The 57,671-nt window shown below is 59.6% G+C and carries 50 protein-coding genes, 2 tRNA genes and 2 pseudogenes (2 of these 54 running past the window's edge); 48 read left to right on the top strand and 6 right to left on the bottom strand.

Going from position 1 to position 57,671, the window contains the following annotated elements; translation table 11 throughout:
- The 20 genes from F8N85_RS23055 to F8N85_RS22960 all read left to right on the top strand — a co-directional run.
- On the top strand, positions 1-1,004 hold the 3' portion of the coding sequence (locus F8N85_RS23055; RefSeq protein ID WP_150805819.1) for a polyamine ABC transporter substrate-binding protein. The gene continues 85 nt to the left of window position 1, outside the view; only the last 1,004 of its 1,089 coding nucleotides appear in the window; its start codon lies beyond the left edge, outside the window; the stop codon is at positions 1,002-1,004.
- Between the two features lie 52 nt (positions 1,005-1,056).
- On the top strand, positions 1,057-2,355 hold the full coding sequence (locus F8N85_RS23050) for an NAD(P)/FAD-dependent oxidoreductase (RefSeq protein ID WP_150805818.1): 1,299 nt from the start codon (positions 1,057-1,059) through the stop codon (positions 2,353-2,355).
- Between the two features lie 55 nt (positions 2,356-2,410).
- On the top strand, positions 2,411-4,153 hold the full coding sequence (locus F8N85_RS23045) for an amidohydrolase (protein WP_150805817.1): 1,743 nt from the start codon (positions 2,411-2,413) through the stop codon (positions 4,151-4,153).
- A 322-nt stretch (positions 4,154-4,475) separates the two neighbouring features.
- Complete coding sequence (locus F8N85_RS23040; protein ID WP_150805816.1) at positions 4,476-5,252, top strand: TorF family putative porin; 777 nt, start codon at positions 4,476-4,478, stop codon at positions 5,250-5,252.
- Positions 5,253-5,752: 500 nt separating this feature from the next.
- Positions 5,753-6,262 (top strand): sigma-70 family RNA polymerase sigma factor, encoded by a 510-nt coding sequence (locus tag F8N85_RS23035; RefSeq protein WP_150805815.1) that lies wholly within the window; start codon positions 5,753-5,755, stop codon positions 6,260-6,262.
- Complete coding sequence (locus tag F8N85_RS23030; RefSeq protein WP_150805814.1) at positions 6,259-7,209, top strand: FecR domain-containing protein; 951 nt, start codon at positions 6,259-6,261, stop codon at positions 7,207-7,209. Before F8N85_RS23035 ends, F8N85_RS23030 begins: the two co-directional genes overlap by 4 nt.
- Before the next feature lie 66 nt (positions 7,210-7,275).
- Complete coding sequence (locus F8N85_RS23025; protein ID WP_150805813.1) at positions 7,276-9,699, top strand: TonB-dependent receptor; 2,424 nt, start codon at positions 7,276-7,278, stop codon at positions 9,697-9,699.
- A gap of 340 nt (positions 9,700-10,039) precedes the next feature.
- On the top strand, positions 10,040-11,416 hold the full coding sequence (locus tag F8N85_RS23020; RefSeq protein ID WP_150805812.1) for a diaminobutyrate--2-oxoglutarate transaminase: 1,377 nt from the start codon (positions 10,040-10,042) through the stop codon (positions 11,414-11,416).
- 277 nt (positions 11,417-11,693) lie between these two features.
- Entirely contained in the window at positions 11,694-13,481 is a 1,788-nt protein-coding gene (locus F8N85_RS23015) for an IucA/IucC family protein (RefSeq protein ID WP_150805811.1), read from the top strand.
- Positions 13,474-14,694, top strand: coding sequence for a type III PLP-dependent enzyme (locus F8N85_RS23010; RefSeq protein WP_150805810.1), 1,221 nt, complete (start codon positions 13,474-13,476; stop codon positions 14,692-14,694). Before F8N85_RS23015 ends, F8N85_RS23010 begins: the two co-directional genes overlap by 8 nt.
- A complete protein-coding gene (locus tag F8N85_RS23005; protein WP_150805824.1) occupies positions 14,691-16,118 on the top strand; it encodes a DHA2 family efflux MFS transporter permease subunit in 1,428 nt (475 codons plus the stop codon). The genes F8N85_RS23010 and F8N85_RS23005 overlap by 4 nt, the downstream gene beginning before the upstream one ends.
- 21 nt (positions 16,119-16,139) lie before the next feature.
- On the top strand, positions 16,140-18,005 hold the full coding sequence (locus F8N85_RS23000) for an IucA/IucC family protein (protein ID WP_150805809.1): 1,866 nt from the start codon (positions 16,140-16,142) through the stop codon (positions 18,003-18,005).
- Entirely contained in the window at positions 17,999-18,772 is a 774-nt protein-coding gene (locus F8N85_RS22995; RefSeq protein WP_150805808.1) for an HpcH/HpaI aldolase family protein, read from the top strand. Before F8N85_RS23000 ends, F8N85_RS22995 begins: the two co-directional genes overlap by 7 nt.
- A gap of 4 nt (positions 18,773-18,776) precedes the next feature.
- Positions 18,777-20,645 carry an IucA/IucC family protein gene (locus F8N85_RS22990; protein WP_150805807.1) on the top strand — a complete coding sequence of 623 codons (1,869 nt, stop codon included), beginning with the start codon at positions 18,777-18,779 and terminating at the stop codon, positions 20,643-20,645.
- Entirely contained in the window at positions 20,635-21,558 is a 924-nt protein-coding gene (locus F8N85_RS22985) for an ABC transporter substrate-binding protein (protein WP_150805806.1), read from the top strand. The genes F8N85_RS22990 and F8N85_RS22985 overlap by 11 nt, the downstream gene beginning before the upstream one ends.
- Positions 21,555-22,544, top strand: a complete 990-nt coding sequence (locus tag F8N85_RS22980) for a FecCD family ABC transporter permease (protein WP_150805805.1) — start codon at positions 21,555-21,557, stop codon at positions 22,542-22,544. Before F8N85_RS22985 ends, F8N85_RS22980 begins: the two co-directional genes overlap by 4 nt.
- Entirely contained in the window at positions 22,537-23,568 is a 1,032-nt protein-coding gene (locus F8N85_RS22975) for a FecCD family ABC transporter permease (RefSeq protein WP_150805804.1), read from the top strand. Before F8N85_RS22980 ends, F8N85_RS22975 begins: the two co-directional genes overlap by 8 nt.
- Positions 23,569-23,580: 12 nt before the next feature.
- Positions 23,581-24,372, top strand: coding sequence for an ABC transporter ATP-binding protein (locus tag F8N85_RS22970; protein WP_150805803.1), 792 nt, complete (start codon positions 23,581-23,583; stop codon positions 24,370-24,372).
- Positions 24,369-25,151 (top strand): IucA/IucC family C-terminal-domain containing protein, encoded by a 783-nt coding sequence (locus F8N85_RS22965; RefSeq protein WP_150805802.1) that lies wholly within the window; start codon positions 24,369-24,371, stop codon positions 25,149-25,151. The genes F8N85_RS22970 and F8N85_RS22965 overlap by 4 nt, the downstream gene beginning before the upstream one ends.
- Complete coding sequence (locus F8N85_RS22960) at positions 25,148-25,792, top strand: RraA family protein (RefSeq protein ID WP_150805801.1); 645 nt, start codon at positions 25,148-25,150, stop codon at positions 25,790-25,792. Before F8N85_RS22965 ends, F8N85_RS22960 begins: the two co-directional genes overlap by 4 nt.
- A 94-nt stretch (positions 25,793-25,886) precedes the next feature.
- Here the strand turns inward: F8N85_RS22960 and F8N85_RS22955 are convergent, their stop codons facing one another.
- Together F8N85_RS22955 and F8N85_RS22950 are read right to left on the bottom strand one after the other, a co-directional pair.
- Positions 25,887-26,312: a PaaI family thioesterase gene (locus F8N85_RS22955; protein WP_224795734.1), complete on the bottom strand. Its 426-nt coding sequence runs from the start codon at positions 26,310-26,312 to the stop codon at positions 25,887-25,889.
- Positions 26,313-26,359: 47 nt separating this feature from the next.
- Positions 26,360-26,797 carry a hypothetical protein gene (locus tag F8N85_RS22950; RefSeq protein ID WP_150805800.1) on the bottom strand — a complete coding sequence of 146 codons (438 nt, stop codon included), beginning with the start codon at positions 26,795-26,797 and terminating at the stop codon, positions 26,360-26,362.
- A gap of 940 nt (positions 26,798-27,737) precedes the next feature.
- Between F8N85_RS22950 and F8N85_RS22945 the strand changes: the two genes are divergently transcribed.
- From F8N85_RS22945 to arsJ, 15 genes are all read left to right on the top strand, one after another.
- A complete protein-coding gene (locus F8N85_RS22945; protein WP_150805799.1) occupies positions 27,738-27,983 on the top strand; it encodes a hypothetical protein in 246 nt (81 codons plus the stop codon).
- A gap of 550 nt (positions 27,984-28,533) precedes the next feature.
- A complete protein-coding gene (locus F8N85_RS22940) occupies positions 28,534-29,310 on the top strand; it encodes an ABC transporter ATP-binding protein (RefSeq protein ID WP_150805798.1) in 777 nt (258 codons plus the stop codon).
- Positions 29,307-30,029 (top strand): ABC transporter ATP-binding protein, encoded by a 723-nt coding sequence (locus tag F8N85_RS22935; RefSeq protein ID WP_150805797.1) that lies wholly within the window; start codon positions 29,307-29,309, stop codon positions 30,027-30,029. Before F8N85_RS22940 ends, F8N85_RS22935 begins: the two co-directional genes overlap by 4 nt.
- Before the next feature lie 106 nt (positions 30,030-30,135).
- Entirely contained in the window at positions 30,136-31,350 is a 1,215-nt protein-coding gene (locus F8N85_RS22930; protein WP_150805796.1) for an ABC transporter substrate-binding protein, read from the top strand.
- Positions 31,351-31,423: 73 nt separating this feature from the next.
- Positions 31,424-32,311, top strand: a complete 888-nt coding sequence (locus tag F8N85_RS22925) for a branched-chain amino acid ABC transporter permease (RefSeq protein WP_150805795.1) — start codon at positions 31,424-31,426, stop codon at positions 32,309-32,311.
- 2 nt (positions 32,312-32,313) lie between these two features.
- Positions 32,314-33,318, top strand: a complete 1,005-nt coding sequence (locus F8N85_RS22920) for a branched-chain amino acid ABC transporter permease (RefSeq protein WP_150805794.1) — start codon at positions 32,314-32,316, stop codon at positions 33,316-33,318.
- Positions 33,319-33,468: 150 nt separating this feature from the next.
- Positions 33,469-34,737: an OprD family porin gene (locus F8N85_RS22910; protein ID WP_150805793.1), complete on the top strand. Its 1,269-nt coding sequence runs from the start codon at positions 33,469-33,471 to the stop codon at positions 34,735-34,737.
- 242 nt (positions 34,738-34,979) lie between these two features.
- On the top strand, positions 34,980-36,080 hold the full coding sequence (locus tag F8N85_RS22905) for an AI-2E family transporter (RefSeq protein ID WP_150805792.1): 1,101 nt from the start codon (positions 34,980-34,982) through the stop codon (positions 36,078-36,080).
- A 43-nt stretch (positions 36,081-36,123) separates the two neighbouring features.
- Positions 36,124-37,644, top strand: a complete 1,521-nt coding sequence (locus F8N85_RS22900) for an efflux transporter outer membrane subunit (protein ID WP_191636240.1) — start codon at positions 36,124-36,126, stop codon at positions 37,642-37,644.
- A complete protein-coding gene (locus tag F8N85_RS22895) occupies positions 37,641-38,780 on the top strand; it encodes an HlyD family secretion protein (RefSeq protein WP_150805790.1) in 1,140 nt (379 codons plus the stop codon). Before F8N85_RS22900 ends, F8N85_RS22895 begins: the two co-directional genes overlap by 4 nt.
- Complete coding sequence (locus F8N85_RS22890; RefSeq protein ID WP_150805789.1) at positions 38,770-39,795, top strand: DUF2955 domain-containing protein; 1,026 nt, start codon at positions 38,770-38,772, stop codon at positions 39,793-39,795. Before F8N85_RS22895 ends, F8N85_RS22890 begins: the two co-directional genes overlap by 11 nt.
- A gap of 388 nt (positions 39,796-40,183) precedes the next feature.
- On the top strand, positions 40,184-41,236 hold the full coding sequence (locus F8N85_RS22885) for an RHS repeat-associated core domain-containing protein (protein ID WP_150805788.1): 1,053 nt from the start codon (positions 40,184-40,186) through the stop codon (positions 41,234-41,236).
- 574 nt (positions 41,237-41,810) lie between these two features.
- Positions 41,811-42,167, top strand: coding sequence for a metalloregulator ArsR/SmtB family transcription factor (locus tag F8N85_RS22875; RefSeq protein ID WP_150805787.1), 357 nt, complete (start codon positions 41,811-41,813; stop codon positions 42,165-42,167).
- Between the two features lie 72 nt (positions 42,168-42,239).
- Positions 42,240-43,259: an ArsJ-associated glyceraldehyde-3-phosphate dehydrogenase gene (locus tag F8N85_RS22870; protein WP_150805786.1), complete on the top strand. Its 1,020-nt coding sequence runs from the start codon at positions 42,240-42,242 to the stop codon at positions 43,257-43,259.
- A 1-nt stretch (position 43,260) separates the two neighbouring features.
- Complete coding sequence (gene arsJ / locus F8N85_RS22865; RefSeq protein WP_224795733.1) at positions 43,261-44,469, top strand: organoarsenical effux MFS transporter ArsJ; 1,209 nt, start codon at positions 43,261-43,263, stop codon at positions 44,467-44,469.
- A gap of 81 nt (positions 44,470-44,550) precedes the next feature.
- On the opposite strand, the gene F8N85_RS22860 is transcribed toward arsJ, so the two are convergent.
- Positions 44,551-46,782: an LTA synthase family protein gene (locus tag F8N85_RS22860; RefSeq protein ID WP_150805784.1), complete on the bottom strand. Its 2,232-nt coding sequence runs from the start codon at positions 46,780-46,782 to the stop codon at positions 44,551-44,553.
- 183 nt (positions 46,783-46,965) lie between these two features.
- On the opposite strand from F8N85_RS22860, the gene F8N85_RS22855 reads away from it, so the two are divergent.
- Both F8N85_RS22855 and F8N85_RS22850 read left to right on the top strand, forming a co-directional pair.
- Complete coding sequence (locus tag F8N85_RS22855; RefSeq protein ID WP_150805783.1) at positions 46,966-47,658, top strand: phosphoribosyltransferase; 693 nt, start codon at positions 46,966-46,968, stop codon at positions 47,656-47,658.
- Positions 47,659-47,668: 10 nt separating this feature from the next.
- Positions 47,669-48,343 carry a dienelactone hydrolase family protein gene (locus F8N85_RS22850; protein ID WP_150805782.1) on the top strand — a complete coding sequence of 225 codons (675 nt, stop codon included), beginning with the start codon at positions 47,669-47,671 and terminating at the stop codon, positions 48,341-48,343.
- Positions 48,344-48,364: 21 nt separating this feature from the next.
- Here F8N85_RS22850 and F8N85_RS22845 read toward each other — a convergent pair whose 3' ends face one another.
- Entirely contained in the window at positions 48,365-49,729 is a 1,365-nt protein-coding gene (locus tag F8N85_RS22845; RefSeq protein WP_150805781.1) for an erythromycin esterase family protein, read from the bottom strand.
- A gap of 210 nt (positions 49,730-49,939) precedes the next feature.
- On the opposite strand from F8N85_RS22845, the gene F8N85_RS22840 reads away from it, so the two are divergent.
- Positions 49,940-50,839 (top strand): polysaccharide deacetylase family protein, encoded by a 900-nt coding sequence (locus tag F8N85_RS22840; protein ID WP_150805780.1) that lies wholly within the window; start codon positions 49,940-49,942, stop codon positions 50,837-50,839.
- A 120-nt stretch (positions 50,840-50,959) separates the two neighbouring features.
- Positions 50,960-51,364 (top strand): VOC family protein, encoded by a 405-nt coding sequence (locus F8N85_RS22835; protein ID WP_150805779.1) that lies wholly within the window; start codon positions 50,960-50,962, stop codon positions 51,362-51,364.
- Between the two features lie 63 nt (positions 51,365-51,427).
- Here the strand turns inward: F8N85_RS22835 and F8N85_RS22830 are convergent, their stop codons facing one another.
- Positions 51,428-52,192, bottom strand: a complete 765-nt coding sequence (locus tag F8N85_RS22830) for an alpha/beta hydrolase (protein ID WP_150805778.1) — start codon at positions 52,190-52,192, stop codon at positions 51,428-51,430.
- 366 nt (positions 52,193-52,558) lie between these two features.
- Here F8N85_RS22830 and F8N85_RS22825 point away from each other — a divergent pair.
- Both F8N85_RS22825 and F8N85_RS22820 read left to right on the top strand, forming a co-directional pair.
- Positions 52,559-52,632 (top strand) — tRNA-Cys (locus F8N85_RS22825).
- Between the two features lie 196 nt (positions 52,633-52,828).
- Positions 52,829-52,915, top strand: a tRNA-Leu gene (locus F8N85_RS22820).
- An 83-nt stretch (positions 52,916-52,998) separates the two neighbouring features.
- Here the strand turns inward: F8N85_RS22820 and F8N85_RS22815 are convergent.
- Positions 52,999-53,589: pseudogene (locus tag F8N85_RS22815) on the bottom strand (tyrosine-type recombinase/integrase); the annotation flags it as partial.
- Here F8N85_RS22815 and F8N85_RS22810 point away from each other — a divergent pair.
- From F8N85_RS22810 to F8N85_RS22780, 7 genes and pseudogenes are all read left to right on the top strand, one after another.
- The gene (locus F8N85_RS22810; RefSeq protein ID WP_150805776.1) at positions 53,571-53,783 is read left to right on the top strand and encodes a hypothetical protein; all 213 of its coding nucleotides are present in this window, start codon (positions 53,571-53,573) and stop codon (positions 53,781-53,783) included. The pseudogene F8N85_RS22815 and the gene F8N85_RS22810 overlap by 19 nt on opposite strands.
- 2 nt (positions 53,784-53,785) lie before the next feature.
- The gene (locus F8N85_RS22805; protein WP_150805775.1) at positions 53,786-54,220 is read left to right on the top strand and encodes a hypothetical protein; all 435 of its coding nucleotides are present in this window, start codon (positions 53,786-53,788) and stop codon (positions 54,218-54,220) included.
- Between the two features lie 128 nt (positions 54,221-54,348).
- Positions 54,349-54,585 (top strand): hypothetical protein, encoded by a 237-nt coding sequence (locus tag F8N85_RS22800; RefSeq protein ID WP_150805774.1) that lies wholly within the window; start codon positions 54,349-54,351, stop codon positions 54,583-54,585.
- A gap of 324 nt (positions 54,586-54,909) precedes the next feature.
- The gene (gene nhaA / locus F8N85_RS22795; protein ID WP_150805773.1) at positions 54,910-56,118 is read left to right on the top strand and encodes a Na+/H+ antiporter NhaA; all 1,209 of its coding nucleotides are present in this window, start codon (positions 54,910-54,912) and stop codon (positions 56,116-56,118) included.
- Positions 56,119-56,519: 401 nt separating this feature from the next.
- Positions 56,520-56,945 (top strand): annotated as a pseudogene (locus F8N85_RS22790) (cell wall hydrolase).
- A complete protein-coding gene (locus tag F8N85_RS22785) occupies positions 56,942-57,268 on the top strand; it encodes a DUF6527 family protein (protein ID WP_150805772.1) in 327 nt (108 codons plus the stop codon). Before F8N85_RS22790 ends, F8N85_RS22785 begins: the two are co-directional and overlap by 4 nt.
- On the top strand, positions 57,265-57,671 hold the 5' portion of the coding sequence (locus F8N85_RS22780; RefSeq protein WP_150805771.1) for a DUF2514 family protein. Its footprint extends 106 nt past the window's final position; 407 of the gene's 513 nt are visible here — the first part of the coding sequence; it begins with the start codon at positions 57,265-57,267; the stop codon falls past the right edge of the window. Before F8N85_RS22785 ends, F8N85_RS22780 begins: the two co-directional genes overlap by 4 nt.

Genomic DNA, 57,671 nt, shown 5'->3' with positions numbered 1-57,671 from the left:
ACAACTGGACCGATTACATCGCTGAAACCACCCTCGTGGACTTCCAGCGCGAGACCGCGATCAAACCGGTGTATGACGTTTTCGATTCCAACGAAACCCTTGAAGGCAAGTTGCTGGCCGGGCATACCGGCTATGACGTGGTGGTGCCGAGCAATCACTTCCTCGGGCGGCAGATCAAGGCCGGCGCCTTCCAGAAACTCGACCGGGCGCAGTTGCCGAACTGGAAGAATCTCGACCCGGTGTTGATGCAGCGCCTGCAAGCCAACGATCCGGGCAATCAGTACTCGGTGCCTTACTTGTGGGGCACCAATGGCATTGGCTACAACGTCGAGAAGATCAAACAGGTGCTGGGGGTCGAGACCATCGATTCCTGGAGCACGTTGTTTGAGGTCGAGAACCTGAAGAAACTGCAAGCCTGTGGCGTCGCCTTCATGGACTCGGCGGATGAAGCCTTGCCGGCGATGCTCAATTACCTGGGGCTCAATCCCAACAGCACTCGGATCGAGGATTACAAGGTCGCCGAGCGCAAGTTGATGACCTTGCGCCCCTACATTACCTATTTCCATTCCTCCAAATACGTCTCGGATCTGGCCAACGGCAACATCTGTATTGCCTTCGGCTATTCGGGGGATGTGTACCAGGCCATCCAGCGGGCCGAGGAGGCCGCGAATGGGGTGAAGATCGCCTATGCCGTGCCGAAGGAGGGCGGCAACCTCTGGTTCGATATGTTGGCGATTCCCGCCGATGCCAAGAACCCCGAACAGGCCTATGCGTTTATCAACTACCTGCTCAAGCCCGAGGTAATTACCAAGGTCAGTGAGTATGTCGGCTACGCCAATGCCAACATCCCGGCCACGACGTTGATGAGTGAGGACATCACCGGCAACCCATCGATCTACCCGCCCGAATCGGTGCAGGCCAAGCTCTACGTTTCGACGGAGCTGCCCCCCGACATCATGCGCTGGATGAATCGCTCCTGGAGCAAGCTCAAGTCCGGTCGTTAACCCCTGCGCCGGGCGGCCACTTGCCCGCGGCAATTGATAGGCAGCAACCCTTATGACGTCCCTGTTTTCTTCACCGCAGACGTACTACAACGCCACCCGCAATCGTCAGCTCGAATGCCCGCCACTGGAAGGCCCGGCGCAAGCCGATGTGTGCATCGTCGGCGCAGGTTTTACCGGATTGAACACCGCGATCGAATTGGCTGAGCGGGGCCACTCGGTGATCGTCCTGGAAGCGCAGCAGATCGCCTGGGGCGCCACCGGGCGCAACGGCGGTCAGCTGATTCGGGGCATTGGCCACGACCTTGGCGCCCATGAAAAATCCCTGGGGCGCGAGGGGGTAAAGGTTCTTGAGCAATTGGGCCTGGACGCGGTTGATCTGGTGCGCCAACGGGTGCAGCAACACGGCATCGAATGCGATTTGCGCTGGGGGCACTGTGAGCTGGCCAACACCCCCCGACATTTCCAGAACTTGCTGGCGGAGCAACAAGCCCTCAAAAACCAGGGATATGCGCACAAGGTCGAGCTGGTCGAACAACAGGACATGCATCGGGTGGTCGGTTCCGATCGGTATGTCGGCGGCTTGATAGACGAGGGTTCGGGGCATCTGCATCCGCTCAACCTGGCGTTGGGCGAGGCCGCTCTGGCCCAGCGTCTGGGAGTGCGGTTGTGCGAAAACAGTGCGGCGATTCGTATCGACTATGGCAGTCGCATTCGGGTGCACACCGCCACGGGTGTGGTTCACGCCAAGACGCTGGTGCTCGCCGGCAATGCGCATCTGGGTGATTTGGAGCCGGCACTCAGCGGCAAGGTGCTCGCGGCCGGCAGCTATGTCGTGGCGACTGAGCCCTTGAGCGCGGCCCTGGCCGAAACCCTGATACCCGCTAACCGCGCGCTGTGCGATCAGCGGGTGGGGCTCGATTACTATCGGCTGTCGGCGGATCGTCGACTGCTGTTTGGTGGTGCGTGTCACTACTCGGGACGGACCCTGAAGGATATCGCCGGCTACATGCGGCCGAAAATGCTCGAGGTGTTCCCACAGCTCGTGGCCAAACGCATCGACTTTCAGTGGAGCGGGATGATTGGCATCGGTGCCAATCGCTTGCCGCAAATCGGCCGCTTGCAGGCGCAGCCGAATGTGTTCTATGCCCAGGCTTACGCCGGACACGGGATCAACACCACGCACATGGCGGCTCGATTGGTGGCTGAAGCCATCAGCCTTGAACACAGCAAGGGTTTCGACCTGTTCGCCAGCGTGCCGCATATGACCTTTCCCGGTGGGAAGCTGCTGCGCTCCCCGTTGTTGGCACTGGGCATGTTCTGGTATCGACTCAAGGAAATCGCCGGCCACTGATTCGTTCAGTGGCCAAGAGCAAAGCCAAGATAAAAACAAAAAAGAGGACATTCAGATGATGCGATTTACTCCCGGTTTACTGGCTGCAATGTTAACGCTCCCCTCGTTGCAGGCCATGGCTGCGGCTGACCTGGTACTGACCAATGGCAAGGTGTTTACCGGGATTCCCGGGCAATCCATGGCCAACGCCGTGGCGGTAGAAAACGGCAAGATTCTCAAGGTCGGCAGCGATGCAGAGGTCAACGCCCTGGCCGATGCGCAGACCCAGCGCATCGACCTGGCGGGCAAGGTGCTGATGCCTGGAATGATTGATACCCATAGCCATCCGGTGGTTGGCGCCTTGGACAGCCTGCGTGCCAATCTGCTGGACGAAGTAAAGCCGTTGCCAGACCTTGAGCAATGGATCATCGAGCAGGACCAGGCGGGCCTCGCGCGCGCCGGTGACGTGATCAGCATTGCCGGGGTCAGCTCGGCCTATTGGGAGCAGAGCCGTGAGCTGGGCAAACGCTTCAATCAGGGCCGCTGGGCTGAGCAGCCGGTGGTCCTGAGCGGGATTGACGGTCATACCGGCTGGGCCAACAACGCCATGCTCAAGCGCCTGAAGATCAACGCCGCGCTGGTCAAAAGCCTGCCGGAAAAAGAGCGCAGCTTTGTCGGCCATGAAGCGGATTTCACCCCCACTGGTTTTTTTGCCGAGTCTCGTTGGGATCAGGTCCGCAGCCAGCTTCCGGCGCCTGGCGACGAGGTGATGCTCAAGGCCGCCCGCGAGGCGGTAAAGGTCAACAATCAGTATGGGGTCACCGCCTGGATGGACGCGGCGGCGAATGCCGGCAGTGGCGATTCGTTGTTCGATTTCAAGGCGACCGAACAGAGTTACGGGGTACTGCCGCTCTACCGCAAGCTGGCGGAGCAGGGCGAGCTCAGCGCACACGTCGCCGCACTGTTGCTGGCCAATCCAAAAAGCCGACCGGCCGACCTGGAGGTGCTGGCCACGGTGATGAAAAAATTCGAGGGCGTGCCCAATCTGACCTTCCCCGGCATCAAGGTATTCGCCGACGGCGTTCTGGAATTTCCAGGACAGACCGCGGCGGTCATTGCCCCCTTCAAGAACAGTCAAAAAAACGGCCAGCTGCTGATCGAGCCTGCACATTTCGGTGAGTTGGTGGTAGCGGCAGAGAAGCGCGACTGGATTGTGCACACGCATGCGGTCGGCGACCGGGCAGTACGTGAGTCACTCAATGGCATCGAATATGCGCGCAAGCTCAACCCGACACCGATGGCCCATAGCATCACCCACCTGCAACTGGTCGACCCCAAAGAGTTTCCACGCTTCAAGCAACTTGGGGTGATCGCCTCCATGCAACTGCTGTGGGCCACTGCCGAGAGTTACACCGAGGAGTTGGTCAAACCCTATGTCAGTGCGTCTGCTTACGGTTACCAATATCCAGCCCAATCCCTGCATAGCGCTGGCGTGCTCATCGCCGGCGCCAGTGACTGGCCGGTGTCCAGCCCCAACCCGTGGAACGCCATCGCTCAGGCCAGCACTCGCAAAGGGCCGCTAGGCGTGCTCAATGCCAAGGAAAGCATCGATCGCCAGGCCATGTTCTATGCCTACACCATCAACGCCGCCAAAGCCCTGCGCCTGGACCGGCAGATTGGCTCGCTGGCGCCCGGCAAGCAGGCCGACCTGATCATTCTCGACCGTGATGTGTTCAACGTCAGTGACGATGAGCTGTTCGACACCAAGGTCCTGAAAACCTTCTTCGCCGGCAAGCAGGTTTACGCCCCCGAAGCCTGACCGCCACGCGCCCACCTGACGCCGCGCCCCTGTGGGAGCGAGCCTGCTCGCGATGAACGTTAACGATAACGCGTGCTTCCTGAATAAACGCGCAGCCCTGTAGGAGCAGCCGGTCGACGCTCGATTGCTCGCGAAGGACGTTAACGATAACGCGTGCTTTCTGGATAACGCGCTGCCCTGTGGGAGCGAGCTTGCTCGCGATGGACGCTAACGATAACGCGTGCTTCCTGGATAAACGCGCCGCTTTTGCGTCCATAGCGAGCGAGCTCGCTCCTACAAAAAAACCGAAAACCTGCAACCCAATAAAAACAAGAGAACCGTTATGAACGCCTTGTCTGTCTTCGTGCTTGCCGGCCTTGCCTTGTCGCCACTGATCAACGCCCAGGCGCTGGAACTCAGCGACCGCTTCACCCTGACCATTGCACCCGTGCTGGTCAGTGATTATCGCAGTAGCGGCATCTCGCAAACCCAGGGCGACCCTGCCGCGCAACTGGCGGTCACCCTTAGCCACTCCAGCGGCGTGTATGCCGGCGTCTGGACGTCGAATGTCGACTTTGGCTACGACTCCAATACGCGCCAGGAGCTTGAATATTACGCTGGCTATTTCTGGCAAATCAGCGACGACATCAGCCTGGATACCTTTTACACGAAGTACGACTTTCCCCGTGAAAGCCAGTACAACCAGAGCGACATCCAGTCCACCCTGGATGTATACGGTGTTCTGCTCGGCGGCAAATACGCCAACAACATGAAAGGCCCGGACTACGAGGATGAGAATGGCCATTTTCAGATAGGCAAACAAGACGAGGACTTTGTTTCGGGGTTTATCGGCTACCGCACGGTCCTGCCAGCTGAAATTGGCCTGGAAGCGCGCTATGAATACGTCGACTACAAGGACGAGGTGTTCTTTAGCGCCAACGGCAGCAGCCGCGCCGACTACCGTGATTGGGAGATCAAGCTCAGTCGTGACTTTGTCGGCATTACCTGGGGGCTGAGTTATATCGATACCGACCTGTCGGAAGCCGAATGCCTGAGTTTTACCGGTTTCGATGACCTGTGTGGCGCAACGCTGGTGGCCAGTGCTGGCAAGACGTTCTAGGGAATACACCGACAAGATCGCAGGTGTTACACGGTCGGCGTAGGAGCTGGCGAAGCCTGCGATCTTTTCTGCGGACACCACCATCGCCAGGATCAAAAGATCGCAGCCTGCGGCAGCTCCTACGGGGGGTTGCAGATACCCAGGACATTGCAGGTGTACGCACCCGGCGAGGGAAACCCAGACATTGCAGGTGTACGCCACCGGCGAGGGAAACCCACGACATTGCAGGCACCCACCACACGCAGGTACACACGGTCGGCGAAGCCTGCGATCTTTTCTGCGGACACCACGGTCGCCAGGATCAAAAGATCGCAGCCTGCGGCAGCTCCTACACAGCACCAGCCCCGAAGGACCAGTGCTTTGAGGGGCAAAAAGCTTGTCCCCACTACTGTCCTGCCACCCATTGCGGCCAATGAATACATAAAAGAGCTTGGTTTGTAGTAGGGTTACTAATTAGAATGAATCTCATTTAAATTATTCTTTGGTACAGGTTTCCAGACATGAGTGATACTGCGATGCCGACGGAACAAACCCTCCATGACCTGTACCGCGACCATCGTGGCTGGCTGGAGGGCTGGTTGAGGCAACGCATGGGGAATGGCTGTGATGCCGCGGACTTGAGCCAGGATACGTTCATGCGGGTCCTCGCGAGCTCGCAGCGGATTGCCGACTTGCAGGAGCCTCGGGCGTATTTGCTGACGGTGGGCAAGCGACTGCTGAGCAATTTCTACCAGCGTCGCAGCCTGGAGCAGGCTTATTTGAATGCGCTGGCGCTGTTGCCTGAAGACAGTGTGCCATCTCCCGAGGAGCGCTGGTTGCTGCTGGAAACCCTGCAGGTGCTGGATGAATTGCTCGACGGGCTGCCGACGGCGGTACGCCGGGCATTTCTCTGGAGCCAGCTGGAAGGCCTGGGCTATCAACAGATCGCCGAGCGTTTGCGCGTGTCGGAACGCACGATCAAACGCTACATGGCGCAAGCCTATGAGCATTGTCTGTTGGTAGCGCTGTGATCAATCCGCCGCCCTCGGCCGAAGCCCGCCAGGTGGCGCGGGCCGCCGCGCAGTGGCTGGCATTGCTGGAGTCCGGGGGCGCCAATGAGCAGGATCGAGCTGCCCTGCAGCACTGGCGCGATAGCTGCGCCAGTCACGAACAGGCCTGGCAGAAAGCCCAACTCTTGCGCCAGCGCTTTGCCACACTGCCTTCGGCGCTGGCCATGGGCAGCCTGGACCGCCCGGACTCGGGGCGACGCAAACTGCTTAAACACGCCTTGGGCGCGGCGGTGCTGGTGCCGACCGCCGTGCTGCTCAGTCGGCAATTGCCCCTGGACGCCTGGCGCGCCGACCTGCACACCGCCACCGGGGAACGCAAGCAGGTAATGCTGGCCGATGGCAGCACCGTGCATCTAAATACCGCCACTGCCATCAATGTCGATCTGCCGAGCCGGCGCCTGACGCTGGTGGGCGGGGAAATGGCGCTGAAGGTGTCAGGGGCGTCACTGCTAACGATCCAGACCCACTACGGACAGGTCATCGTCGGGCAGAGCGAGGTCTGTGTTCGCCAGAATTCGCTCGGCTGCCGGGTCTCGGTGCTCAACGGCACGGTGCAATTGCGGTCCTTGCAAGGGCCGGCATTGACGTTGCGCGGCGGTCAGCAGGCCAACCTGCTGGCAGCCGGCGTGGGTGCGGTGGAGCCATTCGATGTGCTGGCGCCGGGCTGGCGCGAGGGCGTGTTGATGGCGCAGAACCAGCCGCTGGGGGATTTTTTGCGCGAGCTGAGCAGTTATCGGCCGGGCGTGCTGCGCTGGGAACCGGAGCTTGAGTCGCTGCGGGTCACCGGCAGTTTCCGCCTCGATGACACCGATCGCATTCTCTCGCTGCTGGCCGCCAGCCTGGCGCTGGAGGTGCATTCGCGTACTCGTTATTGGGTCACGCTGCTGCCGCGAAAAAATAGTGTGTAAAGCGTGTCCCCTTTTTTCGCTTCGCTTGTCATTAAGGCAAGTGAAACGAAATCAGAGAGATTCTCAATGCCCGCATCGATGCCCTGCAGTACGCGTCTGGCTTCTTCCAGGTTGCGCCCGTTGTTGCACCTGAGTCTGCTGTTGAGTCTGAGTGCCTGCCCGTTGTTTGTCTCGGTCAGTTCGGCCGAAGATAGCCCTCGGCGCAGTTACCAGGTGCCCGCCGGTAGCCTCAGCGCCGCGTTGACCCGCTTCGCCGGCCTGGCCGGGGTCAATCTTTCGGTGGACCCCGCGCTGGTCAGCGGTCGCAACAGTCCCGGGCTTTCCGGGGAGTACGCGGTCGAGGAGGGCTTTGCCCGGCTGCTGCAGGGTTCCGGTCTGCAACTGCAGCCGGCGGGCGAACAGGCGTACACCCTGACCCCGGCGCCAGAAGGCAGCAGCTTGCAACTGGCCCCGACCTCGATTCTCGGTGCCACTGACTCGGCGGACGGCAATCCCTATGCCGGCGGTCAGGTCGCGCGCCGTGGTTCGCAAGGCTTGCTGGGCTCGAAAGACTTCATGGAAACGCCGTTCAGCATGACCACCTACACCAGCGAGGCGGTCAAAAACCTGCAGGCTCGTACCTTGGGCGACCTGATCGCCAGCGATCCCTCGGTTCGCGCCACCAACCCGGCGGGTGGGCGTTATGAGCAGTTCACCATTCGCGGGTTGAGCCTGTTCAACAGTGATGTCGCCTACAACGGTCTCTACGGTGTCCTGCCGACCTATACGATCGACATGGAGATGGCCGACCGCGTCGACGTCATCAAAGGCCCGACCCAGCTCATCAACGGCATCTCGCCGCGGGGCAGCGTGGGTGGCGGGATCAACGTGGTGCCCAAGCGCGCGACCGACAAGCCCATCACTTCGTTCACCGGTATGTACGCTTCCGACAGCCAGGTCGGCGGTGCCGTGGATGTCGCCCGGCGCTTTGGTGAAGACAACAAGTTCGGCATTCGTTTCAACGGCGTGAAGCAGTCCGGCGACACCGAATGGGATAACCAGAATATCGACCGCGAGATGGCCGTGCTGGGCCTGGATTTTCGCGGTGAACGCCTGCGACTCTCGACGGACATCGGGCGCACCGAGCGTGATACCGACGCCCCGCAGGAACGCGTGCAGGTCGGCCCCAACGCGCGGGTTCCGCATGCCAGCGATGTTCGCCACAACTATGCTCAACCCTGGAGCAAGGCGAGTACCAACGACACGTTCGGCACGGTGAACGGCGAATTCGACGTCAGCGATTCCGTCATGCTGTACGGCGGCGTGGGCGCGCGCAAAAGTAATCATGACTTTCTCCGGCATGCCGTTGCGGTCACCAACGACGCCGGCAATTTCAGCGTTCAGCCGCGTGACTTTACCCGTGACGAAAATGTCCGGACGGCCACGGCGGGGGTGCGCAACTGGTTCCATACCGGCCCGGTGAGCCATGAAGTCAACCTGGCTGCCAGCTATTTCTACATGGACTTCGAAAATGGCGGCGCCCGTTATGGGTCGGCCCTCAGCAACATCTATGACCCCGTGGTAACACCGACGCCCAACATCCGCACGCGAAACGATCCGAAGGTCTATACCGAGAACCGCTTCAGCGGCGTGGCGTTGTCCGACACGCTGGGTTTCTTCGATGACCGGCTGCTGCTGACCCTCGGCGCCCGCTGGCAGCGGGTGAAGGTTGACGACTGGTCGGATAATGTCAAAGGCGACACAGCCTACGATGAGGAAAAGGTTTCGCCGTCGGGCGGCATCCTGTTCAAGGCGACCGATAAGCTGTCGCTGTATGCCAACTACATGGAAGGCCTGAGCCAGGGCAAGATCGCGCCATCGACCTCGGTGAACGAGGATGAGATCTTCCCGCCGTTCATCAGCCGCCAGGTCGAAGTTGGCGCCAAGTATGACGCCGGTGCGTTCGCCATGACCGCCGCGGTATTCCGGATCAAGCAGCCGGCCTACGAGACCAATGCCACGACGCGCGTCTTCGGCCCGAACGGCAAGCGTGAAAACACCGGTGTGGAACTGAGTATGTTCGGTGAGCCGCTCAAAGGTTTCCGCCTGCTCGGCGGTGTCATGTACATCGACAGCGAGTTGAACGACACCACCAATGGCACCTTCGACGGCAATCGGGCACCTGCCACGCCGAAATACAACGTCAACCTGGGCGCCGAGTGGGATGTGCCGAACGTACAGGGCCTGACCCTGACCACCCGCGGCCTCTATTCCAGCTCGCAGTTTCTGGATCAGTCGAACAACAAGGAAATCGACTCCTGGGAGCGTTTCGACGTGGGCGCACGCTACGGGTTCAAGGTCGACGAAAAGGACATCACCCTGCGTGCCAATGTCGAGAACGTGGCGAACAAGGCCTACTGGAGTTCGGCCGGAGCCTCGGATGACAGCGAGCCTGGCTTGACGCTGGCGACCCCGCGCACCTTGCTCCTTTCGGCAACCGTGGACTTCTGATTCGGCCATATCGAGTCGGAAATTTGCTGCCTGCGGGTCGCCTTATGGCGATCCGCAGGACAGGTATAACCGGCAGAGTTAGATGATGTTACTTTGCAATCATCTGTTTGTTTAAGTTGTAATGATCATCATGAAATAAGGAATTATTACTGTAGGTAATTTCCTTATTTGATTATGAACTTTTCACCCAATACCCAGTCGCCACTTGGTTTTATCTGTACCCGGATTATTCCCGGGAGGCCGCTAATTGTTTTAAACATGCAGTTAGTTTGGAAATTTCTTGCCATATGCAATTGATAATGATAATAATTCCGCTATGGATCTTATCAGGAGTCGACATATGTTTAGTGAAAGCTTATTGCAGTCTGCTCAGCATCATCGAAGTAACGCCGACTATCTGGCGCGTCAAGGCAAGTTCGAATCCAATGTCCGCAGCTATCCGCGCAAACTGCCTTTGGCAATTGCCAAGGCGCAGGGTGTATGGGTAACGGATGTTGAAGGAAAGATCTATCTTGATTGTCTGGCCGGGGCCGGCACTTTGGCATTAGGGCACAATCACGATGAAGTTGTTACTAGTATCAAGAACTTCCTGGCCTCGGGAATGCCCATGCATACCCTCGACCTCACGACTCCGCTGAAAGATGCGTTCAGTGAAGCACTGCTGGCTTTGCTGCCGGGCAATGGTCGCGACTACTGCCTGCAATTTTGCGGACCCTCCGGCGCCGACGCCGTGGAAGCGGCGCTCAAGCTGGCGAAAACCGTTACCGGGCGCAGCAACATCATCAGCTTCTCCGGTGGCTACCACGGCATGACCCATGGAGCGCTGGCGGTGACCGGCAATACCGGGCCGAAGAGCGCCATCCACACGCTGATGGCGGGGGTACAGTTCCTGCCGTATCCCCATGAATACCGCTGCCCCCTGGGCATTGGCGGAGACGCCGGGGTACAGGCCCTCGGTTACTACTTCACGCAGTTTATCGAAGACGTCGAAAGCGGCGTCTCGTTGCCGGCAGCGGTGATCCTCGAAGCCATCCAGGGCGAGGGCGGAGTGAATCCCGCGCCAATCGCCTGGTTGCGCAAGATCCGCGAAGTGACCCGCAAGCACGGCATTGTGCTGATCGTCGATGAGGTGCAGACCGGCTTTGCCCGTACCGGCGACATGTTTGCTTATGAACAGGCCGGTATCGAGCCCGATATCATCGTAATGTCGAAGGCCATTGGCGGCGGACTGCCCTTGGCGTTGCTGGGCATCAAGCGCCAGTTTGACGCCTGGGCGCCGGGCAACCATAGCGGCACCTTCCGTGGCAATCAGATGGCGATGGCCACCGGCATGGCGACCCTCAGGGTCCTGCAGCAAGAGGATCTGCCGGCTCAGGCCGCACAGCGCGGCGGCTGGCTGAAACAACAGCTTATGCTGTTGCAGCAACGCTATCCGTCCCTCGGACAGGTACGGGGTCGCGGGCTGATGCTGGGGATCGAAATTGTCGATGAGCGCCAGACACCGGATGCGCTGAACAGCTTCCCGATGGATGCCGCGCTGGCCGCAGCCATTCAACAACACTGCTTCAAGCAAGGCTTGTTGCTCGAACGCGGCGGACGTAATGGCAATGTGGTGCGCCTGCTGCCCCCGTTGATTATTGACGATGAGCAGTGTGGTCTGGTTATCGCCCGATTCGAGAAAGGGCTGACGTCGGCACTGGCACAACTGCGGGCGTGATGATTGTTGCTGCACAGCCAGCTCAACTAATGGTTTGTCGAAACAGATTGCTTCTATTCAGTACAGCCTGGCTATGGGCTACTGCTTTTCTGCGGGTCGGCGTTGTAAGACAAAGATTACATGACGTATTACTTCCAGCGCGCAGCGTTGTATTTCCCCGGTGGAAATAGAAGTTGGCGCCGGGATGGCACATTGATTTTAGATGGTATTAAAAGGCCACTAACTCTTCGCCGCTAAATAGCGTACCGGTGTCCTCAAATGCTACTGCGGAGCAGATATGAATAATCCCGATCGAGCAATTTTATCCAGGATAGTGAGTGAGTCGGCGACAGCCCATGCCTTGCTTAATTGTCTGATAAAAGAGTTCGCACTACCCGAAGACTGCCTGAGTTATACCTGGCCACAAGACATGAATGGCATTGCCCCAGGAAGTTATTTCGATGGTGCCGACTTGAAGGGCATACCGCTGACCATCAGCCTGCCCAACCAGCAGCAATTTTTTGTCCTGGTCGATCGCCGTGATCTGCTCGGCAGTCATCGTTATCTGTCCGATGTCTATTCCCGGCAGGGCAACGATCCATGGCTGTGTCCGGATTTCCCTGTTTTCGCTGAACAATTGCTGGCCGCCTGCGAGTACATGACCAGCGCCAGTAACGATGAGCTGATGAATCAGATCCTGCAGAGCCAGGGCCTGACCGCAGACATCGTCCGGCACAATCTGCTAGCGACGTGCCCGGACCCGCTGAGTAGCTACCTGGCCAGTGAGCAGGGCCTGTGGTTTGGCCACCCGAACCACCCGGCACCGAAGGCTCGGCTGTGGCCGGAGCATCTGGCACAGGAAACCTATGCCCCGGAATTCCAGGCCCGTACCCCGTTGCACCTGTTCGAAGTGCCGCGGGAAGGGCTGAGCATCGGCGCCAATGGCCTGAGCGATGCGCAAGTGCTGGCCGGTTTTGCCGTTCAGAGCCCGGCGCGGGCAGGGCATGCCATCATCTGCATGCATCCGGTGCAGGCCGAGCTGTTCATGCAGGATGACCGCGTGCAGCGGCTGCTGGATTCCGGCGCCATTGTCGATCGCGGCGCCACGGGACTGATGGCCAACCCCACGGCTTCAATCCGCACCTGGTACATCGAGGGCCATGAGTACTTCATCAAGGGCTCGCTGAATGTGCGCATCACCAACTGCATCAGGAAAAACGCCTGGTATGAACTGGAGAGCTCGCTGATTATCGACCGGCTGTTCCGGCAATTGCAGCGAACCCAACCCGAGACCCTCGGCGGGCTTTCGGTGGTGGCCGAGCCGGGTCTGTTGAGTTGGGCTCCAGAGCAGGCCAGCGAAGCCGATGGCAACTGGTTCCGCGAGCAAACCGGGGCGATCCTGCGGGAGAATTTCTGCCTCGATACCGGCACCGACTGCAGCATCATGGCCGGTACCTTGTTCGCTCGCGGCCTGCATTTACGGCCGCTGGTGCATGAATTCCTGCAGCGCTTCAACGGTAATGACATCAGCGACAAGCAGCTGTTGAGCTGGTTCAGCGACTACCAGGCGCTACTGCTGCGGCCGGTGCTGGCGTTGTTCTTCAATCATGGCATCGTGATGGAGCCGCATTTGCAGAACAGCGTGCTGAACCATGACAACGGTCGCCCGCAACAACTGCTGCTGCGGGATTTCGAAGGGGTCAAACTCACCGATGAACTGGGTATCTCGCGCATCGATGCCGATATTCATCCGCGGGTGCGTCAATCGCTGCTCTATTCTCGCGAGCAGGGCTGGAACCGCATCGTCTACTGCTTGTTCGTCAACAACCTTTCCGAGGCCGTGCTGGCCCTGAGCTGGGAACGCCCGCACCTGGCACCGTTGATGTGGCAGCGGGTCGAGCAGCAACTGGTGAGCATCCGCGCCGAGTTGAGCTGCGCCGCGCCAGAACTGGACGCCCTGATCGCCGGCCAGCCGATTGCCTGCAAAACCAACCTGAAAGTCCGTCTGGCGGCCAAGGCCGATCGCCAGGCCAGCTACGTCAGTCTGGTGTCCCCGTGGGGCAAGAAGGCGGCCAATCATGGATAAGCTACCCGCAGCGGTGTTGGCCGCGATTGATCAGGCGCGGGTGCAGCATGCGGACCCGCTGGCACTGTTCATCTACGATCTGGATGCGCTGAAGCAGCACGTCACTCAGGTGATGGCGGCATTGCCGGTGGGTGTCGAGCTGTACTACGCCATCAAGGCCAACAGCGAAGCGCAAATCCTCTGCGCGCTGGCGCCGCTGGTGGATGGTTTCGAAATCTCGTCTGGGGGTGAAATCGATCGCCTCAAGGACTGCCCGACGCCCAAGCCGTTTGTCTTTTCGGGCCCCGGCAAACTGGATTCCGATTTGCGCGCGGCACTGCAGCAGCAGGTCGAAGCCATTCACATCGAAAGCCTGAATGAAATCGCTCGCCTGCAGCGCCTGGCGCAAGAGGCGGGACGAGTGCAGGCGGTCTATCTGCGGGTCAACCCCGAACTGCCGCCGCCGCTCTCCAGCAAGCTGGCGATGGCCGGCGTGGCGACTCCGTTCGGGATCGATAAGTCGCAATTGGCGCTGGCGGTGCAGCAGGTCGACAAGGCCAGCCATCTGCTGCTCAAGGGATTCCATGTGCATGCAATGTCCCATCAGCCGCTGGTGGAGCGTCATGAACAGTTGCTCGATCTCTACCTGCAGCGCTGGCCGCAATGGAAGGCGCTGTCGGCAAACCCCGGGCAGATTACCCATCTGAATGTCGGCGGTGGCATCGGCGTCAATTACCTCGGCGCGCAGCAGTTCGATTGGCAGCGGTTGTGTGCGCACTTGGGGCAGAGCCTGGCGGCCTGTGTCGATGCGCCGATCGTGCGCTTTGAACCCGGGCGCTTTATCAGTGCCTTTTGCGGCTACTACGCCATTGAAGTGCTGGATATGAAAGCCAGTCATGGCAAGCACTTCCTGGTGTGCCGCGGCGGTACCCACCAGTTCCGCCTGCCGGTCGCGCAGGGGCATGATCACCCGGTCATTCACCTGCCGAGGTTTCCCCGGACGGCAGCCATGGTGACCCAGGCCTGGACCATCGTCGGCCAACTCTGCACGCCCAAGGACGTGCTGAGCCGCGATTGCCCGCTCAAGGGCGTCAGTATCGGCGACATGCTGGTACTGCCGCTGGCCGGGGCCTATGGTTACAACATCTCCCACGCCGATTTCCTCTGTCATCCACGACCGCCGCAACTGTTCCTCGGAGCAACGCCAAACACAGGAGTCACGCAGTGCGATTGACGGTGACAGCGCCGCGCTGGTTGGTAGTGGTCAATGTGCTGTTGGGCACGCTCACGGTGAGCCTCAACAACAGTTCGCTCAACCCGGCGCTGCCGGCATTCATGAGCGCCTTCGATATCGGGCCGCTGCTGGCGACCTGGATCGTTGCGGCCTTCATGGTGAGCATGGGCATGACCATGCCGCTGACCAGCTTTCTCGCCCAGCGAGTGGGGCGCAAGCGTCTTTACCTGTGGGGTGTGGCGCTGTTTGTCTGCGGATCGTTGCTGGGGGCAATGGCCAACTCCATCGCGCTGGTGATTGCTGCCCGCGTGGTGCAGGGCATTGCCAGCGGGCTGATGATCCCGCTGTCGCTGGCGATCATCTTCTCGGTCTATGCCAAGGGCGAGCGGGGCAGGGTCACCGGTTTGTGGGGGGCGGCGGTGATGCTGGCGCCGGCCCTGGGGCCCTTGTGCGGCAGCCTGATGCTGGAGTGGTTCAGCTGGCGTTCGCTGTTCCTGATGAATGTACCCATCGGCGTCGTCGCGCTAATCCTCGGCATCGGCGTGCTTCCCGCCTCCGAGGCGAGCGAGCGCAAGCCTTTCGACCTCGCGGGCTACCTGCTGATCGCCATGGGCATCGGCCTGCTGATGGTCGCCATCGGCCGCCTGCGCCATGCCCAAGCGCTGCTCGATCCACTCAACCTTGGCATGTTGCTGGTGGCCATTGTGTGCCTGGTGGCGTTTGTGCGGCTGGAGCTGCGCCGGCCGGCACCGCTGCTCAACCTGCGGATCTTTGCCCTGCGCGGCTATCGCCTGAGCGTGATTATCGCCGTGGTGCAGTCGGTGGGCATGTTCGAGTGTCTGGTCCTGCTGCCGCTGCTGATTCAGCTGGTATTGGGCTACAGCGCCATCTGGACCGGCCTGGCGCTGCTGTGTACGGCAGTCTTCGCCAGCCTGTTCGGGCATATCGGCGGCAAGTTGCTGGACCGTCATGGTCCGCGCGGCGTGGTGTTCTGGGGCCTGCTGCTGACCGGTGCCTCCACCCTGGCAATCGGCATGCTCGGCACCGATGCGACGATCGGGATGATCTTTTTCCTGATGATGGTCCGCGGTGCCGGGCTGGGTCTTTCTTACATTCCGGTCACCACCGCCGGGCTCAATGCACTGCCCGAACCGATGGTCACCCAGGGCGCGGCGATGAACAACATTTCGCGGCGCCTGGTGGCCTCGCTGGCCATCGTGATCGCCTCGCTCTGGCTGGAATTTCGTCTGGCCGCCGAAGTGGCAGGCGGGACGTCTCAGGCCGGCACCCTCGGGGCCATCAGCGAGGTGTTCATTGCGACCGGCATCTTGATTCTGCTGGCCTTGCCCTGTGCCTGGCGATTTCCGCTGCGCACAGCCGACGAGTCGGCGCAAGCGCTGCCAAAGGCCATCGAGCAACCCTGATTTTTCAACTTAGGTATCAACATGACCACCTCTACACAGGCAACACCGCAGACCCCGGGCTCCACACCAGGCTTCTGGTTGGCCAATGCCGACGCCCGACACTATCAGCAAGTAGAACAGCGTGTGGTAGGGCAACTGTTGCAAACCCTGCTGTACGAAAAGGTGCTGCCATACAGCCATTCGCCATTGGCGGGCAACCAGCAGCGCTTTGTCGTCAGCGCTATCGATGCGCAGCAGCAGAGCGTGGAGTACCACTGCAACGGCTTGCTCAGCGCCAGCTTTGAGCTGATCCGCCTCGATTGCGCCAGCCTGGAACGCGTGGATGCCGCGGGTGAGCGCAGCAAGCCACAGCTTCATCAGGCGCTGGCCGAGCTGTTGAGCGAGCTACAGGACAGCCCGCATCTACCGCGGTTCACCCATGAACTGGAGCAGACCTTGCTCAAGGATTTGCAGTCGCGCAGCCAGCATTACCGGGCAGCGAAACCGGCTCATGAACTGGATGTCGATGCCCTGGAACAGCATTTCATGGACGCCCACAGCTATCACCCCTGCTACAAATCGCGCATCGGCTTCTCGCTGGCGGACAACGCTCGTTTTGGGCCGGAGTTCGCCGCGCCGATCGCCATTGTCTGGCTGGCGGTGGCCAAGTCCTGTGGGGTGATGAACCATTCGCGGCACGTGAGTTTCGACGCTTTTATCCAGCAGGAATTCGGCCCCCAGCGCTGGCAGCACCTGTCCACGGCGCTTACCAGCCAAGGCAAGGCGCTGGATGATTACTGGCTGATCCCGGTGCATCCATGGCAGTGGGAAAATATCATTGCGCCGACGTTTTATCCGGAGTTGCTCAGCGCTGAGGTGATCTATCTGGGAACCTCGGATGATCGCTATCAGGCGCAGCAATCGATCCGCACCCTGGCCAATGTCAGCGAAAAGCTGCGGCCTTATGTGAAGCTGGCGCTGAGCATTACCAATACCTCGAGCACGCGCATTCTGGCCCGGCACACGGTCATGAACGGGCCGATCATCACCGACTGGTTGCATCAGTTGATTGCCAGCGACAGTACGGCTCGAGACCTCGGCTTCGTGATCCTCGGTGAAGTGGTCGGCGTCAGCTTCGACTATCAGCACCTGCCCACCACCCGGATGGCCCAGGCCTACGGCACCCTGGGAACCTTGTGGCGCGAAAGCATTCACCAGTATCTGCAGGACGACGAGCAGGCGGTGCCTTTCAACGGTTTGAGCTCGGTGGAAAATCGTTATGCGCAGGCTGAACAGGCACCCTTCATCGGCGCCTGGATTGCCCAATACGGCCTGCAAGCCTGGACCCGACAACTGTTGCAGGTCACGGTCTCGCCGATCATTCACATGCTGTATGCCGAAGGTATCGGCATGGAGTCCCATGGACAGAACATCGTCCTGATCGTCAAGCAGGGATGGCCGCAACGCATTGCGCTGAAAGACTTCCATGACGGCGTACGCTATTCGCCCCAGCATCTGGCGCGCCCCGAATTGTGCCCGACCCTGGTGCCGCTCCCCGCCAGCCACGCCAAGCTCAACCGCAACTCGTTCATCCTCACCGATGACGTGAATGCAGTGCGCGACTTCTCCTGTGATTCGTTCTTCTTTATCTGCCTGGCCGAGCTGGCGATCTTCCTGCATCAGCAGTATCAGCTCGAGGAGGCCGCGTTCTGGCAAATGACGGCTGAGGTGATCATCGATTACCAGGCCGCGCATCCGCAGCATCAGGCGCGTTATGCGCTGTTCGATGTGTTCGCGCCTTTCTATGAAGTGGAAGAACTGACCAAGCGCCGGCTGTTGGGCGATGGCGAAAGCCGGATCAAAGCCGTGCCGAATCCACTGCATGCTTTACGGCCACAAGCATGCTGAGGACTAATCAGCTCAAGCTGAAACTCTCCACGGGTGAGCCGGCCTACGGCCTGATCAGTTCGATTCCGTCGCCAGCGGCCATTGAGCTGATTGCCGAGGCCGGTTTCGATTTCGTGATCATCGATATGGAACACGTGCTGATCAATCCGGAAACCGTGGAGAACATGATCCGCACCGCGGAGAGTTACGCCATCACGCCACTGGTGCGGGTGGCGGATCTCAACCCGAAGACCCTGCTGCGCCTGCTCGATGGCGGGGCCCAGGGCATCGTTCTGCCGATGATCGAATCGCCCGAACAGCTCGCCGAGAGCATTCGCGCCTGCAAATACCATCCGCTGGGCAGCCGCAGCCTGAATGCCGGACGCCCCGGGGCATTCGGCAAGCACAGCCTGGCCGAGTACATCGGTCTGGCCAACGCCCAGATCATGCTGGTGGCGATGATCGAAAGTGCCGAAGGGGTGCGACGCGCGGCTGAGATTGCCGCGGTGCCCGGCCTGGACATGCTCCTGGAAGGTGCTGCCGATTTATCGCAATCGCTGGGCATGCCCTGGCAGATCGACCGGCCAGAAGTGCAGCAAGCGCTGTTTGCCAGTTGGCAGGCCGCCAATGCTGCGGGCGTGCCGTACTGCGCCATCCCACGCCAGCCTGGCGACCACGAACGCTGGTTGACTCGCGGCGTGAAGACCTTTGTTTTGGGGGACGAACGCGGCATCGCCTTTCGCGCCCTGCAGGCCAGACTGGCCACCCATTCAGTAGAAGGAAAGTAATCGAATGAACCTCAGCACAATGGCCGCCGATAAGGTGATGCAGGATCTGCTTGATTGCTTGCTGGCAGAACATTTTTTCGGTAACGAACCGCTGCACCTGGTAACGCCTGCGCAATGGCAATCAGCTCATCAGCAGACTCCACCCTTTACTGGCCTGAGCGCCGGGCAAGGTATCTGGGAATGGTGCTGCGAAGCGGATGAACAGCGTTTTATCGTCGTGGCACTGCGTCCGGGCATCACTCAGCAATGGGAAAAAGTACCGGGGACGCCGGTATTGACTCGCCATGGCGAGAAACTGACGGCGCTATCACCGGAAGACTTCATGACGTTGGTGTTGGCCGGGATGACCGACCGTTACCCGGGTAATGAGAAGGGCTTTGCGCTGTTTCAGGATGTACTGCGCACCAGCGTTCAGCAAACCGAGCTGTCCCTGACCCATCGGGTCGACACCGAGCGCTTGCTGGAAAAGGACAATTGGGATTTCTTCCTGACGATGGAGCAGTGGGCTTCACTGCGCGATCGTCCCTACCATCCATTGGCAAAAGCCAAGCAAGGGTTGAGTGAGACCGAGTACCTGCACTACCAGGCGGAGTTTGCCCGTCCGGTGGCGCTTAACTGGGTCGCCGTAGCCAACACGCTGCTGCAATGCGGTGACGGCGTTGCGGATCTGACCCAAAGTTATCCGGCGCACTATTTATTGCCGCAGGCGCTGCAGGCCAGCCTGCAACAAGAGATGCAGAAACGTGGCATTGCCGACAGCCATATCGCGCTGCCGGTTCATCCGTGGCAGTTCGAACACGTGTTGCAAGCACAGCTCGGTGCCGCCTTCGACAAGGGCGACTGCCAGCGCCTGGACTTCACTGAAGGCGATTTCTTCGCCACCTCGTCGTTGCGCTCGATGACCCCTTGCTTCAACAGCGCCGATTACCTCAAGTTGCCGATGGCCATCTATTCACTGGGTGCCTCGCGGTATTTGCCCGCGGTGAAAATGATCAATGGCGGCCTTAGCGAGACGCTGCTGCGTCAGGCGCTGGGCAAGGACGAAACCCTGCAACAGTCGCTGCACCTGTGCGACGAGAGCAAATGGTGGGCGTTCATGCCGCCCGACGCCACGCTGTTCGATGAAGCACCGCGGCATCTTGCAGCGATGGTTCGCGGCTATCCGCCGGTGCTGCTCGAAGATGCCGATTGCCGCCTGATACCCATGGCCGCGCTGGCAACGCCATTACCCGACAGCAACCGGCATTTCTTCGATGACTGGATGCATTACCGCAACCTGCCAGCCGATGCCGCGTCAGTGATGACGCTGTTCCGCGAACTCTGCCACAGCTTCTTCGACATCAACCTGCGGATGTTCCGTCTTGGCATGCTCGGCGAAGTTCACGGGCAGAATGCGCTGCTGGTGTGGAAGGCCGGTTATGCCCAGGGCCTGCTGCTGCGCGATCACGATTCATTGCGCATATACGTGCCATGGCTGGAACGCAGCGGCATGGCCGATCCGGTTTACCGGCTCAAGAAGGGTCACACCAATACGCTGTACCACGAACGCCCGGAAGATTTGCTGTTCTGGTTGCAGACGCTGGGAATTCAGGTCAATCTCCGCGCGATTATCGATACGCTCGCGCAGATCTACTCACTGCCCGCCACAACGTTGTGGACCGCAATGGGCGAAGTGCTGAACGAGCTGATCGACACCATTGATTTTGACGCTGACGCCCGAGCCATGCTCAAGCAACAGCTGTTCGAATCGCCTCATTGGCCACAGAAGTTATTGCTGACGCCAATGATTGAACGTGCCGGCGGCCCGGGCAGCATGCCGTTTGGCAAAGGCGAAGTGGTAAACCCCTTTCACAGGTTGACTCGTGAAGCATGAAAACCCGCTAAAACCCTCTAGGCGCACGTTGTTGCGCCTGTCCCTGGGCCTTTTGGCATTCAGGTCGTTCGCACCAACGTTCGCGCAGGCGGGCGTTGCCCCTTTGCGGGTGATCACCCTGTTCCAGGGGGCTACCGACAGTGCCGTGGCGCTGGGGGTAATCCCCTGCGGTATCGTTGACTCCTGGAGCGAGAAACCGACTTATCGCTATTTGCGCTCGGCGTTGGAACATGTCCCGCATGTCGGGCTGGAGACTCAGCCCAGCCTGGAGGACATCGTCCTGCTGAAGCCAGAGGTGATTGTCGCCTCGAGTTTTCGCCACCAGCGCATAGCGCCGTTACTCAGGCAGATCGCCCCGGTGGTGATGCTGGAGGAAGTGTTCGAATTCAAAAAGACCCTGGCGCTGATGGGCGCCGCACTGCACCGCCAGCAGGCAGCCATGGAGATTCTGGCGCAATGGCAGCAACGGGTTGCGCAACTGCGTCAGCAACTGCAGGACAAATTTGCCGGACGCTGGCCACTCACGGTATCGATTCTGGATATTCGTGAAGACCACATCCGCAGTTATCTACCCGTCAGCTTCGCCGGTTCGGTGCTCAGCGAACTGGGCTTCAGCTGGACTGAGGCCAGCCGGGAGGCGAAAGGGGTGTCGCTGAAACTTACCAGCAAGGAGAGTCTTCCGGTGGTGAATGCCGAGCTGTTTTTTGTGTTCATGCACGGGTCGAGCGCGGCGGTGCAGCGCAACTATGAAAGCCTGGTGCAGCACCCGCTGTGGCAGCAAATGCGCGCGCCGCGGGAGCATCAGGTCTGGCAGGTCGACGGCGTGGCCTGGAGCTTGTCGGGCGGAATGCTCGGGGCCAACCTGATGCTCGACGATATTGCGCGCATGGCAGCAGCGGATACCGCCTCATGAGTAATGCTTTGAAGCTAGGGTTCGCGGCGATCGTGCTGCTGCTGTGCAGTGTCTTGAGCCTGGCCGTCGGCGCAACCTGGATTCCGCTGTCACAGGTAGCCGCGGCCTTTGTCCATCCGGATGCCTTGAGCGCCAGTCATACGCTGGTGACCACCACGCGCCTGTCCAGGACCTTGATGGCCATTGCCGTGGGCGCCAGCCTGGCGGTGGCCGGGGCATTGATGCAGGCGCTGACCCGCAACCCGTTGGCCTCTCCCGGGCTGTTTGGGGTCAATGCCGGGGCGACCTTCTTTATCATCCTGTTTTCCTCGATCTTCTCCTTGTCATCGCCGGATGCCTGGTTGTGGTGCGCGTTCCTCGGTGCCGCGGTTGCCGGTTGTCTGGTGTGGCTGATTGGCAACATGGGGCAGGGTAGTCTCAGCCCGCTACGCATCGTTCTGGCCGGCGCAGCGATTGCCGCGCTGTTTTCGGCCTTCAGCCAGGCGCTGCTGGTGGTCAATCAGGATGGACTGGACACCGTGTTGTTCTGGATGGCTGGCTCGCTGACCGAGCGCAGCCTGTCGATCGCCGCGCCGCTACTGATGTGCAGCGTGCTCGCGTTGCTGGGATCACTGTTGGTGGCGGGGCAGGTCAATGTGTTGAACGCCGGGGAGGAAATCGCCACCAGTCTCGGGCAGCGCACCGGCTTGATTCGTCTGCTGCTGAGCGTGCTGATCGTCTGCCTGGCCGGCAGCGCCGTGGCGTTGGCCGGGAGCATTGGCTTCATTGGCCTGTTGGTGCCACACATGGTGCGCAAAGGGCTGTCCATCGATCATCGCTGGCTGCTGCCGGGCTCCGCGTTGCTCGGCGCGATCCTGCTGCTGCTGGCCGATACCCTGTCACGGGTGTTGATTCTTCCCCAGGAGGTGCCGGTGGGTGTGATGACCGCACTGTTTGGTGCACCGTTCTTTATTCTCCTGGCCCGCCGTGGAGGTCGTTATGGATAAGGTACTGACCTGGCGCCATGGCGGGTTTTCCCGCCGGGTCAATATTTCCAGCTTGTCGCGGCTGGTGGGGGCACTGGCGATTACCTTGCTGGTGGTCCTTGGCTCGCTATCGCTGGGGAAAGTCACGCTGTCACCCCTGGCGGTGCTGCGGATCCTGTTTGCCAGCGAGGACCCGAGCCTGACGTTTATCGTCGAGCAACTGCGTTTTCCGCGCATTGTCCTGGCCGCGCTGGTCGGCGCCGCGCTGGCGATCTCCGGGCTGATCCTGCAAGGCATTATCCGCAATCCGCTGGCGTCACCAGATCTGCTGGGCATTACCAGCGGTGCCAGTGCCGCGGCGGTGCTTTACCTGTCGTTTTTCTCGGTGGCGCTGGGCCAACAGTTCCTGCCCCTGGCGGCGATGCTCGGCGCGGGGCTGGCTACGCTGGCGATCTATCTGTTGGCCTGGAAGCAGGGTGCATCGCCGCTGCGGCTGGTGTTGATCGGGGTGGGCGTCTCGGCGATGTTGACGGCCGCCACCACCTTCATCCTGGTGTTCAGCCCGCTGACCACCACGCTGTCGGCCTACGTCTGGCTGACAGGCAGTGTCTACGGTGCCAGCTGGCCCGAACCGTTGGCGCTGGCGGGCTGGTTGCTGGGGATCTTCCCACTGTTGGTACTGCTTGCCCGTCAGGTAATGGTGCAACAGCTGGATGACAGCCTGGCCCAGGGCATCGGCGTGCGCGTGCAGTGGCTGCGGGCCGGGTTGTTGCTGGTGAGCGTGGCGTTGGCCGGTGCGGCCATTGCCTGGGGTGGGGCGATTGCCTTTGTCGGCTTGATTGCCCCGCACATTGCCAAACGCCTGGTCGGGCCCGGTTTCGCCGGGCAGGCCGTGATGGCGGCCTTGGTCGGGGCGAACCTGGTGATGCTCGCGGACCTGGCCGGGCGCACGCTGTTTTTGCCACTGGATTTGCCGGCGGGAATTTTTGTCGCGGTGCTCGGCACACCGTTTTTTCTTTATCTGTTGATCAAGCAGCGGCATTAAGGAATCCAAGGCATGACGTTGATTGCAAGTCGCGGCCTGACCCTGAGTTATCAGCGCCAGGTGATTATAGATGAGCTGGATCTGCAACTGCCCAAGGGCAAGGTCACGGTGCTGATCGGCAGTAACGGTTGTGGCAAAAGCACCTTGCTCAAGTCCTTTGCCCGACTGCTCAAGCCGACCCACGGCACGGTGATTCTCAACGGTGTGGATATCCGCCAGAAATCCACCGCAACCGTGGCCCGTGAGTTGGCGATTCTGCCGCAGACGCCCACGGCGCCCGAGGGCATTACCGTCCGCCAACTGGTGGGCCTGGGCCGTTACCCTTATCAGAGCTGGATGCAACAGTGGTCGGCTGAAGATGAAGCCATGGTCAATCGAGCGCTGAGCCAAACCGGGTTGGAGGCATTGGCTGATCGACCGGTGGATGCGCTTTCCGGAGGGCAGCGTCAGCGCGCGTGGATCGCCATGACGCTGGCCCAGGATACCGGCATCGTGCTGCTGGATGAGCCGACGACCTTTCTCGATCTGGCGCACCAGATCGAAGTGCTGGATCTGCTGCGCGACCTCAACCGGCGCGAGAACAAAACCATCGTCATGGTGTTGCACGACCTCAATCTCGCCTGTCGCTACGCCGACCATATGGTCGCCGTACATAACCGCGGCGCCTTTGCCCAGGGTCGGCCCGAGGAGGTCTTGACCGAGGCGCTGGTCAAGACGGTGTTCGACCTCAATTGCCGGATTATCCCCGATCCATTCTTCGGTACGCCGATGTGCATTCCGTTTGGTAGGGAACTGCCGCAATGAGTCTGGCCCACCATTTCACTGCGCAGGAGTGGGCAGTGCTTAGCGCAGGGCTGCGTCTGAAGGAATCGGCAGAGCGCGATCCGCTACGCTCGCTGACGGCACGGGCCTTGTTGCAGGAGGATGTCTGCGAACGTCTGCTGGATGAGCTGACGCCAGTCATCGGTTCACCTTCGCGCAAGATTACCGCTTCGTTGCTGGGTAAACGGCTGTCATTTCTGGCAACCGGTGCTTGTTTGTACGCCATGTCGGTGTACGACAAAGGGCTGCTGCTATCGCTGGACAACACGGTAATCGAATACGGGCACGACGAGGGCCTCTGGACGTCCTCTCTGCCGCTCCATCAAGAGCTGCCGTTTGCCTATGCGACCGGTGAACGCGATGCCTGGCGCGAGACCATTGTGCACTCACTGTTTGCCGGAGTGCTGCAACCGCTCTGGCAAACCTTTTACAGCGTCAGCGGCATTTCCCGGCGTATTTTGTGGGATAACACTGCAGCTCGGGTGTATTCGCTGTATGAAAAGCGCATGGTAAAGATCGAGGAACCGCCGATACGTGAACGCTATGAAGCGGATTTCAGCTGGCTGCTGACCCAGGCACAGCCGGCCTTGTTCGGCCTTGATTACAATCCGCTGAGCCATTTTCGACTTCCTCCCACGCTGGTTGACGATGGGCAGCGCAGCATTCGCTTTCGTCGAACCTGTTGCTTCTACTATCAAGCCAGCGAGCCGGTTGAATACTGTTCGACCTGCCCATTGTTACGCCCGAGGAAATGCCGATGAATGACCGGATAGCGCCGCGCCGCCAGCTGGTCAGTGATGAGGTGCTGGGCGAGTACCGCAAGATCGCTTCATCGACCATCGGTCATCTGACCGGCAGTGGTTACCTGCGGGGCATCAAACCGCTGTTCAACGACATCCGCATGGTCGGCAATGTGGTCACGGTTAAAGTCTTTACCCCCGACGGCAGCGTCCTGCGTGAGGCACTGTTGCTCAGCCAGCCGGGTGACGTGCTGGTCATCGAGTGCGTGGGCGATGCTGAATGTGCCTGTTGGGGCGAGTTGCGCACCTTGGCCGGATTGATCAAAGGGCTGGCCGGGGTGGTGGTGTCAGGTGCAGTCACCGACGTCAGTGCATTGCGTCTGCACAAGCTTCCAGTGTTTTGCCGCGAGGTCAGCGCTTTCACTACCCGCAGCATCGGCTTGCAAGGAGAGGTCAACCAGCCGGTCAGCGTCGGCGAGGTCCGGGTGCAGCCCGGGGACATTGCCATTGGTGACGATGACGGGGGGTTTATCCTCGATGCGCAGCAGGCCCAGGCTTTATTTCCCGAGCTTTTGGCCAAAGAGACAATGGACCGGGTTCGCCGGGAGGAGTTTTTGCTGAGGCTGGCTGCCACATCCCCGGTCGGTTCCGGCGAAGGGTGAGCGTCCGGCAATCGCCCCGTGACTACTTCGCTTGCTTGGCCATCTCCCGCTTCAAAATGCCCTTGGCAAGGACATTCGGGACGCAAAGTCCGTGTCAGCGGAAGTTGCAGATACGGTAGGTGGCTGTCGCCGTTGCCAGAACCTCGCCGGCTTCATTGATCAGCCGACCCGAGGTGAAGCAAATCGTGCCCTTTGCATGATCGAGCCGACCCCATCCGATAATTCGACCTGGCGATGCGGGACTGACGAAATTGGTTTTCGATTCGATCGTCACGGCGATCTGGTTATTCGGCAAGTTTGCGTAGATGGCAGGGCCCATGCAGTCGTCCAGCATGGCTGAGAGCATTCCGCCCTGAATATTGCCCATTGGATTGGTCAACGACGCCGTGGCGTCAAACTCGATATGCGCTTCGCATTGGTCTTCATCGTAATCGACGAACTTCCAACCCAACAAGATGGCGGCATTCGGCAACGGAAGTTCACCAGTGACAATTTTCCAGAATAATGCGTTGCGATTCATGGTTGGCGACCTGCGACTGTAGGGTATTGGGGTGTCTTACGCCGGTGCTACATGTACCGACCTGAAAGTACGGCAAACGTGAATCCAAGTAATGACAGAATCACTGGCAAAACACCGCTTCGGATAGGCGTCGGTGCATTGGTTTTCTTTCGCACATAGGTGGCCACCCCTACAGCAGGGGAAAGCGCAATCAGGCAGAACAATTGAAATACGATCAGTTGGACAAATTCTCCATTACCGGGGAACAACAAGTACAGGAGGAAAAATCCCGCCAGCGCCAATGCCAACCAAGCCGCCCCGGTGACCTTGATCAGCGCCAGGAGCAGTACCTGAGTACGGGGTTCGACTTCGCTCCAACGACGGCCAATGGCGATACCGTGGTAGGGCATGAAGTCAGACCGCTTCAAGTAAGCAATTGAGAAAGCTAAAACGATTAGAAAAGCTAGCGAGTAGCTGACGAGCGCAAGCCAGGCAAACATGTTCATGGCAAGGTTTCCAATCAGTATGGCAGGGGACAGGATTGCCTATATATGTTTGGAAGACTGCGCCTTTACGCGTTCATGGGCCCCTCGTTCAAAGTCACCTTGGCTCCTGATCAAACAACCATGGAGCATTTCTGCGAGAACGCGAATGTTGTCATTTTTCTGTATTGAGGTGCGGTGGACGGAGCGTGGGACAGGAGGGCGTGTCAGTGGTATGCACATGTCATCCCTGGAATCGAGCCCGCTTGCGCAAAGCTCGTTTTTCACCCAAACACTGTCCTGACTAAGGTCAATGGGTCGGGGTGTTAGCAAAACACTTTGACTGGTTTTCATACCGTTCACCTGATTCGAAGGCCTGTTTGGCCCGAGCACGATCTAACCTAATTTGTGGATTCGTGGTTGTCTACTGTCAGAAATAACAGGTGGTTAGCTGTCCAAGGGTTTATAAATGTGGGTCAAGCACCCTGACGGGTGGCCCCAACAGGCAAAGTCCCCCACCGACCCGTTCGACGTTCTCGGTGGCAACTCAATGTTCAAATCCGCGCGCACCCGCAAATTCCAGGATAGCCATAGATCCCCACCTTTAAAATGTGAGGTTCAGGGAGCGCTTATAAATAAGGGAATAGCGATCTGTACTGTACTTTTCAATACACGTGCAGTGATGTCATTGCGATATCGGCTGGCGTTGTCGATCTAAAGTAACGCTCAAAAAATAATACGGGGTACCTGTCAGACTTGACAGTAGACAATCAACGCTTGTTCCGGGAATCTGCAAGTGTGAAACGGAGCGACAACAGGTTTTCGAACTAAGGCCGAGGGCATTAATGCGCAGGGGGTAGCAGGCCTCATTGTGTATTTTTTGCTGATGGATAATCAGCTTCGCTATCAGTTTTTTTTCAGTGCAAACAAGCCGCAGCCAATAGGGATAAGTGAGGGGTGAAAAATGGTTGTTGATGATATTTTGGCGATGGGCGACATGATGCGTGCTTGTTTTGTATTCAAGCGATTTATTGAAGATTCTGTTACGGCGTCTCGGTCATATCGCCCGCTGGTCATCAGCACGCAACGTGCGCAAGAAATGCAGGCCGCTACCGATTTGTTGCGTCAGGCGCTGAGTGTGCTTGAACCTAAGATACAAGTAATACTGGTGCGAGCTCAACAGGCTGAGGCGCCGGGGAGCAGCTCATGAGTGAGGTGCTTTTTTATCTGGCCAGGCTCGACCATAAGTCTGCGTCCCTTTATCGCTACGCCGGACAAAGCAAAACCGTGTTGACGGCCCCGCTGTGGGAGCGGGTTTGCCCCAATGCCAGTCAGTCAAGCACTGGATACCCCTAAAGATCGCAGCCTGCGGCAGCTCCGTTTTGCCCACACACGTTTACATGGGTGAATTCCATGGTTTTTCGCGGGTAAGCCACACACATGTTTTTTTGCACAACGGACCGTCTTTTTTGCGCGGTATTATTTTGCTAGCACCCACCTATACTCGGCCTCGTCTGCTTTGAGCCAAGCCCGCACGAATAAACAATGGGTACACAGGATGAACCCATCCACCCGTTCCGGCGCTTGCGCCGTCTGAAGCTTGTCACCCGGCACCAACGCCGGGGTTGTCTGATATTTCTGGTCGTATTTATACCCGCTGGTCCGTCTTAGACTTTCGTATAGTGTTGTCGTTTACGTAAACGTAATAGTGTCCGCAGCGCCATAACCAATAAAAACAAATCAAGGTTAGAGGGCTCCACATGTCACCAGAGATCGTGTTGGAAACGCGTGGCTTGACCAAGGAATTCCGCGGTTTCACCGCAGTGGATTCGGTCGATCTGCGTGTGCAGAAGGGGCATATTCACGCACTGATCGGACCCAACGGGGCCGGCAAAACTACCGTCTTCAACCTCCTCACCAAGTTCCTCCCGCCCACTCGTGGCGAGATCCTCTACCTTGGCCAGCCGATCACCCGTTTCAAACCCAATGAAATCGCGCGTCTGGGCCTGGTTCGTTCATTCCAGATATCCGCGGTGTTCGGCCACATGAGTGTGGTGGAGAACGTGCGTGTGGCGTTGCAGCGCAAGCTGGGCAACTCGTTCCACTTCTGGAAGTCCGAGCGCAGCCTCGACGCACTCAATGAACGGGCGTTGCAGATGCTGGAGGAGGTCGGTCTGCTCGACTACGCCGACACCCTGACCATCGAGCTGCCCTATGGCCGCAAGCGCGCCCTGGAATTGGCCACCACCCTGGCCCTGGATCCCACGGTGCTATTACTCGACGAACCGACCCAGGGCATGGGCCGCGAGGACGTGAACATGGTCATTGGCCTGGTGCGCCGCGCCGCTGTAGGGCGCACGGTGCTGATGGTCGAGCACAACCTCGGGGTGGTCAGTGAACTGTGCGACCGGATTACCGTATTGGCCCGGGGGGCGATTCTCGCCGAAGGCGACTACGCCAGCGTTTCAGCCAATGCGCAGGTGCGTGAGGCCTACCTGGGCAGCGAAGCCGTCAGTCTCGAGGGGGCACACGCATGAGCAGTCTGCACACCCCGGATTTCGAGCAACTGCGGGTCGGCGACCTGCATGCCTTCTATGGCGAATCGCACATCCTGCATGGCATCGACCTGCAGGTGCGGCGCGGTGAACTGGTCACCCTGCTTGGACGCAACGGCTCGGGGCGTTCCACCACCCTGCGCGCGATCATGAATATGGTAGGCCGCCGCACCGGTTCAATCGTGGTCAACGGCAACGAGACCATTGGTCTCGCCGCGCATTTGATCCCGCGTCTGGGCGTCGGCTATTGCCCGGAAGAGCGCGGCATTTTCGCCAGCCTCAATGTCGAGGAAAACCTCCTGCTGCCGCCGATGGTGCGCAGCGACGGCATGAGCCTCGATGAAATCTACGAGATGTTCCCCAATCTTTACGAGCGGCGTTTCAGCCAGGGCACGCGCCTGTCCGGCGGCGAGCAGCAAATGCTGGCCATGGCGCGGATCCTGCGCACGGGCGCCAATCTGTTGCTGCTGGACGAGATCACCGAAGGCCTGGCCCCGGTGATCGTGCAGAAGCTGGCCGAGGTGCTGATCAAGCTCAAGAAGAAGGGTTTGACCATTGTGTTGGTGGAGCAGAATTTCCGCTTCGCCGCACCTCTGGCTGACCGCCATTACTTGATGGACCACGGTCAGATCGTGGAGGAAATCAGCGCCGCTGAACTGGAGTCCAAACAAGAGCTCCTGCAGAACTGTCTCGGCGTCTGAGACCCGTTTTACCCCTGGCTAGATCGATGTCGGCGCGGCTCCAGGGCTGCCGGCACGGGGTTGCTTTGCCCGGAACAACAATAACTGTGGAAAATGGGTGAACTAGATGAAGGTTTTTCAGAAGACTGCACGCGCCATTCTCGTCTCCAGCCTGCTCGTCAGCGCCGCTCAGGCACAGGTCAGCGACGACGAGGTCCGAATCGGCTACCTGGCCGATATGTCCGGGACTTACCGCGACCTCTCCGGCCCCGGTGGCCTGGAAGCGTTGAATATGGCCGTCGAGGACTTCGGCGGTCAGGTCAACGGCAAGAAAATCGTGGTGTTCAGTGCCGATGACCTGAACAAGCCGGATGTCGGCGCCAACACCGTGCGCCAGTGGGTCGATGAGCGCAATGTCGACATGGTCACCGGGATGGTTGCGTCGTCGGTGGTGCTGGCGGCAAGCAAGGTGGTGGAGCAGGCCGGCAAACTGGCGCTGATTTCCGGCGCGGCGGCCTCCAGCCTGACCAACGAATTCTGCTCGCCCAATCACATCCACTGGACCTACGACTCCTACGCACTGGCCAACGGCACTGCCAAAGCCGTGCTCGCTTCCGGCGGCAAGAACTGGTTCATCCTGACGGCTGACTATGCCTTCGGCCATGCAATGGAATCGGATATCACCAAGGTCGTCGAGGCCGATGGCGGCAAGGTGGTCGGCAAGGTTCGCCACCCGTTCCCCAGCGGCGATTTTTCTTCCTACATCTTGCAGGCGCAAGGGTCTGGCGCTGACGTGATCGCCTTCGCCAACGCCGGTTCCGACACCGTCAATTCGCTGATGACCGCCAGCCAGTTCGGCATTGCCCAGTCCGGGCAGAAGCTGGCCGGCATGGTGGTGTTCCTCAACGACATTCATGCCATGGGCCTGGAAGTGACCCAAGGGCTGATGCTGACCACCGGCTGGTACTGGGACATGAACGACGAGAGCCGCGCCTGGGCTCAGCGCTACTTCAAGCGGACCGGCAAGATGCCGGGCATGGTGCCGGCGGGCATCTACTCGGCGACCATGAACTACCTGAACGCGGTCAAGGCCAGCGGCAGCGACGATGCGAAGGCGGTGCGTGCGCAGATGGTGGCGACCCCGGTCAACGACATGTTTGCAAAAAACGGCACGATCCGCGCCGATGGCCGCATGGTCCACGACATGTATCTGGTCCAGGTCAAGACCCCGGCCGAATCGAAAGGGGAGTGGGACCTGTACAAGATCGTGCGGACCATTCCGGGGGAAGAAGCCTACCGCCCGCTGGCCGAAAGCAAGTGCAAGCTGCTGACCAAAAGCTGATCGGCATGTGACTCCAGCTACTTACCCGGCTGCCGGCAGCCGGGTGTCACGGACTTTCAGCGGGTGGTAAATCATGACTATCGTATTCGGTATTCCCCTGAGCGTACTGTTCGGCCAGGTGCTCCTTGGGCTGATCAACGGGGCCTTCTATGCCTTACTCAGCCTGGGCCTGGCGATCATCTTCGGGCTTCTGCGGATCATCAACTTCGCCCATGGCGCCCAGTACATGCTCGGCGCCTTCACCGCCGTGCTCGGGCTCAACTACCTGGGTGTGAATTATTGGCTCGCATTGGTGCTGGCGCCGCTGGTGGTCGGTGTCCTCGGCATGCTCATCGAGCGCGGCCTGTTGCGGCGGATTGCCGGTGAGGATCACCTCTACGGTCTACTGCTGACCTTTGGCCTGGCGCTGATTGTCGAGGGCTCCTTCGTCAAACTGTTCGGCGTCTCCGGGTCTTCCTATCCGATGCCGGAGCTGCTCAAGGGCGGTTATAACCTCGGCTTCATGTTCCTGCCGACCTACCGCGCCTGGGTGGTAGTGGCCGCGCTGGTGGTGTGCGTGGCCACCTGGTTCATGATCGAGCGCACTCGTCTGGGTTCCTACCTGCGGGCCGGTACCGAGAATCCGAAGCTGATGCAGGCGTTCGGCATCAACGTGCCGTTATTGATCACTCTGACCTATGGCTTTGGCGCAGCCCTGGCGGCGTTCGCCGGCGTACTGGCTGCGCCGATCTACTCGGTCACGCCGACCATGGGCGCCAACCTGCTGATCGTGGTGTTCGCTGTGGTGGTGATCGGCGGCATGGGCTCGATCATGGGCGCCATCGTTACCGGTCTGGCCATGGGCCTGATCGAGGGCGTGACCAAGGTTTTTTATCCTGAGGCGGCCAACACCGTGGTGTTCCTGGTCATGGTGCTGGTGTTGCTGGTTCGTCCCGCGGGACTGTTCGGAAAGGAGGCGTAAACATGACGAGTCTGGAAATCAAGCAGGGCGCTCCGGTTCTGCAACCGCAGGTGGTCCAGGAGCGGCGTCAGGCTGCCGTACGGCGCAAGCGTTGGTTCTATCTGGCACTGTTTGCCATAGCACTGGCCGCGCCACTGGCGGTGTACCCGGTGTTCCTGATGAAGCTGCTGTGCTTCGCGCTGTTCGCCTGCGCCTTCAACCTGTTGCTCGGCTACGCCGGTCTGTTGTCTTTCGGGCATGCCGCCTTTCTCGCCAGCGGCGGTTATGTCACCGGTTACCTGCTCAGCCACTACAGCGGCCTGGGGACCGAACTGGGCATTCTCGCCGGGACCCTGGCATCCGCCGTGCTCGGCCTGCTGTTCGGCCTGCTGGCGATCCGGCGCCAGGGCATCTACTTCGCGATGATTACCCTGGCGTTGGCGCAGTTGGTGTTCTTCATCTACGTGCAGGCGCCTTTCACCGGCGGTGAGAACGGTCTGCACGGCGTGCCCCGTGGTCAGCTGCTTGGCCTGTTCGACCTGAACAACAACCTGACGATGTACTACTTCGTCCTCGCGGTGTTCGTGTTCGGTTACGCCGTCATCCAGCGCACCATCCACTCGCCCTACGGTCAGGTGCTCAAGGCGATCCGCGAGAACGAGCCGCGGGCGATTTCCCTGGGTTACAACGTCGATGCGCACAAGCTGCTGGCCTTTGTCATCTCCGCCGCGCTGACCGGCCTGGCCGGCTCGACCAAGACGGTGGTGTTCCAGCTGGCGTCGTTGACCGACGCCCATTGGCACATGTCCGGCGAGGTGATTCTGATGACCCTGCTTGGCGGTGTGGGCACCGTGCTCGGCCCGTTCGTTGGCGCCACAGTGGTAGTCACCCTGCAGAGCTACCTGTCCAACGGACCGCTGGGCGAGTGGGTGCACGTGATCCTCGGCATGATCTTCGTCATCTGCGTGCTGCTGTTCCGGGTCGGCATCGTCGGCTGGGTACTGAAGCTGGCTCGGCGCAATTTCTAAGGCTTGCCCTGTAGGAGCGAGCCTGCTCGCGATGGTCGTTAACGATGACGCGTGCTTTCTGAATACACGCGGCGCCCTTGGGTCCATCGCGAGCAAGCTCGCTCCTACACCACCGACACAAATCCAGTTATCTAATAAGAAGAGAGACCTATGCACGTCATTCGTTCTGCCTGTGTTTTTCTGGTGCCCGGCCTTGCCGGCGCCATTGGGGTCTGTTCACCCGCGTCTGCCGAGTTTCTCGCCGACAGCAAGGCCAGCCTGGATATGCGCAATTTCTATATGAACCGCGACTTCCGCCAACCAGCGGCCCCACAAAACAAGGGCGAGGAGTGGGCACAAGGGTTCTTGTTGCGCTACGAATCCGGTTACACCGAGGGGCCAGTGGGCGTCGGGGTCGATGCCCTCGGCCTGCTCGGCATCAAACTGGATTCGAGCCCCGATCGCGCCGGTGCCACCGGCCTGCTGCCCCGTGGCGCCGAGTCCAGGAGGGCTCCCGATGAAAACAGCGAGCTTGGCCTGACCGCCAAGCTACGGGTCTCCAAATCCACTCTCAAGGCGGGGACCCTGATTCCCAAGCTGCCGGTCTTGCAGCCCAACGATTCGCGCCTGCTGCCGCAGACTTTCCAGGGAGGTTGGCTGAGCTCGACGGACCTCGCGGGTCTGACCTTCGACGCCGGTCGCCTCACTCAGGTGAACCAGCGCGATTCGACCAATCGCGAAGACATGACGCTGATGAAAGGCCCCAGGCGCAACATCGTGACCGGGGCGAAGTCGACCACCGACCAGTTCGACTTTGTCGGTGGCAACTATATGTGGAGCAAGGCGCTGAGTACGGGCTACCACTATGCGCAGCTGGACGATCTGTACAAGCAGCATTACCTGACGCTGGTGCATGTGTTGCCGGTGACCGAGGGGCAGGCGCTGAAAACCGATCTGCGTTGGGCCCGTTCGACCGATGACGGCAGCAGCAATGTCGACAACCGAATGCTCGGCGCGATGTTCACCTACTCGCTGGGCGCGCACGCCTTTGGCCTCGGCTACCAGAAAATGAACGGCGATACCGGTTTCGCCAACGTTCACGGCACCGACCCGTACCTGATCAACCTGCTGCAGATCAACGACTTCGGCAATCAGGACGAACGCTCCCTGCAAGCCCGTTACGATTTCAACTTCGCCGGCCTGGGCGTTCCCGGCCTGACCTTTATGACCCGCTATGTAAAAGGCGACCAGGTCGACCTGGGGGCCGCTTCGGGAACCGGCAAGGAGTGGGAGCGTAATACCGACATCGGCTACGTGATCCAGAGTGGCACGCTGAAAAACCTCGGCATCAAATGGCGCAATGCGACCTATCGCTCGAGCTTCGCCAGTGAAATCGACGAGAATCGCCTGATCGTCAGCTACAGCTTGCCGATCTGGTAAGGCTGTCCTGGGGTACAAATCAGAAAAGCAAGATCAAGAGATCGTCCGAACGCGGCCCGAACCTGCGGCAGCTCCTACAGAGGGATTTTTGTACACCCGCAAAATTGCGGATGTACGCGGTCGGCGTAGGAGCTGCCGCAGGCTGCGATTTTTTGCGGGGTACACAAAGATGACGTCCCATTGACCGTCTATGCTGGGCTTACCCCCTCATTCCTGTGCAGCGATCTGCAAGGAGGCAATCAATGGTGCCCACGTCCACTTCCGAGAAAACGTTTTCCCGTGGTCTGCTCGATGTGCTGATTCGTGCCGGGCTGATTGTCGTTCTGGTGCTGTTCTGCTTCGAGATATTCCGCCCGTTCCGCGATCTGTTGCTCTGGTCGCTGATCCTGGCGATCACCCTCTACCCACTGCAAGGCCGGCTCAAGGGCATGCTGGGCTACAAGGACGGACTCATCGCGACGCTGATCGTGCTGATTGCCATCGTTATTCTCATGGTGCCGATCTACCTCTTGGGCACCTCGATTGCCGACTCGGTCGAGCGCGCTATGGTCCTGCTCAAGGACGGTGGCTTCCAGATTGCTCCGCCGGCCGATGCAGTCGCCGATTGGCCGCTGGTGGGCAAGCGCGTGCATGGCGTCTGGCTGCAGGCGGCCACCGACCTTCCGGGGCTGACCGAGAAGTACATACCGCAGATCAAAGGGATCAGCCTGACCCTGTTGAGCAAGCTCGCCGGGGTCGGCATGGGTTTCCTGATTTTCATTTGTTCCCTGATCATCGCCGGGATCTTCATGGCTTATGGCGAGGGTGGCAGCCGCAGTGCGGTGCAGATCGCTTCGCGTATCAGCGGTCCGGCCAAGGGACCGCAACTGGCCGCGCTGTGCACCGCGACCATTCGTGCGGTAGCGCTGGGGGTGGTCGGCATCGCCTTCATCCAAATGCTGCTGGTGGGCGTCGGCTTCGTCCTCAAGGGCATCCCCGGCGCCGGGCTGCTGGCCCTGGCGGTGTTGTTGCTGGGGATCATGCAGTTACCCGCGACGCTGATTACCATTCCGGTGATCGTCTACGTATTCGCCACCGAGGGGGTCAGCACGGCGGGCATCGTCTTTTCCATTTATGTCTTCGTTGCCGGCCTGGTGGATAACGTGCTCAAGCCACTGCTGTTGGGGCGCGGCGTCGATGTGCCGATGCCGGTGGTGCTGATCGGGGCCCTCGGGGGCATGGTCACCGGTGGCATCATCGGTCTGTTCATCGGCCCGGTGGTGCTTGCGGTCGGCTATCAGCTGTTCTGGCAGTGGGTGCAAGACCAGCCGCAAGGTGTGCCAGACGACCAGCCGAAGATCTGACGGGCCTATGTTCCTGGCATTTCACCGAGGCCGGTTACCCCTGATGGGGATACTCCTGATAGGGGGACTGGGCCTCAGTGGCTGTGTGCGCCTGGGACCGGATTTCCAGGCGCCAGGCGAGGCCTGGATCGAACACTGGAACAGCCCGGCACTCGAGCAGGCCAGCCAGCAGCGTCGACAGCCCGATATACGCGAGTGGTGGCAGGTCTTTGCCGATCCGGTCCTCGACCGTCTGATTGCCGAAACCGATGCCCATAACTCCAACCTGAAAATTGCTGGCCTACGGGTGATGGAAGCCCGTGCCCAGTTGGGCATCGCCCAAAGCGGTCGTTATCCGCAACTGCAGCAGGCCAGCGCCGACAGTCTGTATTTCGACCGCAATCAATCCGGTGGGCGTAACCCCGTGGACAGCCATTTCTGGCAACACAGCGCCGGCTTCGACATCGGCTGGGAACTGGATTTCTGGGGGCGCTTCAGTCGGGCCATCGAGTCGTCCGATGCCAGCTACTTCGCCGCCCAGGCCAATTATGAGGACGTGCTGGTGTTGCTGCGGGCCCAGGTCGCCGATACGTACTTTGTGCTGCGTACCACCGAAGCGCGTTTGCGCGTCGCCCGCGAAAACGCCGGGCAGCAAAAACGCAGCTTTGAGATCACCGAGAAGTTGTTCAACAGCGGGCAGACGGCCGAGCTCGACCTGCAACAAGCCAAGACCCAGTACCTGGGCACCCTGAGCACCATTCCGGATTTCGAAGACCAGGTACTGCGTACCCGTAATGCCCTGGCAGTGCTGATCGGCCGACCGCCCGGTCCGCTGCCACAGCTCGCCGAGCAGGAGGGGCTGATCCCGCTGGTCGACCGCTCCGTACTGCAGGACGTGCCGGCCAATCTGCTGCTGCGGCGGCCGGACGTCCGCGCCGCCGAACTGAATGTCGCGGCCCAGTCCGCGCTCATCGGCGTCGCCGAAAGCGATTTCTACCCGTCGTTGACCCTGCTCGGCAGCATCGTCTGGTCCACCACTTCATTGAGCGGTGCCTCCAACACCCTTGACCTGGTCGGCGGCCCGAGCCTGCGCTGGAATCTGTTCGATCACGGCAACATCAGCAACAACGTACGGGTGCAGGATGCCCGCTTGCAGCAGTTGATCGAGGTCTACCGTGACCAGGTGCGCCAGGCAGCGCGCGAGGCCGACGATGCCGCCAGCGGCCTGATCAAGTCACTGGAGCGCGAACGCATCCTGCGCGAGGCGGCCTTGTCCGCCCAGCGTTCGCTGGTCCTGGCCAGTGCCCAGTATCGCGAAGGCTACTCGGACTTCCAGCGGGTGCTGGATGCCCAGCGCGCGCTGCTCCAGCAACAGGACAACTACCTGCTCAGCCGCAGCAATGCCGTCAGCAATCTGATCGCCCTGTACAAGGCCCTGGGGGGGGGCTGGTACAGCGCCCAGCCGAGAGTTGATCAGGCCACCCGCGAGCAGATGCAGCAACGCACGGACTGGGGCGACCTGCTGGATGAACCCGCACCTCCTGGCCAGCCTCAGCCCGACTCCACACAAGGTAAAAAACGATGAGTGAAGCCTCGCAGTCCGTCCCCGAGGTGCCCGCCGATAAAGCGCCGGAACCTGCCGCCGACCCGGTGCGCAAGGGCACGAAGTGGGTGGTGGTGCTGATCGTCCTCAGCCTGCTCTGGTACCTGCTGGCTGACCGCTTTACCCCCTATACACAACAGGCGCGGGTGCAGGCCTTTGTCATTCCGGTGGCGGCGGAGGTGGCAGGAAGGGTGACCCGCGTGCAGGTGCGCAACAATCAGGACGTCGAGGCTGGGCAGCTGCTCTTCGAGGTGGACCCGCAGTCGTACCAGATCGCTGTCGACCGTGCGCGCGCCGACCTCGAATCGACCCGCCGCCAGATCGGTGCCAGCACCGCCGGGATTGCCTCGGCGCAAGCGTCCTTGCGGGCCGCCCAGGCCAATGAGCTCAAGACGCGCCAGGACAATCAGCGCCTGGAAGGCCTGTATCGCGAAGATCGGGGCACCATTTCCGTGCGCCTGCTCGAAGTGTCGCGGGCCAACCACGAACAGGCGCTCAGCCAGGTGGTCGCGGCGCGGGCCGAAGTTCAACGGGCACGTGAGCAAGAAGGCGGCAGTGAGGAAGACAACGCCCTGCTGCGCAGTGCCACCACCACCCTGGAAAAAGCCCGATTGGACCTGGCCAACACCCAGGTCCGGGCACGTTCCGCCGGGTTGATCACCGACCTGCGCACCGATGTCGGCCTGTATGCCGCGGCCGGCAGCCCGGTGATGACCCTGATCGCCATCCATGATGTGTGGATCAGTGCGGAAATGACCGAGAACAACCTGGGCCTGGTCAAACCTGAAACCCCGGTGGCGATTGTGCTGGACGCGCTGCCCGGCGAGGTATTCGAGGGGCGCGTGCGCAGCGTCGGCTACGGCGTCAGCGTGGGGCAGGCGCCGGCGCCCGGGACCTTGCCCAGTGTGGAGAACAGTCGCGACTGGCTGCGCCCGGCCCAGCGTTTCCCGGTGATTATCGAGTTATCTGCGCAGTCATTGGCCACGCTGCGTGACAGTCGCGGAATCCGCGCCGGCGGGCAGGCCGAGGTCATGGCCTTTCCCAGCCCGGGCAATCCGCTGAACCCGCTCGGTCGCGGGTTTCTCTGGCTGATGAGTTGGCTGTCCTATGCCTACTAAACACACCACCCGGGTTCAGCGTGCATTGCGCCTGGCCAGCGGTACTGCGGTGTGTCTGGCCGCCAGCTTTGGGCTGGAACTGCCGATTCCCTTTATCGCGCCGGTGCTGGGCCTGATGCTCCTGGCCACGGTCAACCGCCCGCTGTCATTCAAGGCCGGGCTGGGCCTGGCGCTGGTCGCGATGCTGACCACCGGCGTTGGCCTGCTGTTGATCCCCATGCTGCGTTATTACCCGGTCAGCGGCGTGCTGTTGATCGGCGCAAGTCTATTCCTGGCCTTCGGTTTTGGTCTGCGCGGCGGTAGCAACCTGATCGTGACCTTTCTGGTGATTGGCCTGACCATGATTTCCTCGGCAGGCATCGCCGATTTCGGCCTGGCGGTGATGGTTATCAGTGCTCTGGTCAAAGGCCTGCTCCTCGCCGTTGTGGTGTTGTCCCTCGGCCATTGGCTGTTTCCCGAGCCGGCCAATGCGCCGTCGCCACCCGCCGCCCCAACCCTGTCAGCGGAAGAGGTCGGCAGGGTGGCGCTGCGTGCCACCTTGATCGTGCTCCCCACGTTCTTGCTGGCGCTGATCGATCCGGCCAGCTACCTGCCGATCATCTTGAAGGCCGTCAGTCTGGGCCAGCAAAGCTCCACGACGACCGCCCGCAATGCCGGCCGTGAGCTGCTCGGTTCAACCCTGCTCGGCGGCCTGCTGGCGATCCTGTTCTGGTGTGCCCTCAGCCTGTTTGTGCATCTGTGGATGTTCTTCCTGTGGATGCTGCTGTTCGGGCTGCTGCTGGCGCGCAAGCTGTATGCCTTGAGCCCGACCCGGCAAAGCCCGGGATTCTGGCTTAACAGCATGATCACCCTGATTATCCTGCTCGGTCAGTCAGTACAGGACAGCGAGGCCGGCAAGGATGTCTATACCGCCTTCGCGGTGCGCATGGGCCTGTTCATCCTGGTCACCCTATATGCTTGCCTGATGGTCCACCTGCTCGACCAGCGCCGTCGCGTGCGCCAACCCGTCCGCTGAAGGGCTTTCCTACCCCTCTATTGTAGGAGCAGCCGGGCGGCGTTCCGTTTGCTCGCGATGGACTCAAGGGCGACGCGTTTATTCAGAAATACGCGTTATTGTTAACGTCCATCGCGAGCAAGCTCGCTCCTACACGTGGAAGACCGGACTTTGTACTGATGTAATGTCTTTTACCTTATGTGCGAAAAACACATATTCGGATTTCGTATATTTGCGGAGGCATTAGAATGTTTCTCCTGATGCAATCCAGACGCCGAGAACCGAGCGACCGTACTGAAGGTGTGAAACCAACAAGACCCGGTACCTAGCAGTTCTGCTAGTAGGCAACACTTAAAAAAACTCCGATGCTAAAGGTCCGGTTTTTTAGACCTTGCATGGAGTTCAGTCGATGCCCACGTCCCCTCGCGAAACCGTACTGTGCCGCTACCAATACGATCCGTTGGATCGCCAGACCGGCTGCGCGCTATTGGCGCAGTCTGTCATCCAACGTTTTTATTGCAAAAGCCGCTTGGCCACTGAAGTGCAAGGGGCGGTGCAAACCAGCATTGTCCAACACGACGATCAGCTCTTGGCGCAACAGCAACGCCACGGCGCCAGGCTCGACACCACCCTGGTGGCGACCGATCTGCAGCGCTCGGTACTGAGCGCTCTCGATAAGACCCGGCCACACCCTTTCGCCTACCTTCCCTACGGCTATCGCCCTCCGGAAAACGGCCTGCTCAGCCTGCTCGGCTTCAACGGCGAACGCCCGGACCCGGTGACCGGGCATTATCATTTAGGTAATGGGTATCGGCAGTTCAATCCGCTGTTGATGCGGTTTAACAGCCCGGACAATATGAGCCCGTTTGGAAAAGGTGGGATCAATGCCTACGCCTACTGCGAAGGCGATCCGCGCAATCGGGTAGATCCGACGGGGCATTTTCTTAAATACTTGTTCGCTTTGGGGCAGAAGGAGCACCTTTCAACAATAAAAGCCAATATAACAATGCATAAAATACTTAGAGGTTATGGGGTTGTCAACGGTAAAACATCCCTGCAAGTGTCTAAAGCCAGTAACCCAATTATTGATATCGACATTTACGACGACGTTTTCATTTCTGGAATTGCCACCGCATTAGACTCCCGCAACACGAGGCATATTAATGAGAATATTCCTAACTTGCATGCCGCAGAAATCCCGAGAATGGAAAGGCTCCCGAGTACACCAGCTATAGAAAAAGCGATGGAGCGCGCAACAAATAAACTAACTAAGGTGGGGCAAGTGCATAATCTTCACCGTCAAACACTCCGAGACAACAGCAGGGCATCAAGAATAAAACATCTAGAAGATTCATTGGGAGTTTTCCGGGAAATTCAAGACGTACATGTTAAATTCAGACACGTTCATGACATGATCGATAACCTTGAAACAGCAGTCTCGAGAGTTCGTAGATACGGCTAACGTCCCCCACCCGCCAAGTTTGAAGTTTTTAGCCTTTCGGGCTTGGCGCTAATATTCGTTCTTCCTTCGCGTTTTTGGCGCCCAGCCAAATCCTTACTCGATACGTTTACGTATTTTCACGCTGACGCCATAACCCGGATGGCGTCGTACGGCGATCGATCGCGCTCTTTATGGCCATCCTCGAGACATGCGGCATCACCTTTAAATCACGCGCCAACTGGACAAATAATTTCTGACCGTAGCTCTTGTCTGCACCCACCGTGCTGCCACGGTTTGGCCGTGCGCTCAAGCATCGTCAAGGCTGAACCCACTTCTGCGTGCCCATTGAATGCGCTGCTCCAGCGTCGTGTAGCTGGACAGGTATCGGGTCCACGCATCGGCAGGGTGTTGCGCTGACATTGAAGAGCATGACGGGTAGATTGCCGGAACCTGATTCGATCTGGCTTTTTTCAACGGCCCGTTAATGCCCAGATGTCTTTACCTTGCATGCGAAAAATCATATATTCGGATTTTCGTATATGCACGGAGGCATCGGAATGTTTCTCCTGATGCAATCCAGACGCCGAGAACCGAGATGGCTGACCACCTGACCCCGACTACCGTTTTCAAATGCCTGGCCGACGACAACCGGGTGCGCATGATGTTGCTCATCACCCTTGAGGGAGAACTCTGCGTTTGTGAGCTGACCTGTGCGCTGAGTGAGAGCCAGCCCAAGATCTCCCGGCACCTGGCCCAACTGCGCATTTGCGGCTTGCTGATGGATCGTCGGCAAGGCCAATGGGTTTACTACCGACTGCATCCGAATCTGCCTGATTGGGTGCGCGGCGTTCTAAGCAGTACGCTTGCGGCCAACCAACACTGGTTAAGTCCCGACGCGAAACGCCTTGCAGACATGGGCGACCGTCCGCAGCGAGCCGCTGCTTGCTGTTGAACCATAATCAAGAATCACGGCCCTTCGCCCCCGGGTCGAACTTCCACTGGCAACAGATACAGAGCGCAGAACATGGCTATCAACGTTGGCATCAATGGTTTTGGTCGCATAGGTCGGCTTGCGCTGCGTGCAGCCTGGGGTTGGCCGGAGTTTGAATTCGTGCAGATCAACGATCCGGCAGGTGATGCGGCGACCCATGCGCACCTGCTGAACTTCGACTCGGTGCATGGTCGCTGGCAGCACGAGGCCAGCGCCGAAGGCAGCTGCATTGTCATCGACGGCAAACGGATCAAGGTCAGTGCCAATAAAGCGATTGCCGATACCGATTGGTCAGGCTGCGATCTGGTGATCGAGGCCAGCGGCAAGATGAAGACTGTTGCGGTGCTCCAGAGCTACCTCGACCAAGGCGTGAAGCGCGTGGTGGTCAGTGCCCCGGTCAAAGAAGCGGGCGCGTTGAATATCGTCATGGGGGTCAATCAACAGCTGTTCGATCCCGCTGTTCATCCGATCGTCACTGCCGCGTCGTGCACCACCAACTGCCTGGCACCCGTGGTCAAGGTGATCCACGAGAAGCTCGGTATCCGCCACGGCTCGATCACCACCATTCATGACCTGACCAACACCCAGAGTATCCTCGACCAGCCACACAAGGATTTGCGGCGTGCCCGAGCGTCGGGGATGAGCCTGATTCCGACCAGCACCGGTTCGGCTACCGCCATTGCGGAAATTTTCCCGGAGCTGCGCGGACGCCTGAATGGACATGCCGTACGAGTGCCGTTGGCCAACGCTTCGCTGACCGACTGTGTGTTCGAGGTCGAGCGGGTCACCACCGTCGAGGAAGTCAATCAACTGCTCAAGAGCGCCTCGGAAAACGAACTCAAGGACATTCTCGGCTACGAGGAGCGGCCGCTGGTCTCCATCGATTACCGTACCGACCCGCGTTCGGCGATCATCGATGCGCTGTCGACCATGGTTATCAATGGCACTCAGGTCAAACTCTACGCCTGGTACGACAACGAATGGGCCTACGCCAACCGTACTGTCGAGCTGGCCAGAATGGTCGGTCTGGCGGGCGAAGGGAGCGGCCGATAAGGTGTTGTCATCCCTCGCTCCAGAAGTGCGGCAGTACCTGCTCGTCACCGGTAATTATTGGGCCTTCACCCTCACCGACGGTGCCTTGCGCATGTTGGTGGTGCTGCACTTTCACGCCCTCGGCTACAGCCCGCTGCAAATTGCCGCGCTGTTTCTGTTCTATGAACTGTTTGGGGTCATCACCAATCTGCTTGGCGGTTATCTCGGGGCCCGGCTTGGCTTGAACCGGACCATGAATATCGGCCTGGCGATTCAGGTCCTGGCCTTGCTGATGCTGACGGTTCCGGCGACCTGGTTGAGCATCCCTTGGGTGATGGGCGCCCAGGCATTGTCGGGCATCGCCAAAGACCTGAACAAGATGAGCGCCAAAAGCTCGATCAAGCTATTGGTGCCCGATGGACAGCAAGGCAAGCTTTATCAATGGGTGGCGATCCTCACCGGTTCGAAAAATGCACTCAAGGGCGTCGGGTTCTTTCTCGGTGGGGCCTTGCTGGCGTTGCTGGGCTTCAAGGGGGCGGTGCTGGTCATGGCCGCGGTTCTGGCGCTGATCTGGATCGGTAGCCTGGTGTTCCTGAAGAAGGATCTGGGCAAGGCGAAGGCCAAACCCAGGTTTCGTGAAATCCTTTCCAAGAGCCGGGCGATCAATATCCTCTCGGCGGCACGAATGTTTCTATTTGGTGCCCGCGATGTCTGGTTCGTGGTGGCCTTGCCGGTTTACTTGAGCAGCGTCTTTGGCTGGGATTTCTTAAGCGTCGGCGGGTTTCTGGCGCTGTGGGTGATTGGCTACGGCATCGTGCAATCCCTCGCGCCGAGGATCACCGGCAAGCGCAGAGGGCAGCTACCTGACGGTCGCGCCGCTGGCGTCTGGGCGCTGGCACTGGCCGGGATACCAGCGGCAATCGCCCTGGGGTTGAATACGGAGCTGTCCGGGCCGGTGGTGCTTATGGGGGGTTTGCTGGTCTTTGGTGGGGTGTTCGCGGTGAACTCTTCGTTGCACAGCTACCTGATCGTTTCCTACGCCAAGGAAGACGGTGTGTCGCTGGACGTGGGTTTCTACTACATGTCCAACGCCATGGGGCGCTTGATGGGTACCGTTCTCTCCGGGTGGATCTACCAGGCTCATGGGCTGGTGGCATGTTTGTGGATTTCGAGCGCTTTTGTGTTGCTGGCAGCGTTGATCTCCATGGCATTGCCCAGGCATCCCGAGTAGTTGCATGAGAGTGACTCGCTGTGCTCAAAATCCAGGACAGCGACCTGTTCATCCCGTTGTCAGAGACTGAACGCCCTGGACTCAGCTTGATTGAGCGCTCTCGTCCTCGTCACGTTCTTGCAGTGGCTCGGGTTGCTCTGGCGATTCGGTAGTCACGCTGAATTCGCTCACTTCGATGGCGCCCAGCCCATGGCCGAGCAGGTGGAAGGAGAAGGCCTTGCGGGTTTGCGGATTGTCGAAAGCGAAGTCCATTTCCAGCGGTTGGTCGGGCGTCAGAACGATCTCTGCCGGGAAGTCCAGCATCACGTCCTGCTCAAGTTCCTTGGCCTTGAGCAGCAGGTAGGCATTTTCTTGGGTACCGACGGACCGGACCTTGATCCGCACACGGGTCTGCGAGCCCTTGGGCATCTCCAGGTATTGCGCGCCAATGAGGTTGTCGGCCCAGTCGTCCTTGATCCGCTCGTGGAGAGGGATCTGCTCGGTGCTGCCAAACTGGTAGCGCTGGTTCAGCTGGGTTCGCAACAGCGAATGATCCAGCGCCGCGGCGCGTGCGCTGATCTGCCGGGCGCGCTGGCTGCCGGATTGCCCGAGGAAGGCCGTGCGCTCGCCGAGAAAACCCTCACTGGCGTAGTGCCGGCAGCGTTGCTGGAAGTCGCATTCGGTAAAGGTCCCCTGGCCATCGTGGTAACGCAGCATGCCGTTGGTGAAGGACATGATTTCCCGACCCTGCGCGTAATCGCGAAACAGTGAACGGCCACTCAGGGTCGAAGGCACCGCAAAGTCGAAATAATCGAGGACCGACGCACTCAGGTCAACATGGCCGTAGACCCCGGACTTGACCCTCGGCAATTGAGCTTGCTCCGGCGCCAGGAGCAGGTTGAACCCCCAGGCCGACGCCAGGCGCACGTCATCGATGCCGTGGGACTCGTCGGAGGTGATGATCACCAGCGTATCCTGCAAGACACCCTGGCGCTCCAGCCCCGCCAGGAACTGTTCGAGAGCATCGTCCAGATAACCCACCGCCGCCTGCTTGGGCGTGGCATGGCGTTGCAGATAGTCTTCGGGGGCGGAGTAGGGCTGATGGGTGCCCACCGTCAGTAAGGTGAGCATCCAGGGTTGATCCTGCTGCTGCAGTTGCCCGACGTAGTCGAGTGCGCCTTCGAAAAACGCCTTGTCGTCCATGCCCCAGGGGAAATCCAGGTAGCGAGGATTGCTGAACCACTCCAGGCCTGAGGTGGTGTCGAAGCCAATGTGCGGCATGATCTTGTCTTTGGCCATGAACCGCAGGCCCGCGCCCTGTAGATAGTGGGTGGCAAAGCCGTGCTGGCGCAACTGGGCCGGCAGGCACGCCTGGTTGCGCTGGGTCAGGTTGAGCATCTCTACGCCCTTGGGGGTGCCGTTGTCGAGCTTGTCGTAGTCACCGCATAACATGGAGTAGAGGCCGCGGATGGTCTGGTGGCTGTGCAACACATAGTCAGGAGTGTTCATGCCGCGCTCGGCCCAGCGGCTCAGGAGCGGCATCAGGTTTTCCTGATAGTCACTGTTCAACGCCTGGCGGTCGACGCCGACATAGGCGCCCGGAATGCCTTCCAGGGCGACGATCAGCACATTGCGCGCGCGCCCGGGGGCTGGCAGCAACTTTTGTCCATTGAGGTCAAGCTGGGTGAGGCCGGCCATCTGCGGTGGGAGGTCAATTTCAGGGTCACCCAACCATGCCCGAGCGCGGTCCTGGCCCTCTCCAAGTCCCGCCATCAGCAGCTGGTGCGGCAGGTTGAACTGGCGCCATTGATCCGCTTCGCTGGGATGCAGGTATTGCACCCCGCCATGGGCCAGCAATAGCAGCAGCGGTAGCGTCCAGGCATGTCGAGGCAAGGCCGCCGCGTTGCGGCGACTGGCGCCCCATTGGGTCCAAAGCCAGATCAGCAGGCCAAACAGCAGCGCCCCGGCGAGCCATGGATGCCCGAGGCCGTCGCCGCCGGTGGAGTTCTCCAGAAACTGCGGATCGATCAGGTAATTAACGTCAGCCAGGGTCGGTAGCCGGCCGACCGCGCTGACCAGTTCGGTTGCCGCCAGGCTCAGCAGGCACCAGACCATCAGCACCGGCAACGCCAGCCACCATGGACGCCGATACAGCAGTACGATAAGCAAGCCGGCAATGCCCAGGTCCGATAGATAACCCAGCGGGTTGTTCCAGCCCAGGGCCATTCGAGTGCCGAGCGGCACCAGCAGAACCAGCCCGGTCAGGCTCACGAGGGAGGCCATGGGATGTCGTAACCAGCGCTGGGTGAAATTCACAAAAAGCCTGCTCTTCATTAAAATGTAATACAGATGTGCTGGATGGTATCAAAGGTGGGGAGCCGCGGCAGAGGTTAAGTGTGCAGATGCGTTGGCTCACGGCACTGCTCGACAGGGAGGCCGATCAACAACCCGGCGGCAGCGAGAGCTACTTTCTGCGGCGCGAATCGATCGGCTTTACCCGCTTCAGGAGGTCATCACATGTCCTATTATCCTTCTTCACAAGCGGCTCTGAGGGACAGGCGGGCGGCGGGCCAAACCCTGGTACAGCCACTGCTCGATTACCGTCACAGAGCCGATGTCATTGTCCTCGGCTTACCCCGTGGCGGTGTTCCGGTCGCTTATGAAATCGCCACCGCGCTGGAGGTACGCCTGGACCTGATGCTGGTCCGCAAGCTCGGTGTGCCTTCTCATCAGGAATACGCCATGGGTGCCATCGCCAGTGGCGGTGTACGGGTCCTCAATCAGGAAGCGCTGCAGGCTCACCCGATTGACCAGCGCACCCTTGAAGCAGTGGTCGAACGGGAAACCCGGGAGCTGCTGCGTCGCGAGAGCGTCTACCGCGCAGGGCGTCCACCGCTGCAGCTGCGGGACCAGGTGGTGATTCTGGTCGACGACGGGCTGGCCACCGGCTCTACGATGCTGGCGGCGGTGCAAGCCGTGCGCCAGCAACAGCCATCACGCATCGTCGTCGCCGTACCGGTGGCGCCGCCCGAGACCGTGGCGGCGCTACGCCGTAAAGTGGATGAACTGGTGTGTCCGCTCATCCCGGAATGGATGATGTCGATCGGACACTGGTATCTGGATTTCACCCAGACTTCGGACCAAGAGGTCGTTGATCTGCTGCAGCGCGCCTGGCAACGCGAAGCCCAGGCGGGACGGGCAGTCCCTTGAGGTAGATCCAATGCTGAATTCACAGAATCGAATACTGGATCTGGCCGACGTCGAGTTAGCCGCTGATTTACGTTTGCCTGCCTACGCCAGCGGATTGGTGGTGTTCGTCCATGGTAGTGGCAGCAGTCGTTCGAGCCCACGTAACCAGCAGGTTGCCCAGTCTCTGGCCGAACGAGGGCTGGGCACGTTGCTGTTCGATCTGCTCACCGAGTCGGAACAGCGGGTGGACCACCTGACCGGGGAGCTGCGCTTTGATATCGCTCTACTCTCCAGACGGCTGGTGGAGGTGATCGACTGGATCGGGCGCAGCGCGCAATTGCGATCGTTGCGCATCGGACTGTTCGGCGCGAGCACCGGGGCTGCGGCGGCGTTGATGGCAGCGGCGCTACGCCCGGACGTGGTGCACGCCGTGGTCAGCCGGGGAGGGCGGACCGACCTGGCCGGAGCCGCGCTGGCCTTGGTCAAGGCACCCACCTTGCAAATCGTCGGAGGCCAGGACCCGACGGTGCTCGGCCTGAACCGCCAAAGCGCCCAGGCACTGCAGTGTGAACAGCAGTTGGAGGTCATAGCCGGTGCCACCCACCTGTTTGAAGAGCCAGGGACCCTTGAGGCAGTTGCCAGACTGGCGGGCGACTGGTTTGAGGGGCATCTGCACACACCGGTAAAAAAAACACCGCGCGAATGAAGCACTGATCCGTTGCCGGTATCACACGCCAAACGGAAAGGTTTCGTCTTCCGGTTCCAGCTCCTGGCTTTTCGGCAGGTGCAATGCCGTCACCGCGTGCGTCTGTTCAATCCAGACCATGGCGTCGAACTGCTCGGCCAGCACCGCCTCGAAGTAGTGACTGCTGCGCTCGCTTTGCGGCCGGTAAATCACCCCGATGGCCCGCTCCAGCAACGGCTCGGACAGGGCCAGGCGCAGCGCTTCGCGCTGGGGATCGCGCCAGTCGGTCAGCGACGCGGCGACGCCGGCCCGGGCGAACTGATGCTCCCAACTGTCCTCACGAGAGGGCAGGACGGTCTTGATGCGCATCTCGCCATCCCAGTCATCGGCCGCCGCCACCTGGCCACGGTCGGTGCTCATGCCAATCAGCACGACGTCGCGCCCGTAGGTGCTACGGCACAGCTGACCGATATTGAACTGGCCCTTCCAGCCCATTTCCGTGGCGGCGGCATTGCCGATATGCGAGTTGTGCGCCCACACCACTGCCTTGGCCTGAGGCCCTCGATGTTCGAGTAACGTACGCAAGGTGTCGAACATGTGCCGGTCACGCAGGTTCCAGGAAGCGGTCGAGCCTTGGTAAATGGCTCGGTAGTATTGCTCGGCGGCCCGAACGACCTGGGCGTTTTGCGTGGCATTAAAGACCGCTTCATCGTCCTGGGTACGGCCCGCCAACTGTTCCGCCAGCATGATGTCGAGCTGCTCGACCACCGCCTGCTCACAGGGCATCGCACCGCCGCGTTCGACAAAGTGCCCGTACAGCGCCGGATCATCCTGCCAGGGCGTCAGACAGCCGTAGCGCTGCCGTGCTTCATGGGCGAGCTGAGAATCGACCCGGTCCAGGTAATTCAAGACCTCGCGAATGGAGTTGTGCAGGCTATAAACGTCCAGCCCGCGAAACTCGACACGCAGCTCTGACGCTTGCTGGCGGTTGTGCTGATGCAGCCAGTGGGTGAACGCTCGCACATCGGTATTGCGCCACATCCAGGTCGGGAATCGGCTGAAGATGTGGCGTTTCCAGGCCGTAGGCGCCAGCCCGCGGACATAACGGTCAACCTGGCCGGCATCCGGCCAGTCCGCTTCGACGGCAACGATGTTGAATCCATGCTGCTCGATCAGCCGACGGGTGATGGCGGCACGGGCACAATAGAAATCGGCGGTACCATGGCTGGCCTCACCGATCATGACCACTCGTGCATCGGCATAACGGTCGAACATTTCGCCGAAGGCCGCTGAGCTCCGTTCCGGCAGCGGCTCGGCGTATTGGCGTAATAAGGGGACTATGGCGGTCGACGCACCATTGGTGTGGGAACCGTAGCGTTTTTTCAAAAAATCCTGGCAGGAGTTCATGAGCGTCATCCCCGTGAGAGGGCTACCCGACATCACCGCTTGAATCGTCCCTGCGCCTGAATGCCGGCGGGTCAGTTCAGTTATATCAACAATTGCTAGACCGCGGCGGGGATAAGCCGGGCGGTCGAAAAGATGGCGATAGAGTTGATTTTTTGTTGCTTGAATTGTCCATGGTCTGTATCTGTCTGCGCCTGGACCAAGGCAGAACACATGAAAAAGACAGTCACCGTTTTATCAGCGCTCGTCATCGCAACCACACTCGCCGGTTGCATCAGCCAGCCGATCGCAATGACGCCGCAAACCGAAAAACGCTTGCAGTCGCAGCCACCGATCCGTTTTCTGCTGACCTTTGACGACGGCCCAAGCGCCTCCGGATTTTACAATCCGACGGAGTCGATTCTCGACGACCTTGCCGAGAATCCGCTGCAACCGGGGATCAAGGCGGTGTTTTTTGTGCAGACTCGCGCGTCGCGGGCGGGGGGCAGTGAGCTGGGCGGAAAAATCATGCGCCGTGAACAGGCTGAAGGTCATGTGCTGGGCTTGCATACGGCGACGTCGGGGCACACCAATCATCGTTCGCTGAGCCCGGAGGCGCTGGAACAGTCGCTCACCGATGGCAGCGCGGACATTGCCGCGATCACCGAAGCGGCGCCGACACTGGTGCGCCCGCCATTCTGGAATTACGACAAACGCACCTTCGCCGCGTATCAGCGCCACGGCCTGCATGTGTTGCTGACCGACCTGAGCGCCAATGACGGCAAGATCTGGGGCTACAATTTCAGCCTGCGCAGACGCTCGAACATGCTCAGGCAATTATCCGAGGTCCGCGAGCGAATCGCCGCTGGCGAGCTGCCGGTAGTCGATGCAGTTATTCCGGTGGTGGTGACCTTTCACGATCTCAACCGCTACACCTCCCGGCATATGCAGGAGTATCTGCAGATCCTGCTAGACAGTGCGCGCGAGACGGGGGTGACCACTGCCGCCAAACCGTTTTACGACGATCGATCAGCGTTGCAGCGTGCCGCCATGGCCCGCACGGTCAGTGCCAGTTCCGAACCCGTTCAGTTGCCGGGGTTCTGGAACTGGTTGTGGAAGGCTAATTCGGATTAATGACCCAGGCCGAACCTGTGGTGTACCGTTGGGAGTGGCATCGGCACGGCATCCGCAGCGTTGCTATAGTGGGCAGGCACGGGCGCGAGCCAGACGTGCGCCTCAAGTGGAGGTTTCGTCATGCAGATCACTCCCTACCTGTTCTTCGCCGGACGTTGTGAAGACGCGTTGAAATTCTACGAGTCCGCCGTTGGCGCCAAAATCGAATTCCTGTTCCATTCCCGGGAAGCTCCTGAAGGGCAGCAGATGCCCGATCCGAACAGTGTCATGCACGCCAGTTTCCGTCTTGGCGATAGCCTGCTGTATGCCTCCGATGGCTGTGGCGACAACAGCTCGACAACCCGGGTGTTCCTCTCCATTGGGGTAAAGGACACCAGCGAGGGGCAGCGGGTGTTCGATGCGCTGGCGGTCGGTGGCACCGTCAGCATGCCGTTTGGCAAGACCTTCTGGGCCGAAGGTTTTGGCATGCTGGTCGACCAGTTCGGCATCAGCTGGATGGTCAACTGCGACCCGGCAAATGCCTGAAAGGTCCCCGTCCGGTTTGATCAGACTGCCATGCCGGATTGCGGCCGGGCGCCTTGCTGTCGATCACATCCCGCTGGCGAGCAGTTTCAAGTATTCCGGGCTTTGCGAAATCGAGTTGTGGTCGGCACCGGCAATCACCTTGAGCGAGGCCACGCCAGGGGAGAACTGCGCGTAGAGTTTCTCGGTATTGGCCCGCGGTATGATTTCGTCGTGTTCAGCCGCGATCAACAGCGTCGGGATGCGGATGCGCGGGGCGTACTTCGAGGATTCGAACTTGTCCTTGAGCAGCCAGCGCACCGGGAAAAACGGCATTTTGATCGCGGCCAGGTCTTCCAGACTGCTGTACGGCGTGATCAGGATCAGCCGCGATGCCGGCCGCTGGTTGGCAAGATGAATGGCGACGCCGGTGCCCAGGCTGCGGCCGACAATCACCGTGTTGGGGTGCTCGGCGTGGACCCTGTCAAACAAGGCCAGGGCATCACGCTCAAGTGCCTCCTCGGAAGGGGATCCGGAGCTGCCGCCAAACCCTCGGTAGTGCAGCAGGTAGATCGCCTGATTCGGGAAAGCTTGCGAAAACTCGGGCAGGTTCCGCGAAACATCCTCGGCATTGCCACCGAAATAGATAAGCGCATCCGGACCATCGTGGGGCCTGGTTGAAACCAGCACCTGGGCGTCGGCCACTGGCAGCGTGAGAATCGTTGCAGAGATGCCCGGGGCTCGAGGTTGCGGAAAATAGATGAGCGCACGCTGAAACACAAACAAGGCAACACAGAGCCCGAGGTACAAGGCTGTAATCACGGCGAGAAGTAAAACGACGGTTCGTGGCATGGGATTGAGTTCTTCCAGAGGATGTCCATCCAAAGCCTGATCCACAGTAAAAGCTGGCGCTGGCAGCGCAAGTGTAGTGTTATCTTCGGGGCGTCGGTATTTCCCCATTGATCAGCTGTTGGCTGGCGCAAAAGGGCCAGCGGTGGCCTGACGCAAGGACAGAGGCGCCACCGTTTGACCTATTGTTAATTTTTTTCTGACGGTTCTTGACATGTCCTGCGAACAAGTCCAGAATTGCGTCCATTCCTGATACAGGAACTAGAAAAACCCCTTAGATTTCAAAGGGTTGAGAGCTAGATTAGAGTCTAGTTTTCAGCTCTAATGTGTACACGTTTGATGTAGATGGAAATGACATCAAACGTTTGAGGCCGAGTAGCAAAATGGTTATGCAGCGGATTGCAAATCCGCCTACGCCGGTTCGATTCCGACCTCGGCCTCCATCATAAACAGGCTCCGTAGATCTATGATTTACGGAGCTTTTTTATTTAAGCTTCGGCGCAAGATTTTGTCTCGTATTTGACGTCGACGAACTTGCTTCGAAGGGAAGGGATGTATATATTTCTTCCTTTGCTGCACAAGCGTTTAAGCTGCTTAATCGTTATTTAAAGTGGCTGCAAACCGCTTAACCGCGCTACCGCCCGAATGGCGAAACTGGTAGACGCATGGGACTTAAAATCCCCCGCTCGTAAGGGCGTGCCGGTTCGATTCCGGCTTCGGGCACCATACATATCAAGGGCTTGCGTGATACTTCTCATGCAGGCCCTTCGTTTTTTTGTTCCGCAATTTTTAACTAGTTCCGCAATCGGTCACTTTGTTGGCGTGACCTTCATCCCCTTGCGCATCCTGATGTACTGCTCTGTCATGCCGATTGTGGTATGTCCGAGTTGGTCCCGCGCCTCCCTGATATTCCCCGTTGACTCTTCTTTGTCGGTGGCCGCCTTGGCCCGCAAATCGCGCATCTGAAAGTGCGCTTTATCGATGCCGGCATCTTCCCTCGCTTTATCAAACCTGGTGCGCAAGGTCCGCGGCGTCATCGGACTGCCGTCCTCCATGATGATCAGCTTGTTTGACTTAATAGCGCAGAGCTCCTTCCTGGCAGCGATGCGTTCGATAAGAGCTTTCAGCTCGCCCACCAGCTCGATGCGACGCTTGGCGCCGGTTTTCCCTTGCTGAACCCAAAGCTGTTTGTCCCGAATATGGCTTTGGTCCATCTTCAGCGTGTCGGCGATCCGCTGGCCTGTCAGGTAGAACAGATCCAGCGCATCGCGCAGAGGTTGCTCAGCGCATTCCCAAACCTGCAGCAGTAGATCGTCCTCGATGTATACGTCCCGCCCGGTCTCGCGGTTTCCCTTCACCCCTGAGCAAGGGTTGGCCAGCGATGTGTACCCCGTGGATCGATATCGCGGCCGCTTCCCGTGGCCTGGAGCGCGACGAATACCTGGCGCGCACCTTGGCCAAGGTCACCGCCTTCGCCAACGTCTCGGCCTACCTGACCGGCCGGCGCCAGGGTATCGACGATCAGCTCCGCGCGGCGACGACTGCTGAGGAACTGGCTGTCGTCGCCATCGACTACACCCTTCCGGGAGCCTAACCATGTCTGTGCAACTGGCCTTGCGTAAAGATGACGAGCGGATCGGCGCGCGGTTTATTCAGTGGTGGTCGGGCTCGCCGTACTCACATTGCGAATTGGTGGTGTCCGGGGTCTGCTACTCGAGTTCGATCATGGACAAAGGTGTCCGAGCAAAGGTGATCGAGCTGGAGCCGGAGAAGTGGGACGTGATCGATCTGCCGTGGGCGGATGCGGGCACCGTCTTGAAGTACTTCGCCAAGACGGACGGCTTCAGCTATGGCTGGTTTTCCATGATCTTCAGCCAGCTGTTCAACCGCAACCAAACGGACGGCGATTCGCAGTTCTGTTCCGAGTGGTGTGCAGCCGCAGTGGGTATTCCCAACCCCTCAATCCACAGCCCGAAAACTTTGGCCGATGCGTGCCGGTACATGGAGCGGTTTGACGTCGTGACGGCTTGAGCTGAGTCATGCCGATAGGCGGCGCCAAGCACTACGCTGTGCGTAGGTGACTCATGCTGCCCTTGTCTGCCATCACGCTGAAATAGTTCTATGCTCAAATAAAAATAATACGGTCGAGGAGTGAACCCATGCCTAGCATTTCAAAAGTGGCGATACAGATGATTTTTTTATTTGCGCTGGCGTGCGTATGGACAGTGTCTTCTGGCTGGAAGCAGCAGGTAATGGGCTCGTTCGAAATCAACCATGCCGATGAGGGGAGTTCTATCTTGAGCGCCAATGAACAGCTCGATACTTCGAGTAAAGTGGGCGCCCCTATTAAAACCAGCGGCACAGATATCGACCCGAGTACAACTGTAGCTGGATAGCAAAGCATTAGGGCGCGCCAAGCAATACACCACGACCCCGACACGCTCGGGGTTTTCTTCGTCTGGGGATCGATAAGACGAAGCCTAGGAGGGTGATGGTATCCACTTATTTTTGTGGACACTATTCTTGTATGCGTCTGGGCAATCCACCTTTCAGATAAGCGATAATCCGGCTCGGCATCACTGATCACCCGGGCACATAGCTCTGTGCCACCTAGCGGTATACCTTTTGTGTAGAATACGGCTCTGGGTGTCACCGCAAAAGGCGGTAGGGCAGGTTTAATTCAGCGCAGGTCGGGCCGCCAGCGCGGAGTTGTCGTGCCTATGAGCTTAGATCCGCCGCGTCTGGATAAAACCCATGACCATCGCAAGTCACCTTTCGCTCTAGCTTTTCCCTCTCGATTTTTCGCCGCTGAATCAGCAGGTGGCTTGATCCTGATGGCCTTTGCTCTGGCAGCGCTCGTCGTGGCGAATTCTCCTTGGTCAGCCGCTTACTTCTCGACACTGCAAATTAAAGTCTTGGGGCTCTCGATTGAGCATTGGGTCAACGATGGCCTGATGGCTGTCTTCTTCCTGTTAGTCGGCCTAGAGATCAAGCGTGAAATGCTGGCAGGCCAGTTATCGAACTGGAGTCAACGCTCTCTTCCAGGTTTCGCCGCGCTTGGCGGCATGCTGTTACCTGCCTTGATCTACATCGTCGTCAACTGGGGTAACGCGGAAACCATTGATGGATGGGCCATTCCCGCAGCAACTGATATCGCGTTTGCCTTAGGCGTGCTGTCGCTACTCGGCAAGCGTGTTCCCATCTCATTGAAAATCTTTCTGTCCGCACTGGCGATTCTTGATGACCTTGGGGCAGTGCTCATCATCGCCCTGTTTTACACCAGTGGTCTGTCCATCAGCATGCTGCTGGCTTCACTGGGGGTTGTTGTTTTTCTGATGGTACTCAACCGCTGCGGCGTGAAAAGACTCTTCCCCTACTTGGCAGCAGGCGGCCTGCTATGGTTCTTCATGCTTCAATCTGGTATCCATGCGACCTTGACTGGCGTCATCCTTGCCCTTTGCATTCCGCTGGGTGATCCGAACAACGAGCATAGGTCACCACTTCTTTACCTCGAAGAAAAAATGCATCCGTGGGTAGCGTTCGCGGTTGTGCCAATCTTCGGCTTTGCCAATGCAGGTGTATCCCTTGCTGGTATTTCGCCAAATAATCTGATCGATCCAGTACCACTTGGCGTTGCTTTGGGGCTATTGGTGGGCAAACAACTAGGGGTATTCGGTCTAGCTGCGTTGGCCATTCGCTTCGGCTTGGCAAAACTACCCGAAGGTTGTGGGTGGCTTCAGCTGTATGGAGTCGCACTGCTGTGCGGAATTGGATTCACGATGAGCCTCTTTATAGGGGCGCTGGCATTCCCAAATGCTCCGCATCTGGTAGATGAGGTAAAGGTCGGGGTGCTTTTGGGCTCCATCCTTTCCGCTATTTTTGGGGTTGTCGTTTTATTGAGGGCTAGACGCCAAAGGGCTTCCGCCTGATCTAACGCGAGCTAGGGGATCAATTATCCAAGAGAGGGTGCCGGACGGTTACCCTCCAATGCTAGCAGCGTGAGTAAAAAATCAAAGCTCCTGGCCCATTTATGACAGAAGAGCGGGGTGCGGATCCTGGCCAGACAATCGAATAGGGACGAGGAGTGACTGTGATGTCACACTGCTATATTTCCGTGCCGAAAAAAGCTGTCGAAACTCAAGGAGTGAGGATGCATCGATTTATTGTCATGGTGACTTCCGTGCTGCTGATCGCCGGATATGTCGTTGTCTGGCACGTTGCGCCTTCCGGTTTATTGTTCTCGCCTGGATGGGCGCCTTATATAGCCTCTTAAAAATATTGCGAAAAGACGCCCGCCGCTGTGCGGGCTTTTTTTCGTCTGGAGAAAAGCATGACCGTCACAGAGAAAAACCGCGACATCCTTGCGCGCACGCTGTGGGGCGAGGCCCGCGGGGAAGGGCTGGCCGGGCAGATCGCCGTCGCCTGGACGATCCGCAACCGGGTAAACGATGGCAAGGCCAAGTCCTGGTGGGGCGAGGGCTATGCCGGCGTGTGCCTGAAAGCCTGGCAGTTCAGCTGCTGGAACAAGAACGACCCAAACTATGCCTACCTCAGTGGGAGCAAGCCGATCCCGGCCGGGCAGTTCGCCCAGGCGCAGCGAGCTGCCGACTAGGTGATCGCCGGTACCGCACCAGATCCCACCGGTGGCGCGACTCACTACTACGCGACCACCATGCCGAAGGCTCCGGTCTGGACTGTGGGAGCGAAGCTGACGCTGAAGCTCGGGCACCACATCTTTTTCAGGGATGTGCCATGACAGCCTTCTGCAGATTGTCTCGATCGCTGGCCACTGGCGCCGAAGGAACCCTGTGGTTCGAGTGCCCTGGCTGCAAGATGCTGCATAGCATTCAGCATGGATCCGGCCCTGGCCCGCGGTGGGGCTGGAACGGGAACCTGGAAGCGCCGACGTTCACCCCTTCGATTCTGGTCCACTACAACTGGACCGTGAACCGCGTGGGAAAAAGAGAGCGTGTGTGTCATTCGTTCGTGACCGATGGGCGCATTCAGTTTTTGGGCGACTGCACTCATGCGCTGGCCGGCCAGACCGTCGACCTGCCTGATTGGGATGATGAGGCATGACGGCCTACATGAAGGCAGGGGCTATCCTGCTGCTGGTCGCGCTCGCCATCAGCGCACTGTTTGGCGCCTATCACCACGGCCTGTCGGTCAAGGATGCCGAGTGGCAGGAAGAGTGGAATGCTCGCGACACCTGGGACGCAGCCGCCGCACTGACCAACGAAGCCGCTGAGCGCGTCAAAGAACAAGCCCGCCAACAGTCAATCAACAAGGCGATTCAGGATGGCCAACAGATCATCGACCAAGCAACCACTGATGCTGATGCCGCTCGCGCTTCTGCTGGCAGCCTGCGGGACACCGCTGACGACCTTGCCCGTCGCCTCGCAGCCAGTCAAAGCGGCGGCCATTCCTGCACCACCGCCGCAAGCCAGGCAGCTACCCGCGCCGTCATGGTGTTTGCCGACGT

Source organism: Pseudomonas fluorescens (assembly GCF_902497875.1).
Classification (GTDB): domain Bacteria; phylum Pseudomonadota; class Gammaproteobacteria; order Pseudomonadales; family Pseudomonadaceae; genus Aquipseudomonas; species Aquipseudomonas fluorescens_BR.
This window is presented reverse-complemented; position numbering and strand designations above follow the sequence as displayed.

Excerpts from the sequence above, each read along its gene's own strand:
- F8N85_RS23050 (WP_150805818.1), top strand. The coding sequence starts at position 1,057 with ATGACGTCCCTGTTTTCTTCACCGCAGACGTACTACAACGCCACCCGC.
- F8N85_RS23045 (WP_150805817.1), top strand. The coding sequence starts at position 2,411 with ATGATGCGATTTACTCCCGGTTTACTGGCTGCAATGTTAACGCTCCCC.
- F8N85_RS23040 (WP_150805816.1), top strand. The coding sequence starts at position 4,476 with ATGAACGCCTTGTCTGTCTTCGTGCTTGCCGGCCTTGCCTTGTCGCCA.
- F8N85_RS23035 (WP_150805815.1), top strand. The coding sequence starts at position 5,753 with ATGAGTGATACTGCGATGCCGACGGAACAAACCCTCCATGACCTGTAC.
- F8N85_RS23025 (WP_150805813.1), top strand. The coding sequence starts at position 7,276 with ATGCCCGCATCGATGCCCTGCAGTACGCGTCTGGCTTCTTCCAGGTTG.
- F8N85_RS23020 (WP_150805812.1), top strand. The coding sequence starts at position 10,040 with ATGTTTAGTGAAAGCTTATTGCAGTCTGCTCAGCATCATCGAAGTAAC.
- F8N85_RS23015 (WP_150805811.1), top strand. The coding sequence starts at position 11,694 with ATGAATAATCCCGATCGAGCAATTTTATCCAGGATAGTGAGTGAGTCG.
- F8N85_RS23010 (WP_150805810.1), top strand. The coding sequence starts at position 13,474 with ATGGATAAGCTACCCGCAGCGGTGTTGGCCGCGATTGATCAGGCGCGG.
- F8N85_RS23000 (WP_150805809.1), top strand. The coding sequence starts at position 16,140 with ATGACCACCTCTACACAGGCAACACCGCAGACCCCGGGCTCCACACCA.
- F8N85_RS22995 (WP_150805808.1), top strand. The coding sequence starts at position 17,999 with ATGCTGAGGACTAATCAGCTCAAGCTGAAACTCTCCACGGGTGAGCCG.
- F8N85_RS22990 (WP_150805807.1), top strand. The coding sequence starts at position 18,777 with ATGAACCTCAGCACAATGGCCGCCGATAAGGTGATGCAGGATCTGCTT.
- F8N85_RS22980 (WP_150805805.1), top strand. The coding sequence starts at position 21,555 with ATGAGTAATGCTTTGAAGCTAGGGTTCGCGGCGATCGTGCTGCTGCTG.
- F8N85_RS22975 (WP_150805804.1), top strand. The coding sequence starts at position 22,537 with ATGGATAAGGTACTGACCTGGCGCCATGGCGGGTTTTCCCGCCGGGTC.
- F8N85_RS22970 (WP_150805803.1), top strand. The coding sequence starts at position 23,581 with ATGACGTTGATTGCAAGTCGCGGCCTGACCCTGAGTTATCAGCGCCAG.
- F8N85_RS22965 (WP_150805802.1), top strand. The coding sequence starts at position 24,369 with ATGAGTCTGGCCCACCATTTCACTGCGCAGGAGTGGGCAGTGCTTAGC.
- F8N85_RS22960 (WP_150805801.1), top strand. The coding sequence starts at position 25,148 with ATGAATGACCGGATAGCGCCGCGCCGCCAGCTGGTCAGTGATGAGGTG.
- F8N85_RS22955 (WP_224795734.1), bottom strand. The coding sequence starts at position 26,312 with ATGAATCGCAACGCATTATTCTGGAAAATTGTCACTGGTGAACTTCCG.
- F8N85_RS22950 (WP_150805800.1), bottom strand. The coding sequence starts at position 26,797 with ATGAACATGTTTGCCTGGCTTGCGCTCGTCAGCTACTCGCTAGCTTTT.
- F8N85_RS22945 (WP_150805799.1), top strand. The coding sequence starts at position 27,738 with ATGGTTGTTGATGATATTTTGGCGATGGGCGACATGATGCGTGCTTGT.
- F8N85_RS22940 (WP_150805798.1), top strand. The coding sequence starts at position 28,534 with ATGTCACCAGAGATCGTGTTGGAAACGCGTGGCTTGACCAAGGAATTC.
- F8N85_RS22935 (WP_150805797.1), top strand. The coding sequence starts at position 29,307 with ATGAGCAGTCTGCACACCCCGGATTTCGAGCAACTGCGGGTCGGCGAC.
- F8N85_RS22930 (WP_150805796.1), top strand. The coding sequence starts at position 30,136 with ATGAAGGTTTTTCAGAAGACTGCACGCGCCATTCTCGTCTCCAGCCTG.
- F8N85_RS22925 (WP_150805795.1), top strand. The coding sequence starts at position 31,424 with ATGACTATCGTATTCGGTATTCCCCTGAGCGTACTGTTCGGCCAGGTG.
- F8N85_RS22920 (WP_150805794.1), top strand. The coding sequence starts at position 32,314 with ATGACGAGTCTGGAAATCAAGCAGGGCGCTCCGGTTCTGCAACCGCAG.
- F8N85_RS22910 (WP_150805793.1), top strand. The coding sequence starts at position 33,469 with ATGCACGTCATTCGTTCTGCCTGTGTTTTTCTGGTGCCCGGCCTTGCC.
- F8N85_RS22905 (WP_150805792.1), top strand. The coding sequence starts at position 34,980 with ATGGTGCCCACGTCCACTTCCGAGAAAACGTTTTCCCGTGGTCTGCTC.
- F8N85_RS22900 (WP_191636240.1), top strand. The coding sequence starts at position 36,124 with ATGGGGATACTCCTGATAGGGGGACTGGGCCTCAGTGGCTGTGTGCGC.
- F8N85_RS22895 (WP_150805790.1), top strand. The coding sequence starts at position 37,641 with ATGAGTGAAGCCTCGCAGTCCGTCCCCGAGGTGCCCGCCGATAAAGCG.
- F8N85_RS22890 (WP_150805789.1), top strand. The coding sequence starts at position 38,770 with ATGCCTACTAAACACACCACCCGGGTTCAGCGTGCATTGCGCCTGGCC.
- F8N85_RS22885 (WP_150805788.1), top strand. The coding sequence starts at position 40,184 with ATGCCCACGTCCCCTCGCGAAACCGTACTGTGCCGCTACCAATACGAT.
- F8N85_RS22875 (WP_150805787.1), top strand. The coding sequence starts at position 41,811 with ATGGCTGACCACCTGACCCCGACTACCGTTTTCAAATGCCTGGCCGAC.
- F8N85_RS22870 (WP_150805786.1), top strand. The coding sequence starts at position 42,240 with ATGGCTATCAACGTTGGCATCAATGGTTTTGGTCGCATAGGTCGGCTT.
- F8N85_RS22860 (WP_150805784.1), bottom strand. The coding sequence starts at position 46,782 with ATGAAGAGCAGGCTTTTTGTGAATTTCACCCAGCGCTGGTTACGACAT.
- F8N85_RS22855 (WP_150805783.1), top strand. The coding sequence starts at position 46,966 with ATGTCCTATTATCCTTCTTCACAAGCGGCTCTGAGGGACAGGCGGGCG.
- F8N85_RS22850 (WP_150805782.1), top strand. The coding sequence starts at position 47,669 with ATGCTGAATTCACAGAATCGAATACTGGATCTGGCCGACGTCGAGTTA.
- F8N85_RS22845 (WP_150805781.1), bottom strand. The coding sequence starts at position 49,729 with ATGAACTCCTGCCAGGATTTTTTGAAAAAACGCTACGGTTCCCACACC.
- F8N85_RS22840 (WP_150805780.1), top strand. The coding sequence starts at position 49,940 with ATGAAAAAGACAGTCACCGTTTTATCAGCGCTCGTCATCGCAACCACA.
- F8N85_RS22835 (WP_150805779.1), top strand. The coding sequence starts at position 50,960 with ATGCAGATCACTCCCTACCTGTTCTTCGCCGGACGTTGTGAAGACGCG.
- F8N85_RS22830 (WP_150805778.1), bottom strand. The coding sequence starts at position 52,192 with ATGCCACGAACCGTCGTTTTACTTCTCGCCGTGATTACAGCCTTGTAC.
- F8N85_RS22810 (WP_150805776.1), top strand. The coding sequence starts at position 53,571 with ATGTGTACCCCGTGGATCGATATCGCGGCCGCTTCCCGTGGCCTGGAG.
- F8N85_RS22805 (WP_150805775.1), top strand. The coding sequence starts at position 53,786 with ATGTCTGTGCAACTGGCCTTGCGTAAAGATGACGAGCGGATCGGCGCG.
- F8N85_RS22800 (WP_150805774.1), top strand. The coding sequence starts at position 54,349 with ATGCCTAGCATTTCAAAAGTGGCGATACAGATGATTTTTTTATTTGCG.
- nhaA (WP_150805773.1), top strand. The coding sequence starts at position 54,910 with ATGAGCTTAGATCCGCCGCGTCTGGATAAAACCCATGACCATCGCAAG.
- F8N85_RS22785 (WP_150805772.1), top strand. The coding sequence starts at position 56,942 with ATGACAGCCTTCTGCAGATTGTCTCGATCGCTGGCCACTGGCGCCGAA.